Origin of the sequence: Arthrobacter sp. EpRS71, assembly GCF_001512285.1 — a bacterium.
Classification (GTDB): domain Bacteria; phylum Actinomycetota; class Actinomycetes; order Actinomycetales; family Micrococcaceae; genus Arthrobacter.
Window position 1 is genome coordinate 106,015 of record NZ_LNUV01000001.1, and the last position, 57,671, is coordinate 163,685.

General features: G+C 62.4%; 49 protein-coding genes and 1 pseudogene (1 of these 50 running past the window's edge). 15 read left to right on the plus strand and 35 right to left on the minus strand.

What is annotated here, in order from left to right; genetic code table 11:
• Nucleotides 1–134 precede the first annotated feature (134 nt).
• Complete coding sequence (locus AR689_RS00515; RefSeq protein ID WP_062065266.1) at nucleotides 135–1,433, minus strand: CitMHS family transporter; 1,299 nt, start codon at nucleotides 1,431–1,433, stop codon at nucleotides 135–137.
• A gap of 240 nt (nucleotides 1,434–1,673) precedes the next feature.
• On the opposite strand from AR689_RS00515, the gene glpX reads away from it, so the two are divergent.
• Nucleotides 1,674–2,615, plus strand: coding sequence for a class II fructose-bisphosphatase (gene glpX / locus AR689_RS00520; RefSeq protein ID WP_156424511.1), 942 nt, complete (start codon nucleotides 1,674–1,676; stop codon nucleotides 2,613–2,615).
• 47 nt (nucleotides 2,616–2,662) lie between these two features.
• Nucleotides 2,663–3,088 (plus strand): universal stress protein, encoded by a 426-nt coding sequence (locus AR689_RS00525; protein WP_062065269.1) that lies wholly within the window; start codon nucleotides 2,663–2,665, stop codon nucleotides 3,086–3,088.
• Nucleotides 3,089–3,404: 316 nt separating this feature from the next.
• Here the strand turns inward: AR689_RS00525 and AR689_RS00530 are convergent, their stop codons facing one another.
• Complete coding sequence (locus tag AR689_RS00530; protein WP_062065272.1) at nucleotides 3,405–3,917, minus strand: gluconokinase; 513 nt, start codon at nucleotides 3,915–3,917, stop codon at nucleotides 3,405–3,407.
• A 685-nt stretch (nucleotides 3,918–4,602) separates the two neighbouring features.
• Between AR689_RS00530 and AR689_RS00540 the strand changes: the two genes are divergently transcribed.
• On the plus strand, nucleotides 4,603–5,085 hold the full coding sequence (locus AR689_RS00540) for a hypothetical protein (RefSeq protein WP_156424505.1): 483 nt from the start codon (nucleotides 4,603–4,605) through the stop codon (nucleotides 5,083–5,085).
• Nucleotides 5,086–5,094: 9 nt separating this feature from the next.
• Here AR689_RS00540 and AR689_RS00545 read toward each other — a convergent pair whose 3' ends face one another.
• From AR689_RS00545 to AR689_RS00585, 9 genes are all read right to left on the minus strand, one after another.
• Nucleotides 5,095–5,682 (minus strand): TetR/AcrR family transcriptional regulator, encoded by a 588-nt coding sequence (locus tag AR689_RS00545; protein WP_062065283.1) that lies wholly within the window; start codon nucleotides 5,680–5,682, stop codon nucleotides 5,095–5,097.
• Nucleotides 5,683–5,711: 29 nt separating this feature from the next.
• Nucleotides 5,712–6,314 carry a TetR/AcrR family transcriptional regulator gene (locus tag AR689_RS00550; protein ID WP_062065286.1) on the minus strand — a complete coding sequence of 201 codons (603 nt, stop codon included), beginning with the start codon at nucleotides 6,312–6,314 and terminating at the stop codon, nucleotides 5,712–5,714.
• A 6-nt stretch (nucleotides 6,315–6,320) separates the two neighbouring features.
• Nucleotides 6,321–7,490, minus strand: coding sequence for a pyridoxal phosphate-dependent aminotransferase (locus AR689_RS00555; protein ID WP_062065289.1), 1,170 nt, complete (start codon nucleotides 7,488–7,490; stop codon nucleotides 6,321–6,323).
• A gap of 65 nt (nucleotides 7,491–7,555) precedes the next feature.
• Nucleotides 7,556–8,356 carry an SDR family oxidoreductase gene (locus AR689_RS00560; protein ID WP_231745386.1) on the minus strand — a complete coding sequence of 267 codons (801 nt, stop codon included), beginning with the start codon at nucleotides 8,354–8,356 and terminating at the stop codon, nucleotides 7,556–7,558.
• A 104-nt stretch (nucleotides 8,357–8,460) separates the two neighbouring features.
• Complete coding sequence (locus tag AR689_RS00565; RefSeq protein WP_062065292.1) at nucleotides 8,461–9,489, minus strand: 5-oxoprolinase subunit C family protein; 1,029 nt, start codon at nucleotides 9,487–9,489, stop codon at nucleotides 8,461–8,463.
• Nucleotides 9,489–10,262 carry a 5-oxoprolinase subunit B family protein gene (locus AR689_RS00570; protein ID WP_062065295.1) on the minus strand — a complete coding sequence of 258 codons (774 nt, stop codon included), beginning with the start codon at nucleotides 10,260–10,262 and terminating at the stop codon, nucleotides 9,489–9,491. The genes AR689_RS00565 and AR689_RS00570 overlap by 1 nt, the downstream gene beginning before the upstream one ends.
• Nucleotides 10,263–10,301: 39 nt before the next feature.
• The gene (locus tag AR689_RS00575) at nucleotides 10,302–11,105 is read right to left on the minus strand and encodes a LamB/YcsF family protein (protein ID WP_062065298.1); all 804 of its coding nucleotides are present in this window, start codon (nucleotides 11,103–11,105) and stop codon (nucleotides 10,302–10,304) included.
• Nucleotides 11,106–11,196: 91 nt separating this feature from the next.
• Nucleotides 11,197–12,546, minus strand: a complete 1,350-nt coding sequence (locus AR689_RS00580; RefSeq protein WP_062065301.1) for an MFS transporter — start codon at nucleotides 12,544–12,546, stop codon at nucleotides 11,197–11,199.
• A gap of 50 nt (nucleotides 12,547–12,596) precedes the next feature.
• Nucleotides 12,597–13,229 (minus strand): RraA family protein, encoded by a 633-nt coding sequence (locus AR689_RS00585; protein ID WP_062066058.1) that lies wholly within the window; start codon nucleotides 13,227–13,229, stop codon nucleotides 12,597–12,599.
• A gap of 310 nt (nucleotides 13,230–13,539) precedes the next feature.
• Here AR689_RS00585 and AR689_RS00590 point away from each other — a divergent pair, with 310 nt between their 5' ends.
• The 5 genes from AR689_RS00590 to AR689_RS00610 all read left to right on the plus strand — a co-directional run bounded on the left by AR689_RS00590 (nucleotide 13,540) and on the right by AR689_RS00610 (nucleotide 19,685).
• Nucleotides 13,540–15,120, plus strand: coding sequence for an ABC transporter substrate-binding protein (locus tag AR689_RS00590; RefSeq protein ID WP_062065304.1), 1,581 nt, complete (start codon nucleotides 13,540–13,542; stop codon nucleotides 15,118–15,120).
• A gap of 14 nt (nucleotides 15,121–15,134) precedes the next feature.
• Nucleotides 15,135–16,181: an ABC transporter permease gene (locus tag AR689_RS00595; protein WP_231745387.1), complete on the plus strand. Its 1,047-nt coding sequence runs from the start codon at nucleotides 15,135–15,137 to the stop codon at nucleotides 16,179–16,181.
• Nucleotides 16,174–17,958: a dipeptide/oligopeptide/nickel ABC transporter permease/ATP-binding protein gene (locus tag AR689_RS00600; protein ID WP_082697711.1), complete on the plus strand. Its 1,785-nt coding sequence runs from the start codon at nucleotides 16,174–16,176 to the stop codon at nucleotides 17,956–17,958. The genes AR689_RS00595 and AR689_RS00600 overlap by 8 nt, the downstream gene beginning before the upstream one ends.
• Nucleotides 17,955–18,776, plus strand: coding sequence for an ATP-binding cassette domain-containing protein (locus tag AR689_RS00605; protein WP_062065306.1), 822 nt, complete (start codon nucleotides 17,955–17,957; stop codon nucleotides 18,774–18,776). The genes AR689_RS00600 and AR689_RS00605 overlap by 4 nt, the downstream gene beginning before the upstream one ends.
• A 165-nt stretch (nucleotides 18,777–18,941) precedes the next feature.
• On the plus strand, nucleotides 18,942–19,685 hold the full coding sequence (locus AR689_RS00610) for a GAF and ANTAR domain-containing protein (RefSeq protein ID WP_062065309.1): 744 nt from the start codon (nucleotides 18,942–18,944) through the stop codon (nucleotides 19,683–19,685).
• Here AR689_RS00610 and AR689_RS00615 read toward each other — a convergent pair.
• The 5 genes and pseudogenes from AR689_RS00615 to AR689_RS23245 form a co-directional block, all read right to left on the minus strand.
• Nucleotides 19,682–20,866, minus strand: coding sequence for a fatty acid desaturase family protein (locus AR689_RS00615; protein ID WP_082697713.1), 1,185 nt, complete (start codon nucleotides 20,864–20,866; stop codon nucleotides 19,682–19,684). The genes AR689_RS00610 and AR689_RS00615 overlap by 4 nt on opposite strands.
• Nucleotides 20,867–20,939: 73 nt before the next feature.
• Nucleotides 20,940–21,649, minus strand: a pseudogene (locus AR689_RS00620) (GAF and ANTAR domain-containing protein).
• Nucleotides 21,650–21,658: 9 nt separating this feature from the next.
• A complete protein-coding gene (locus AR689_RS00625) occupies nucleotides 21,659–22,336 on the minus strand; it encodes a GAF and ANTAR domain-containing protein (protein WP_062065311.1) in 678 nt (225 codons plus the stop codon).
• Between the two features lie 155 nt (nucleotides 22,337–22,491).
• Complete coding sequence (locus AR689_RS23240; RefSeq protein ID WP_197412770.1) at nucleotides 22,492–22,965, minus strand: CPBP family intramembrane glutamic endopeptidase; 474 nt, start codon at nucleotides 22,963–22,965, stop codon at nucleotides 22,492–22,494.
• Between the two features lie 60 nt (nucleotides 22,966–23,025).
• Nucleotides 23,026–23,271 (minus strand): hypothetical protein, encoded by a 246-nt coding sequence (locus AR689_RS23245; RefSeq protein ID WP_197412771.1) that lies wholly within the window; start codon nucleotides 23,269–23,271, stop codon nucleotides 23,026–23,028.
• 180 nt (nucleotides 23,272–23,451) lie between these two features.
• On the opposite strand from AR689_RS23245, the gene AR689_RS00635 reads away from it, so the two are divergent.
• Nucleotides 23,452–24,264 (plus strand): CPBP family intramembrane glutamic endopeptidase, encoded by an 813-nt coding sequence (locus tag AR689_RS00635; RefSeq protein WP_062065314.1) that lies wholly within the window; start codon nucleotides 23,452–23,454, stop codon nucleotides 24,262–24,264.
• 63 nt (nucleotides 24,265–24,327) lie between these two features.
• On the opposite strand, the gene mtr is transcribed toward AR689_RS00635, so the two are convergent.
• The 14 genes from mtr to AR689_RS00700 form a co-directional block, all read right to left on the minus strand.
• On the minus strand, nucleotides 24,328–25,743 hold the full coding sequence (mtr, locus tag AR689_RS00640; RefSeq protein WP_062065317.1) for a mycothione reductase: 1,416 nt from the start codon (nucleotides 25,741–25,743) through the stop codon (nucleotides 24,328–24,330).
• Nucleotides 25,744–25,837: 94 nt separating this feature from the next.
• Nucleotides 25,838–26,581 (minus strand): 4'-phosphopantetheinyl transferase family protein, encoded by a 744-nt coding sequence (locus AR689_RS00645; protein WP_062065320.1) that lies wholly within the window; start codon nucleotides 26,579–26,581, stop codon nucleotides 25,838–25,840.
• Nucleotides 26,578–27,378, minus strand: a complete 801-nt coding sequence (locus tag AR689_RS00650; protein WP_062065324.1) for an ABC transporter permease — start codon at nucleotides 27,376–27,378, stop codon at nucleotides 26,578–26,580. The genes AR689_RS00645 and AR689_RS00650 overlap by 4 nt, the downstream gene beginning before the upstream one ends.
• The gene (locus tag AR689_RS00655) at nucleotides 27,375–28,349 is read right to left on the minus strand and encodes an ATP-binding cassette domain-containing protein (protein ID WP_062065329.1); all 975 of its coding nucleotides are present in this window, start codon (nucleotides 28,347–28,349) and stop codon (nucleotides 27,375–27,377) included. The genes AR689_RS00650 and AR689_RS00655 overlap by 4 nt, the downstream gene beginning before the upstream one ends.
• On the minus strand, nucleotides 28,346–28,558 hold the full coding sequence (locus tag AR689_RS00660; RefSeq protein ID WP_062066064.1) for an MbtH family protein: 213 nt from the start codon (nucleotides 28,556–28,558) through the stop codon (nucleotides 28,346–28,348). Before AR689_RS00660 ends, AR689_RS00655 begins: the two co-directional genes overlap by 4 nt.
• Nucleotides 28,559–28,630: 72 nt before the next feature.
• Nucleotides 28,631–39,181, minus strand: a complete 10,551-nt coding sequence (locus tag AR689_RS00665; RefSeq protein ID WP_082697715.1) for a non-ribosomal peptide synthetase — start codon at nucleotides 39,179–39,181, stop codon at nucleotides 28,631–28,633.
• Between the two features lie 148 nt (nucleotides 39,182–39,329).
• The gene (locus AR689_RS00670) at nucleotides 39,330–39,605 is read right to left on the minus strand and encodes a hypothetical protein (protein ID WP_062065331.1); all 276 of its coding nucleotides are present in this window, start codon (nucleotides 39,603–39,605) and stop codon (nucleotides 39,330–39,332) included.
• A gap of 123 nt (nucleotides 39,606–39,728) precedes the next feature.
• The gene (locus AR689_RS23250; RefSeq protein WP_197412772.1) at nucleotides 39,729–40,208 is read right to left on the minus strand and encodes a molybdopterin-dependent oxidoreductase; all 480 of its coding nucleotides are present in this window, start codon (nucleotides 40,206–40,208) and stop codon (nucleotides 39,729–39,731) included.
• A gap of 41 nt (nucleotides 40,209–40,249) precedes the next feature.
• Complete coding sequence (locus AR689_RS23255) at nucleotides 40,250–40,480, minus strand: hypothetical protein (protein ID WP_197412773.1); 231 nt, start codon at nucleotides 40,478–40,480, stop codon at nucleotides 40,250–40,252.
• Complete coding sequence (locus AR689_RS23260) at nucleotides 40,464–40,871, minus strand: hypothetical protein (RefSeq protein ID WP_062065338.1); 408 nt, start codon at nucleotides 40,869–40,871, stop codon at nucleotides 40,464–40,466. Before AR689_RS23260 ends, AR689_RS23255 begins: the two co-directional genes overlap by 17 nt.
• Nucleotides 40,872–41,159: 288 nt before the next feature.
• Nucleotides 41,160–41,924 carry a maleylpyruvate isomerase family mycothiol-dependent enzyme gene (locus AR689_RS00685; RefSeq protein WP_062065341.1) on the minus strand — a complete coding sequence of 255 codons (765 nt, stop codon included), beginning with the start codon at nucleotides 41,922–41,924 and terminating at the stop codon, nucleotides 41,160–41,162.
• A complete protein-coding gene (locus tag AR689_RS00690; protein WP_062065345.1) occupies nucleotides 41,924–42,748 on the minus strand; it encodes a fumarylacetoacetate hydrolase family protein in 825 nt (274 codons plus the stop codon). Before AR689_RS00690 ends, AR689_RS00685 begins: the two co-directional genes overlap by 1 nt.
• The gene (locus AR689_RS00695) at nucleotides 42,745–43,896 is read right to left on the minus strand and encodes a cupin domain-containing protein (RefSeq protein ID WP_062065348.1); all 1,152 of its coding nucleotides are present in this window, start codon (nucleotides 43,894–43,896) and stop codon (nucleotides 42,745–42,747) included. Before AR689_RS00695 ends, AR689_RS00690 begins: the two co-directional genes overlap by 4 nt.
• Before the next feature lie 199 nt (nucleotides 43,897–44,095).
• Nucleotides 44,096–44,935 (minus strand): IclR family transcriptional regulator, encoded by an 840-nt coding sequence (locus AR689_RS00700; RefSeq protein ID WP_062065351.1) that lies wholly within the window; start codon nucleotides 44,933–44,935, stop codon nucleotides 44,096–44,098.
• Between the two features lie 48 nt (nucleotides 44,936–44,983).
• Between AR689_RS00700 and AR689_RS00705 the strand changes: the two genes are divergently transcribed.
• Together AR689_RS00705 and AR689_RS00710 are read left to right on the plus strand one after the other, a co-directional pair.
• On the plus strand, nucleotides 44,984–46,288 hold the full coding sequence (locus tag AR689_RS00705; protein WP_062065353.1) for an MFS transporter: 1,305 nt from the start codon (nucleotides 44,984–44,986) through the stop codon (nucleotides 46,286–46,288).
• Complete coding sequence (locus AR689_RS00710) at nucleotides 46,281–47,531, plus strand: FAD-dependent oxidoreductase (protein WP_062065356.1); 1,251 nt, start codon at nucleotides 46,281–46,283, stop codon at nucleotides 47,529–47,531. Before AR689_RS00705 ends, AR689_RS00710 begins: the two co-directional genes overlap by 8 nt.
• A gap of 98 nt (nucleotides 47,532–47,629) precedes the next feature.
• Here the strand turns inward: AR689_RS00710 and AR689_RS00715 are convergent, their stop codons facing one another.
• From AR689_RS00715 to AR689_RS00725, 3 genes are read right to left on the minus strand one after another with little or no spacing between them, the layout of a single operon-like run.
• Nucleotides 47,630–48,397 carry an SCO1664 family protein gene (locus AR689_RS00715; RefSeq protein WP_062065372.1) on the minus strand — a complete coding sequence of 256 codons (768 nt, stop codon included), beginning with the start codon at nucleotides 48,395–48,397 and terminating at the stop codon, nucleotides 47,630–47,632.
• The gene (locus tag AR689_RS00720; RefSeq protein WP_062065375.1) at nucleotides 48,397–48,942 is read right to left on the minus strand and encodes a DUF3090 domain-containing protein; all 546 of its coding nucleotides are present in this window, start codon (nucleotides 48,940–48,942) and stop codon (nucleotides 48,397–48,399) included. The genes AR689_RS00715 and AR689_RS00720 overlap by 1 nt, the downstream gene beginning before the upstream one ends.
• A gap of 24 nt (nucleotides 48,943–48,966) precedes the next feature.
• Nucleotides 48,967–49,659 (minus strand): MSMEG_4193 family putative phosphomutase, encoded by a 693-nt coding sequence (locus AR689_RS00725; protein WP_062065378.1) that lies wholly within the window; start codon nucleotides 49,657–49,659, stop codon nucleotides 48,967–48,969.
• A 133-nt stretch (nucleotides 49,660–49,792) separates the two neighbouring features.
• On the opposite strand from AR689_RS00725, the gene AR689_RS00730 reads away from it, so the two are divergent.
• Nucleotides 49,793–51,997 carry a beta-glucosidase family protein gene (locus tag AR689_RS00730; RefSeq protein ID WP_062065381.1) on the plus strand — a complete coding sequence of 735 codons (2,205 nt, stop codon included), beginning with the start codon at nucleotides 49,793–49,795 and terminating at the stop codon, nucleotides 51,995–51,997.
• Nucleotides 51,998–52,038: 41 nt separating this feature from the next.
• On the opposite strand, the gene AR689_RS00735 is transcribed toward AR689_RS00730, so the two are convergent.
• A complete protein-coding gene (locus AR689_RS00735) occupies nucleotides 52,039–53,502 on the minus strand; it encodes an MGDG synthase family glycosyltransferase (protein ID WP_062065384.1) in 1,464 nt (487 codons plus the stop codon).
• Between the two features lie 233 nt (nucleotides 53,503–53,735).
• On the opposite strand from AR689_RS00735, the gene AR689_RS00740 reads away from it, so the two are divergent.
• The 3 genes from AR689_RS00740 to AR689_RS00750 are packed head-to-tail and all read left to right on the plus strand — an operon-like array spanning nucleotide 53,736 to nucleotide 57,087.
• Nucleotides 53,736–54,836, plus strand: a complete 1,101-nt coding sequence (locus tag AR689_RS00740) for a ferredoxin reductase (RefSeq protein ID WP_062065387.1) — start codon at nucleotides 53,736–53,738, stop codon at nucleotides 54,834–54,836.
• A 13-nt stretch (nucleotides 54,837–54,849) separates the two neighbouring features.
• Complete coding sequence (locus AR689_RS00745) at nucleotides 54,850–56,001, plus strand: fatty acid desaturase family protein (RefSeq protein WP_062065391.1); 1,152 nt, start codon at nucleotides 54,850–54,852, stop codon at nucleotides 55,999–56,001.
• Between the two features lie 51 nt (nucleotides 56,002–56,052).
• Nucleotides 56,053–57,087 (plus strand): AAA family ATPase, encoded by a 1,035-nt coding sequence (locus AR689_RS00750; RefSeq protein ID WP_062065394.1) that lies wholly within the window; start codon nucleotides 56,053–56,055, stop codon nucleotides 57,085–57,087.
• A gap of 49 nt (nucleotides 57,088–57,136) precedes the next feature.
• On the opposite strand, the gene pdxR is transcribed toward AR689_RS00750, so the two are convergent.
• Nucleotides 57,137–57,671: the 3' portion of a MocR-like pyridoxine biosynthesis transcription factor PdxR gene (gene pdxR, locus AR689_RS00755; protein WP_062065397.1), read on the minus strand. The gene runs 866 nt beyond the window's last position; only the last 535 of its 1,401 coding nucleotides appear in the window; the start codon falls outside the window, past its right edge — the gene reads right to left on this strand; the stop codon is at nucleotides 57,137–57,139.

The window sequence follows — 57,671 nt, forward strand, 5'->3', positions numbered from 1 at the left end:
GGACGCGGGAACGATTTCCGGGCCGATGCCATCGCCGTTCAGAACGGCCAGTCGGTACTGCTTGGATGTAGTCACGGTATTTCCTTTTCTTTATAACCAGGTCTCTTTGACGGACCAGGAACTAGTGGGGACGATCAGCCGGTAACGCTGATGGCGCCGGTGAGGATTTGGAAGCCGATGAATGCGAGGCAGGCTCCTACAACCCAAAGAATCGAGAACTTCTGGAACTCCCCGAGGTCCTTCTTCAAGAGCCCGAGAAGTACCCACAGGGGAGCAGATGCAGGTCCGATCATGTGGGAAATTTGGCCTACGACACCTGCACGGGCAATTTCATTGGCGTGGATGCCATACTGCGACGCGGACTCGGACAGTACCGGGAGGATACCGAAGAAGAAGGCGTCGTTGGACATGAAGAATCCGAGCGGGATGGCAATGATGGCCGTAAAAAGCGGAAGCAGTGCGCCCATCGATGTCGGGACGATGCTTAGCAGCGCATCAGCCATGGCTTGGATCATGCCTGAATCAGACAGGATCCCAGTGAAGACACCAGCGGCAAGGACGAGCATGACGACGGGTACGGCGCTCACTGCGTGTCGCTTGATGGATTCACCTTGGTCATGCAGCTTCGGGTGGTTGACGAGCAGGGCGATAACGAAGGCGCCAATGAAGAGGACCACCAAGGGTGCGACTCCGGCAATCAGGAGAACCAGCAGCAGGATGGTGAGGCCGGCGTTTACCCAGGTTCGCCAGGTGGGGCGCTCACCGATGTGGTGAGTGCCGTTCTTGATCTCCGCGGCCAATTCAGCGACGGCTGCTTCATCGACGTGCTTCCTCTGGGAGCGGCCAAGGATGTAGGCCACCGCGAGGATAAACGCACAGGTAAGAGCCAGGGAGGGGATCAGGCTGACGAAGTACTCAGTTGCATCCAACTGCAGCACGCTGATGGCCCGGGTTGCGGCGCCTCCCCAAGGAGTGGACCCGGAGATAAGTCCGAGTGACATTGCGGCGACTGTTGCAATAATGAGCGGGTTGATCTTGAGTTTCTTGTAGATGGGCAGGAATGCCGAGCAGATGATCATGTAGCTCGTGGTGCCATCACCATCCAAGGCCACAGCCATGGACAGCACAGCAGTTCCGACGCAAATCCGAACCGGGTCTCCCTTGGAAAGTCGAAGAATGAGCTTCGAGATGGGATCGAAGAGCTTGGCGTCCATCATGACGCCGAAGTAGAGAACTGCGAAAAGGAGCAGAACGGCGGTCGGAGCGACCGTCTTCAGGCCAGACATGACCATGTCTCCCAGGTCCGGGCCGAAACCTGCGATCACAGCGAACAGGACAGGAGCGCAAATGATGGCCACAAACGCGGTGGCCCATCTGCGCATGACTGCGATCATAAATGATCCGAGCGTAGCGAATCCGACGACGGCGAGCATCGTTACTCCTTGATGTTGAGGGACTGACTCCCTGACGGCAACTCTGACGTGCTGGGTCCCTAGCCGGTAACCCGGTCCCTCAACCTCTTGGGTCGGGCACGCTTTCGACGGTAAACCCAAAGTGGTCGACCAGTCAAATAAGTGGTCAAGTGGTCGACCACTATCCGAATTTTCGGTATCATCAACCTCGTGAACAGAAAATCCATCACCTCGCTCGATGCCCCTGACCGCAATCTGGGGATGGAGCTGGTCCGAGCCACCGAGGCTGCGGCGATCAGGGCCGCCCCCTTCATCGGCAAGGGTGACAAGAACGCCGCCGACGGTGCGGCCGTGGACGCAATGCGGCATTTCCTCGGTTCCGTTGCCTTTGATGGCGTGGTGGTGATCGGCGAGGGTGAGAAGGACGCGGCGCCCATGCTGTACAACGGTGAGCGCGTCGGAAACGGCACCGGGCCTTCCTGGGACATTGCTGTCGATCCTATCGACGGCACCAGCCTCACGGCCGCCGGCCGCCAAAACGCACTCTCTGTCATTGCCGTCTCGGAGCGCGGATCAATGTTTGACCCCAGTGCTGTCTATTACATGGACAAGATCGTCACCGGCCCGGAAGGCCGCGGGGTCATCGACCTTAGGCGACCGGTCGGTGAAAACATCCTTGCCCTCGCCAAAGCCAAGAGCATGGCAGTTGACGACCTGCAGATTGCGGTCCTCGATCGCCCACGACATTCTCAGTTGATTGCCGATATCCGGGCGACCGGCGCCTCAACCAGGCTGCTGCTGGACGGTGATGTAGCAGGGGGGATCAATGCCGCTCGACCTGATTCACGCATAGATATGTGTGTTGGGGTCGGCGGAACTCCCGAGGGCATTATTACTGCCTGTGCGGTGAAGGCGCTGGGTGGGCTCATCCAGGCGCGTTTGGCGCCCATTGACGCCTCTGAGCAAGCGAAGGCCCTCGAAGCCGGCCATGACCTGGATCGTGTGTTTGACCAGGACGATCTGGTTCGGGGAGAGAATTGCTATTTTGTGGCGACTGGTGTCACCGACGGCGCCCTCGTGGACGGAGTCCGGCGTATGCCTGGATTCGTTCGAACCACCAGCATCGTCCTGCGCTCCCACTCAGGCACCATTCGCAGGGTCGTTGCCGATCACCTCGAATCCAAATGGTACGACTCCGAATAGCAGCCAACCTTTCACGCCGTTTCATATATTACGAAGGAGATTCAGTCATGACCGGAGCCATCATTGTAGGGGTGGACGGCAGCGTCACAGCTAAGAGTGCCGCTCATGCCGCCAGGGACCTGGCCTTATCGCTTGGTGCTGCGCTCCATGTTGTCACGGCCTACGACGACGACGGCGCCATAGTGTTTGGTACTGGAAGTGACCACCGAGTGGCCAGTCATGAAGCGAACGCGGAGGAGACGGCGCGGGCGGCTGTTGCTGAACTGAGCTCGGTCGATCTCAAAGTCACCTACGCGGCTGTCCGCGGAACCGCGACTCATGTCTTGCTCGACGAAGCAAGGAGGGTCGAAGCCAGAATGATCGTTGTTGGCAACAAAGGTATGCAGGGGCTCGGCCGTGTCCTTGGCAGCGTAGCTACCAGCGTGGCTCACAATGCTCCTTGCGACGTCTACATTGCCAAGACTGCAGGCTGACGCTTGCCTGGTTTGCAGTACGGCGCTACCGCTGTTCTCTACCCTTAGGGCCCTATGAGCTTTCCGGCGCCGGCACGCGGAATCGCAACACGCAACCCGACAGCCGGGGCCGGCGCCGGGAACACCGCTGACGTGAATCAGCGACGCGAGTGGTTCGTGGAAGACCCGGATGCGAAAGAGTTGGACACTGATCGCAGATCATGTTGAGACCGGTGGGCCTGATCCCGGGATTTACCAGCCTGCCCGGCCTGTCCGGAGAGCATCGCCCCCTTGGTGGATAGTGCTGCAGGATCGCTGAAGCACCAGGCAGCTTCGGCTACGCTCGAAGCCGCCCGCAGATGTCATCCACCAGCAGGGGAGGGGCGAGGCTGAAGTCAGCTAGCACATGCTTTTCGTCCGAAGCCAAGGGCTCCAGGGTGCTGAGCTGGGAGTCGAGGAGGCTGCTCGGCATGAATTCGTGGTTGCGGGCGTTCATGCGGCTCAGGAGGGTTTCGCGGTCACCGTTGAGGTGGACGAAAACGACGTCAGGGGCATGCTGCCGCAGCAGGTCCCGGTAGCTGCGTTTCAGTGCCGAACAGGCGATGATCAGCGGCTCGCCCGCATCTTGCGACTGGCGTAGCTGGCGGCCGATTTCCTCAAGCCAGGGTCTCCGGTCATGGTCATCCAGCGGAATCCCTGCGCCCATTTTCGCCTTGTTGGCGACAGGGTGAAGATCATCCCCATCCTGGAAAGGCAGACCCAGGCGCTCGCTCAGCAATGAGCCCAAGGTTGATTTGCCACAGCCGGAGACTCCCATGACAACAAGCGGAGGCAGGGGTTCACGTCCCATGTCGCGGATCCTTTCGGTCGTCTGCTTGGGAAAATGGCGCTGTCTAACCAAGCATGAGATCACATTCATAATTGAGAAGAGTTTCTCAGATCGGGGCCAGGCCGTCAAGGCTGCGCGAATAACCCTCGACGCCCCGCTCAACAGCTACCCGGCCAATTTTCGTCGTCGTGACGAAGGCCGTTCCCGCTCCGTGGTCCGCCGCGACCCTCAGTGATCAACGCGTGGATCGGGAGCACCCAGTGGGGGTTCATCCGGCCGGATGCTGCTCGCCGGCGCCCTCTCTTGCCTGTCGCGGAAGGAGATGCCGGCATTCGGGTCGAGCAAGGATGGCTGCCATCTCCTGAAAGAAGCGTGGGGTGTGGTCAGACACCTACCATCGGATTTATGAGATGCACTACTCAAATGAGAAACTTTTCTTGCTTTTAAGTGAGCTGGACCATAGGCTTGAGGCAACAGCCAGAACAACGCCGGAGGCAAGTAATGTTGCGCATCGTTGGACAACCCGCAGAAGCCCGATCACGCCGGAGCCGATTTGTTGCCGGCACCGGAAGCCATTGCCCGATCAGTGGCATCTGGGCGCCCGCCGGGGAGACGGAAAAGGGCCTGCGGCTACTGGAAGGCAGCATCATGCCGGTGCACGATAACTCCGCCGTTGACTGGCAACTGGTTCAGGGCCTCACGCGCCGTGACCTACGTAGCTGAAGCCCGGCCGCGTCGCCGCGCATCGCCTGCAAAGCCCCGTTTGGACCGCGTGGAATTGCGCCTCTCCGAGGCCCGGGTAACGCGGGCCTGCATAGATAGCCATGTTCGTACCTTGCTGAGCCAGCGGAATGAGGCAATTGCGGCTGCACTGGCGGACAAAGTGTCCTTGTCTGCGATTTCCACTGTGGTGGGAATCAGGGCGGCGGATGTGAAGCGGCTCGGAAGCGCCTACCAGGACCTGCATTTTTCGGGAGTTCGGCATGATTGGCACCTCACGCGGTTGTTCACGGTGGTCCGCCAGTTGGATGCTGCGTTGGAAGTCAAAGAGCAGACTGCGCAGAAACTCCGGTGCGACATCCTGGAGGGGCTGAAATCAGGCCGGATGGACATCTTCCGTGTCGCAGCCCTGACGGCACTGCCGGCGGAGCGGATCCGTGAACTCATGCGGCCGGGGGCCGTTCAATAAAGCGCCGGACTAGCCCTGCTCGCGGTCCTCGCTCCAGCCCGCCAGCGCGCCCTTGAGGGCAGAGATGAGCCTGGCGGTGACTTGGTCTTTGGAAAGCCCGACCGTAGTGATGAGGTCCAGGATTTCGCGTGGATCAAAGAGGATGTTCCACAGGAACATTGCTTCGTCGCCGATGGGCGGCAGTCCCAGTTCCTCGACGGCCTCGCGCAGGGGCCGCTCCAAAGCATCCGCCTGAACCGTCAGGTAGTAGGCGCCCGTGCGGAGCCGGGCAAGGTATCCCTCGCCGGAACGGGTGTAGAGCATGGCTCCGCCATGACGGGTGACCAGGTCAACCCACTTGCGGCTGACTGCCGTCAAAAGTTCGACGCCGGACATTTCCTGCTGCTTCAGGCTGTAGTCACGCAGCTTCTCGCCGACGCCGAACCGGTACTCTGCCAGGATGTCCTCGACTGAAGCGAAGTGCCGGTAAGCGGTGGCAGTGGAGATTTCCGCGTGCTTGGCGACATCGGTCATGCTGATGGTTCCGCGACGGGACGCGAAAAGCTGTCCGGCTGCCTTGACCAGTTGCCTGCGGTTGCGCTGTGTGTCACTACGCATTGATGGGTGCCCTTTCGTCAACTCATAGCTTAGGTCCTGGAAGTCGACCAGCCCGTGAGGGCGGCGGTGAAAGTCCTGACCAGTCGTGCCGACACTTGCTCCTCGGTGAGGGCCAGGCTCCCCATGAGGTCGTAGATTTCGCGGGGGTCAAAGAAGCCGTTCCATAGGAAGAGTGCTTCATCGCCGGGGTGTTCGATCCCCAAAGCCCGGGATGCTTCTTCCAACGGACGTTCGAGGGCTTCGGCCTGTACGGCAAGGTAGTAGGCGCCGGACCTGACCCGGGCGAGGTAGCCTTCCGCTGAGCGCGTATGGACCATGGATGCCCCATGCTGGACTACTAACCGGACCCACTTGTGGCAGACAACTTTCAACAGCTCCAAGCCCTCGGCCTCTGCAGCCCGGCTGAATTCCAAGAGCTCCCGGCCCGCTTCGAAGCGGTAAGCCGCAAGCACGTCGTCAACAGAGGCGAAGTGCCGGTAGGCGGTAGCTGTCGAAATGCCGGCTTCAGCAGCGATTTCGGACATGGTAGCCGAACGGCCGGCTCCGAAGAGCCGGCCGGCCGCGTCCACCAAAAGCATCCGGTTTCGCTGCATGTCGATGCGCAACCCGGCCGGTGGGTCGAGAACTGTCATGCGTGCCTACTTGAGCGCAGCGAGACCGGCGGCGATGCGTTCGACGCCGAGCGAAATCGCCTCCGCGCTGGCAGCGTAGGACAGACGAAGGTGATGTTCGCCGTTCCGACCAAACTCGCTGCCCGGGCGCACGGCAACACCGAACTCACGAAGGTGCGCCACCATGTGCGCTGCCGGCATGTCGACGTCGTACTTCGGGAAGAGGTAGAAGGCGCCTTCAGGTGAGCTGACCGTGAGTCCCGGAATCCTGCTGAGGCCCTCAAACATCAGTTCGCGTCGCACTGCGTACGAAGCATGCATGCGCTCGATGTCGGGGCCGCAGGTTTTGAGCGCCGTCAGGGCAGCCAGCTGGACCGCGGTGTTCATTGAACCGTTGAAGGTGTTGTGGACGCGCGCAGCGGATGCGATGACGTCCGAGGGGCCCCAGAGGTAGCCCACTCGCCAGCCCGTCATGGCATAGCTCTTGGAGAATGTCTGGCAGTAGATGGTCCTGCCCGCCAGGCCCGGTATTTCCAAAGCGGAAGTGAAGGGTTCAGGTGTGTACACGAGGTCGCTGTAGGCCTCGTCAGACAGGACCAAGGTGTCAGTTCCCGCCACCATGTCCGCCAGCGCTTCAAGTTCCTGGCGGGAGTGGACGATTCCGGTGGGGTTGGAGGGGTTGCAGAAGACGAACATCTTTGCGCCTTCGAGGGCCGTCGCCAGGGCTCCAAGGTCCCAGTGGAGGTCCTCAGCGAGGGGGACGGGCACAATGGTCCCGCCAGCCATGCTGACCACGTCCGCGTAGAGCGAATACGTGGGGTCCGGGATGACCACCTTGTCTCCCGGGTTCACGATGCCGAGAATGGCGGCAGAAAGGCCTGCGGTTCCACCCTGGGTGATCAGCACGTCGCTGGGGCTGGCCACTCCGCCGAGGAGCTGGCCGATACGGGCAGCCAACTCCTCGCGAAGCACCAGCTCGCCGAGCAGTGGCGAGTAATGGGTATGCCCTTCTTCCAGGGCGCGGGCCGCAGCAGCGCGGACCTGTTCGGGGGTATCGAAGTCTGGTTCGCCCATGGCCAGCGACACGAGGTCACCTTTGGATTGGGGCTGCTGGACGCGCAACGACGTGCGCTGTACCCGAAGCACGGCCTCGGAAGGCTGAAACGCTGAGATGGCGGTGGTTGGTTCAAGGGTCATGACAGTCCTGCTTCGAGTCGTCGGAAGGGTGGCGGCTTTGCCGGGTGTGTAGAGGCGCCGGGGTTTCACGAGCGCGGGAGGTCTTCCACGGGCGCGCCGGTCCAGCGGCTGATTTCGATGTCCCCGGAGGTATCGCGCTGCACGGTAGGTGCAATGACGAGCTCTTGGACCACAGTGCGCTGCGGCAGCGTGGCTACGAGGTGGATGGCGCGGGCCACGTCCTCCGGCTGGACCATGGCGCTGCGCTCTTCAGCCTTGGGTGGACGGGCCCGGTTGTCGAGAATCGGAGTGGCTGTCTCGCCCGGAAGAATGGTGATGGCGCGCAGACCTTCATTGCGGAAGGTGTTGTGCAGGTACGTCATGAAGTTGCGGACCGCTGCCTTGGCAGCGCCATAGGCCGCACCCCCCAGCAGGTTCGGATTGACCGCTGCCAACGACGAAACGGTAATGATGCTGCCGGTGTTCCGGGCAAGCATGCTCGGGAGTACTGCCTGAGTGAGGAGGTAGACGGCGTTGAGGTTGACGTCCAGGACCTCGTTCCATTCTTCCTGGCTGATCCAGCGGACGTTGAGGACCTTGCTGGCACTACCGGCGTTGTTGACCAGGATGTCCACCGGACCAACATTTTCGCTGACCCAGGCCACCAGGGTGTCTACGTCGTCCTTGGAGGCGATGTCCGCAGCGCGGGGGTGGACGGTGCCGCCGTCGGCCTTGATTCCCGCTGCGACCTCTTCCAGGACGGATAGCCTGCGTCCCACCAGTACCACGTGCGCTCCTTCGGCTGCGAGCAGTTCCGCGGTGGAGCGGCCCATGCCCGTTCCTGCGCCTGTGATTACGGCGACCTTGCCTTCAAGAAGTCCCATCATTTACGTTCCTCGGGTCTGTTTGGTTGTGAGATTCGAATCACATATGCGAAAAGTTTCTCATTTAGTTTACGTGAGCGTCAAGTACCTTGGGGGCGTGACGTGCTTCAGGCCGCTTCCTGCGCCGCGACCGGCCGTGAGTGATGTGGCAGATCGATGGCGCTGAAAAGGCTCTGCACGCGCGATTCCAAGAGGCTCAGCCGGCGCTGGGACTCATGCTGGCTTTCGACAGCTTCTTCTTGGCTCACCCAGCGGAATCTCATGCGCTGACCGGGCCGGGCTTGACCCAACATGGGAAGCGATGCCTTGGTAGCGAAGGCGACAATGGGGTAGCCGGCGGTAAGTGTTCGGTAACGGCCCAGAATGATGAGTTCGTCTCCGTGCGGTATCTCGAAGGCGCCGATGGGCACACCGTGGGACACGATCTCACCGAGCCCTTCCGGATGCACCACCGGCCCGTCAAGACGCAGCCCTACGTGGTTGGATTTCGCCGTCACCGTGTACTCCCGAGCGGCGAGCAACTCCCTGATTCCGTGTGCAGCATCAGTTTCGGGGCCTTCAACAATGTCGATGGTCCACACCGGGTGATCGAACGAAGGAACAGGTACGGGGAGGCGGAACAACGGCTGCGTCAGGTAAGGGTGCTCGAAGCCTGCGTAGGCCGTGATGAGGTTCAAGTGCTGTCCGGCAGAGATCTGCTGGGGAAAGCCCATCCGTGCTTCCGGTGCGGTGCTGCCCATGAACTGGTCGGCGACCACGGTGCCGCTGAAGGCGAGGTAGTTGCGCATGCCGCCGTGGGCGTTGGCGATGACCACCCGGCCTTTCGCGGGGACGCACACCGGTTCCCACATCTGTACTTTGCTGCCGTTGACAGTGACATCCGCGGGCGCCCCCGTGACCGAGATCAGCAAGGGCTTTGAGGTGGTGAAGGAGAACCGGCCACCCATGATTTCGATGCCGGTGGCATTCCGCGGATTGCCCACCAGGATGTTGGCCACGGACGCGGAGTGCTGGTCCGCGGCCCCGCCGCAGGGGACACCCAAGGCTTCGGACTGCTCCCTGCCCAAATCCTGGAAGGTCGCCAGCCAAGCGGCCTCACGGATTGTGATGGTGACGCTTCGTTCGGACGCCGGCATCAGTGTTCCCCCTTGGTGGTGTCGGAATCGGCACGCAGGAACCGTCCTTCGAGCCGTTCCCATTCACTTTCCGGGACCACCTTGAACCGGACGGTGTCGCCGGGCCTGAAGGAGGTGGGCGGGTTCTCCCGGATGTCACAGATGGTCAGGGGAGTGCGCCCGATGACCTTCCACCCGGTCGGTCCGGGGAACGGCTGGATGATGGCATTGGTTCCGGCCACCATCACGGATCCGGGGTCAACATTGGTGCGTGGTTCCTTGCACCGGCTGACCTGTCCGGGAAACTGCACCCTGCCCATCATGGGCGCCATGGCTGAGGCCAGAAGGTTGATGTTCAACTCCGAGGCCTCGAGGTGTCCCAGGACGGCCCCCTTACTGATGCCAAGCTCTTCCGCCACGTCCGTGAGATCCGGTGCAAACGATTCGTTGACCACCATGGGAATGGTGAAGTGCTTCCCGTGGTGGGCTGGCCCGTCGCCTTCGTAACCCCTGCTTGCCGCGGCCAGCCGGATGGTTTGCGCCAGCTGGGTGTGGCTGACGGTGAGACAGTCGAATTCCACGAGGACGGAATCAATGCCGGCCACGACGTCGAGCAGGCCATGGGGACGGACCTCCAGCAGGATTTCGCGCAGCTTCCGGCTTCCCGTCTGGCGTTCCTCAGCTGTCCCGGAGGCGATGCTGACCATCAATGCGGAGTCCCCGAACGGAACTGCTTTGATGTCTGGGATGGCCGATGCCGGGCTCAGCTGTCCGGGAGCTGGGTGCGTACTCATGTGTCCTTGGCTTGTAGGGAATGGATAGTTGGCCTGCTGCTAGACCGTCGCCAGCCGCGCTTTCTCTGCCAGCACTTCCTGCAGCCCGGTGGCTTTGACGCCGGCCTGGTCCAAGGCGGCGCGGAGGGCGGTGCCGTTCTCCAGGACCTGTGGGTGGTCACCGTGCAGGAGCACGACGTCGGCGTCGTGGCCCAGCGGGACCACCTTGCCGGTGACGGCGCGAACCGTGCCCTCGGTGACAACCTGGACCACACGGCGCCCGATCTCCTCGGGATCGTGGAGGAGTGCACCTTCGGTGTTGCGGGAAACGGGCATACCGTCTTCGCCGTAGCCGCGGTCGGCCAGGAAGACGTAGCCCACCTCGAGTCCGCGCTTGCGGGATTCATCGGCCAGGAGACCGTTCTGGCAGATCACGATGTACGACGGATCGTAGGCCTTGATGGCGTCGGTGATGGCGCGCGCGTGCTTCGCGTCAGTCTGGGCGATGCTGCCCATGCGGCCGTGTGGGGCGACGTGGCTGATCTTGCCGCCGTGAATGCGGGCAAAAGCGTCCAGCGCACCGATCTGGTAGAGGACGTCCGTGCGGATTTCCTCTTCGCTGGCTTCGATGAGGCGGCGGCCGAAGCCCACCAGGTCGGGGTAGCCGGGGTGGGCGCCCAGCTCGATGCCGCGATCTACGCAGGCCTTCACGGTGGTGTCCATGACGCGCGGATCGCCGGCGTGGAAGCCGCAGGCGATATTGGAGGCGGTGACCAGGCCCAGCAGGGCGTCGTCGTCGCCGATGGTGTAGTTTCCGTAGCTTTCGCCGAGGTCTGCGACGACAGCGACTGAGTTGATGCCCAAGGTGACTCCCAATGGTTTTGTTGTGGTGCTTTATGGTCCAACGACGGCGGCTGGCCGGCAATGGCGGCAGGCCGCCGTCGTGCGTGTCTTGTTAGTGGGTGGCCAGAGGCTGTCCCTTGGTCTCTTTGAGGAAGAAGATGGAGACCAGAGTGATGATGGCCGTGCCGATCGCGGCATAGGCCGGGACCATGCTGTTGCCGGTGCTCTTGATCAGCTCGGTCATCACCAAGGGGGCGCTGCCGCCAAAAATGATGGTGCTGATGCTGAGGCCAATGCTGTAGGCGCTGTAGCGGACAGTGGTGGGGAACATTTCGGTCAGGACCGTGTGGACCACGGCGGCGTGCCCGGAGAAAGCGATGGCCATGACAACAGTTGCTACACAGGCCAGAGCCATGTTTCCGGTGGTGATCATGGCGAACATCGGGTAGGAGACGACGGCCATCAGCACTGCGGAAAGCATCAGTACGGGCTTGCGGCCGATGCGGTCGGACAAACGGGCCATGAGGGGGATGGCGATGATGATGGCAACAAGGCTGACGGCCGTGACCATGAGGGCCTGCAGCATGCTGAAGTTGTTGCCGCTGCCCAGCTGGGTCTTCAAATACGTGGGCATGTAGGCGAACAGCAGGTAGTAGCCGGGACCGTTCACTGCAGGCAGGAAGATGGTCAGGGCGATGGCCTTGAGGTGGCGCTTGGAGGTGAACACGGCCCGCAAGGGGTTGTGCTCCACAACGTTGCGTTCACGCAGTGCCGCGAAATGCGGGGTGTCTTCCATCTTGGAACGGATGTAGAAGCCAACGTAACCAAGCGGAAGCGCGAACAGGAACGGGATGCGCCAGGCCCAGGCTTCCATGGTGGCATCGCCCAGCGTGGTGATGAGCATGGCGGAGAAGCCACTGCCGAAGAGGAGGGCGCAGAAGGAGCCCACTGCGATGAAGCTCATGGAGAAGTTGCGGTGCTTGTCGTGCGCATACTCGCCAACGAAGGCCATGGCACCTGCCACTTCACCACCCGCGGAGAAACCCTGAAGGACGCGGAACAGGATCAGCAGAGCCGGGGCTGCCCAGCCGATCACGGAAGACGACGGAATGAGGCCGATGCAGGCCGTGGCGCCGGAGATCAGAAGCAGGAGTACGGCCAGCAGGTTCTTGCGTCCAAGCTTGTCTCCGAGGTAACCGGCGATGACGCTGCCAAAGGGGCGGGCCAGGAAGCTCACCAGGAAGCCGACGTTGGTCAGCAGCAACGAACCGAGGTCCTTGGAACCCATGATGTTGATGGCCAGGTACGTGGTGAGCAGACCGTAGATTCCGTAGTCGTACCATTCCACGAAGGAGCCCATGGTGCCGGCCAAGGTTGCCTTGCGCACCACCTTGCCGTCAGCGGTGACGACCTTGATTTGAGCGGTGTTCAGTGTCACTGATTCCGTCGATGTGTTAGTCATTGCGGGTTCTCTCAGTCTAAGCGGGGTCCCGTAGGGGGAGTAGGGGAGGACTAGCTGTATTCGCGGGTGATCTCGGCAGTCATCTCGGCCTCATGGATTGCAACTGCCTTGACCAGCTCCAGGATTTCGGCCGCACGGGCTTGGGGGATGACGACGACGCCGTCATCATCTGCCGCGACGATGTCACCGGCGGAGCAAACGATGCCGCCGATTGCCACCGGTTCGCCGATCACGCCGGGGCCGTTTTTAAACGGTCCGGCAGGGGTAGTGCCACGTGCGAAGACAGGAAACTTGATCTCGGTGATGGTTGCGCGATCACGGATATAGCCGTCGATGACTGCTCCAGTAGCGCCTGCGGCCTCGAAGCGCTGGGAGAGCTGTTCGCCTACCAATGCCCGGTGCTCGTGCCCGAAGCCGTTGATCACCAGGATGTCACCAGGCTCGATGTAGTTGAGGGACTCGATGACGGCGGCGTTGTCACCTGCCGCGCCGAGGACGGTCAACGCGGAACCCACGCACTTGGCGCCGGCCCAGACCGGGTTGATGTTTCCGTCCACCATGCCCAGGCGTTCCATGGCGTCGCCAATATTGGCCACCGGGAACTCCTCAAATGCGCGGACCAGCTCCCGCGGGGGCCGGGTCCACTGAGCCTTGCGGACTGTGAGCTCGAGGGTCGTTGCCATGTCTTCCACCTTTGGTTGTTCCGGGTTCCGGATGAGTTGAACGCTCTGAGACGTCAATCACATATGAGAAAAGTTTCGCGTTTTTTCATCACCACGTCAAGGCCCTTCTGTTTCCAGCGTGTAAAACATCGGCGTGGCGGGGGTCACCTGTGGGCGAACTCACAAAAAACCGTTGACTTCCTCGATTCAATTAGAGAAACTCTTCTCATTCGCGAAAGTTATCGCAGATCAAATCCTTCCGGTTTCTCCGCCAGATGCGCTCGCATCCGCAATGGCAAGGCACTCGAAGGCGACCAGGAGGCTCATTCCCATGCAAGGACGTTCCACTTTTATGGCAGCGGCGGCAACCGTTACCGCTGCCGCGTTCCTTTTGACCGGTTGCACCACGGGCGGTCAGGCTTCCTCCGGCGGCACCGGCGGAGCAATGTCCACCGACACCATCAGGACTGCACTCAACGCCGACCCCACCACCTTTAATGCAGCGAAAGCCAACGCGAAGGACGATTACGAGGTAGCCCGTTTCCTGTTCGACACGGTGGTCCGCCGGGACGCCGACGGGAAGTTCATCGGTGGCTTGGCCACTGAATGGAAATCCACTGCCTCTGAAGCCACGCTGACCATCCGCAAGGATGCTACCTGTGCGGACGGCACAGCTATTACGCCCAGCATCGTGGCCAAGTCACTGAGCTACTTCGCCGATCCGGCCACCAAGAACAACTTCGGCAAGCTCGTCTTCGGACCAGGCCAGCCCACCATTACCGGTGATGACGCCGCAGGAACCGTGGATATCAAGCTCGCACAACCGTGGTCCGAACTCATTGGCGGTTTGACGCTGGCCCAGACCGGTATTATCTGCCCGGCAGGTCTTGCTGATCTGGACGGCCTTGCCAAAGGCAGCGTCAAAGGAGCCTTCTCCGGCCCGTACACACTGACGAAGTCCAGCCACGGAGTCAGCTACGACATGACCCTGCGTGAGGACTACAAGGCCTGGCCGCAATGGTCCAAGCCACTGGAAGGTACGCCGGCGAAGACCGTTCGGTTCTTCCCGGGCGTCAACAAAACCACCGTGGCCAATCAGTTGCTGACAGGTGAAATGGACGTCTCCGACATCGCTCCCGCAGATGTCCAGCGCTTCGAAAGCAACAAAGACTATGCCGTCACCACAGTCCCGTTTGCCGGCATCTTTCTGCTCTTCAACCAGCGCGAAGGCAGCCCCTTCACAGATCCCGCACTGCGTAAGGCCGTGGCTCAGCTAATGAACCAGCAAGCCTTCAACTCGGCCGCCTACGCCGGCAAGGGCATCACCTACAACTCGATTGTGGCCCCTACCGTTCCGTGCGTTCTTCCGGACAATTCAAGCCTGACGCCCGAAGACGCCGCAGCCGCCAAGGCCGTGCTGGCAGGCAAGACATTCAAGATGGTGGGAACCACCAGCATCGGCCCCAACGGTGCAGGCAGCACCTACGTCCAAGAAGCACTCCGTGCTGCAGGGGCCACGGTGGAACTCCAGCTCGTGGATAACGGAGCGTGGGCCACCATGACCCAGACCAAGCCCGAAACCTGGGACCTGACCGTCCAGGGTGATGCCAACTTCGTAGGAACAGTGGCAGCATCCCTGACCCGCATCGCTGGAGTTCCCACCGAGAAGGGTGGCCGCAACATTGGCGGTGGCGAAAACGCCGACATCCTCGCGGACATCGCCACCGCCCAAGCTGCCACCGACGAAGGGGCCCGCTGCGACGCGTACACCAAAGCGCAGAAGAGCATCCTGAGCGACAACGACATCGTTCCGTTTGTCGGCGAGCCGCAGATCGTTGCGCAACGCTCCGGATTCTCCATCCAGGCGCCGTCGGGAATCGTCGACTACGCCACCATGCGCATCACCAAATAAGCAGAGGTTTCTCGATGACTGAACCAACCATGCTCTCCAAGGAAGTACAGATCCTTGAGAGCACAACCCCGGGGGCCACTAAGCGCCCCCGGGGCGGTGCCCTGAGTCTTTCCCCTTGGGCCGACTACGCCCTCCGCCGCGCCGGCGGTGTCATCCTCTCCGTCGCCCTTCTGGTGGTGGTGACGTTCTTCATGGTTCCGCTCATCCCCGGCGATCCTGCCGTTGCAGTGGCGGGCGCGGATGCCACGTCGGAACAAATCGAAGCCATTCGCAGCAGTCTCGGTCTCAACGAACCTCTCTTCGTCCAGTTCATCAACTATGTGGGCGGCCTTTTCACCGGAGACTTGGGGGAATCCTTTGCCTACAGCACCTCGGTGTCGCAGATTATTGCCACCAAGCTGCCCTTCACCGCAGAACTCGCCGTGCTCGGTATCATCCTGGTGCTCCTGGTCTCAGTTCCTACCGGCATGCTCGTGGGCATTCTGACCCGTGGCGGCCGCAAAAAATGGCTCGACGTGTCATTCGGAATGCTGACCGGATTTTTCCAGGCTGTTCCGCAGTACGTGGTCTCCACCATCCTGGTGGTGGTCTTTGCAATTATCCTGAAGGTCCTGCCAGCAGCCGGAGCAGCTTCACTGAGCGCACTCATACTGCCCGTAATTGGCCTGTCAATCGCTCCCATCTGCTCCATCGCGCGCGTGGTCCGCCGCGAGACGTCCACCGTCCTTGAGCAGGATTATTTGAGGACTGCCCGAGGGTGGCGGTTGCCGTCGCTGCGCCTGTATGCACGGCACGCCTTGCCCAACCTGTTAACCACAGCCCTGACACTGGCCGGGCTCATCCTGGCCGGCATGCTCGGCGGCGCAATCATCGTGGAAAACGTCTTCAACTGGCCCGGTCTGGGCCGCGAGATCGTCACAGCCATCGTCAACAAGGACTACCCGGTCATTCAGGGGATCATCCTTGTCCTTGGCTTCCTGGCCATCGTGCTGAACCTCTTGGTCGACGTCATCCTCGGCCTCATCGACCCCCGTACGCTCGGAGGAAAGTCCAATGGCTGAGACAGCCCGTCCACGCCGCAGGTTCCGTTGGACCACCGGCCTCATTGTGGGTCTCGTGATGATGTCCGTCATGGTCCTCACTGCGATTCTCGCGCCGATATTCCTGTCGGAGGCCGCCGAGAAACTGACCCCGCAGGCCTCGCAAGGACCCAGTGCCGCTCACTGGCTGGGTACCGATGACTTCGGCCGCGATGTTCTCGCCCGTTCTTTGGTCGCTACCCGTCTGACGCTGCTCATGACGGCGGCCACCACGGCAATCGCCGTCGTCGCAGGCATTGCAATCGGCACCGCTGTATGGTTGGCACCCCGCCGGATCCGCGCCGCCGTGCTCCGCGTCATCGAAGCGGCCGTCGCCTACCCGAGCCTCATCTTCTCCCTGCTGATCGCCGCTATCCTCGGGCAAGGCACGTGGTCTGCAGTATTGGCCATCTCCATCGCCAGCATCCCTGCATTCGCCCGACTCACCGCGAACATGGCGGCTTCGATCTCCCAGCGAAACTACGTCTCCACAGCGCGGTTGCTTGGCGTCTCCGGACCCCACATCATCACCAGGCACCTGCTGCCGAATATGGCAGAACCACTCCTAGTGTTGACCGCCACCGTGTTCGCCACAACGTTGATCGACCTCTCCAGCCTGTCTTTCATTGGTTTGGGCGTACAGAATCCTGAGTATGACTTTGGACGCTTGTTGAACGAGGGGCTCGTCAACATCTATTCCCAGCCTCTCCAGGCTGTGATGCCTTCCATCATGATCACCATTACCGGTCTGGGCGCCATGCTGATCGGTGATGGCCTTGCCGCCGCCACCGATCCCCGCGGTGGGCGGAAGTTCGGCAGCCTCCGCAAGGCTTCCGAAGTGCCCGCCTCGATGCGCGCTGATGCCCAAGCGCTGGTTGAGGTGGACAACCTGACCGTCACCACGCCGTCGGGCGTTCCGTTGGTCAAGGGCGTGTCTCTCAGCATCCATGCTGGTGAGGTGGTGGGCCTGGTGGGGGAGTCCGGTTCCGGTAAATCACTCACCGCCATGTCCATTGCCGGGCTGCTGCCCGAGGAACTGGGCGTCAGTGCCAAGACCATGCGCCTCGGCGAGCTGAACCTCTTGAAGAAGAACAACCCACGCGAGCTAGCCATCTCGATCGGGCTCGTTTATCAAGACCCGGGAACAAGCTTCAATCCGGCACTCCGCATTGGATCGCAGCTCACTGAAGTAAGCCGCGTGCACCTCGGTCAGTCCCGGAGAACAGCGTTCGGCCGGATGGTCAAGGCCTTGGCAGACATTCGGATTACCCAACCCGAAAAACGGATGAAGCAACACCCCCACGAACTCTCCGGCGGGATGCTTCAACGAGCCATGATCGCGTCGACCCTGGTCACAGACCCTCGCCTGATCATCGCCGATGAGCCCACCACAGCCCTCGACGTGACAGTCCAGGCCGATGTGCTCAGGCAGTTCCGCACCATCAACCGTGAAATGGGCACAGCCATGCTGTTCATCTCCCACGACATTGGGGTGGTGCAGGCGCTATGCGACAAGGTCATCGTGATGAACGGCGGCAAGATCCTCGAGCGGCTCACGGGCGAAGAACTCGCCGCCGGCAAGGTGAAGCACCCGTACACCAAAGCGCTGCTTGCCGCGACGCCGTCCATTGCCGAACGCAAGGCCGAGCTCGTAACGGTCACGGCCAAGGACTTCGCCCTGGACGAAGTTTTCGACGACGACCCAGCCGACGGCGGGCATATCACCAACAGCCCGGGCAGCAAGGAGACCGCACAATGAGCGCTGTAGTAACGCAGAATCAGCCGGTGTTGGAACTGAACGACGTCAAGGTGACGTTCGGTTCCGGACGTTCGGCCGCCACTGTCCTCAAAGGCGTGAACGCCAGTATCCATGCAGGCAAGACGCTGGGCATCGTGGGGGAGTCGGGGTCGGGAAAGTCAACGATGGCCAAAGCGATAGTGGGCCTGGTGAAGCCCAGCGACGGACAGATCTCGTTCTCCGGCCGCGACGTGACGAAAATGTCCGGGGCCGAGCGCCGCCGCATGCGGCGGGCGGTGCAGATGGTTCCCCAGGATCCGTATTCCTCGCTCAACCCGCGGCGGACCATTGGGCAAACCCTCGCGGAGGCAATCGATCCCCTGCGGGCCAATCCCAAGGAACACAGCGAGAAGATCTCCTACTGGCTCTCAACCATCCGCCTGGACCCTGAAGTGGCCGAACGCTATCCGCACGAGTTTTCCGGTGGACAGCGGCAGCGCATTGCCATCGCCCGCGCACTGGCTGTGCAGCCAAAATTGATCATCGCGGACGAGATCACCTCCGCCTTGGATCTATCGGTTCAGGCTGAGATCTTGAACCTCATTGGCAGGCTCCGGAAAGAGCTGGACCTCACCATGGCTTTCATCTCGCACGACCTGGACGTTGTGCACCACGTCAGCGACGAAATCCTGGTCCTGTTCCACGGCGAAGTAGTTGAGCAGGGGGATGTCGACGCGGTTTACGGGAACCCTCAACATCCCTACACGCGCCGGCTGATTGACTCAGTTCCGGGCGGGCCGGGGTTCGATATTGGAGAACGCCGGGTAATGGCCCGCTGAGCCGTCGAAGTGCTGAGCCACGCGGAACGGTTGTGCGCTGGGCTGCTGGCTATTGGTTAGGTGGCGGCGCATACTCAGGGTGACAGCCACACGTGCTGCTTTACCGTCCTCCCGGTGTCCCCCGTCAAGGGTTGTTGTCAGGGCACAATGAGGAATGAGGCCGTCATGGCCCTTGAATCACGCTTACTTCCCGCCGATCTTGTTGTCGACCATATGCAGGACCTTGTCTTGAAGACCGAGGACGTGAGGGAAATGTTGGACGAACTCGTGGAATTCACCTCGCTAACCCTGACCGATCCCGCCATTGCTTTCTGCAGCATCACCCTGATGCAGCGAAAGAAGCCGGTTACTGTGGCCAGCAGCGAAGAGGGTGCCGTTCAGCTCGATAAGATCCAGTACGGCGCCGGGGACGGGCCATGTTTGTCCGCGATCCGCAACCAAACCGCTGTGCATATCCCGGACCTGTCCCAGGAGCACCGTTGGTCTTCGTATACGGAGGCCGCGCAGGAGGTGGGAGTCGGATCTAGCCTTTCCGTGCCGCTTGCCCTGTCGGGAGAAGCGGAAGCGGGCCTGAATCTGTACTCCACCCGTTCCGAGGGCTTCAGCCGTGAGGATATTGATGCTGTGGAGTCCTACGCATATCACGCCTCGAAAGCACTCCGTCTCGCCGTGAAAATCAGCCAGCTGGCCGAGGCGAAAACGAATCTCACAGCTGCCTTGGAATCGCGCACGACCATTGACCTGGCAACGGGTGCCATCATGGCCCAAAACCGGTGCAACCAGGAAACGGCCATCACCATCATGAAGATTGCCTCCAGCACACGAAACGTTAAACTCCGCGACATCGCTGCGTCCGTGGTCACTTCAGTTTCAGATGACCCTCGAGTGCGGACCCACTTCGATGCCTAGCGTCCGTGCTCTCCGGCGAGGGGACAGGTGAACGGGTCAGCCGCCGCGAGACCGACTGTATTGAGGTAGCGGATCACGATTGCGTAGGAGCGCATCAGCCCGGTTTCGGTGTACGGGATGCCAGCGAGCACACAGTGTGCTTTGACAAGTTGACTGGCTTCGCGCAGATGCCGGCGGGGCATGTCAGGAAACAAATGGTGTTCGATCTGGTAATTGAGCCCACCCATGAAGAACGTCACGAATCCATTGCCGGTGATGTTGCGGGACGTGACGACCTGCCGGGTCAGGAAGTCGGCACGACTGTCTTGGGGCAGTATCGGCATTCCTTTGTGGTTTGGTGCAAAGGTTCCGCCCATGTATAGCCCGAAGACGGCAACCTGAACCCCGATAAATGCCGCAGCCAGGCCAGGGGACAGCACGAGGAAGAGCATCCCGAAGTAGGTGCCAAAGCGCACACCCAGCAGGCCAAGCTCAAGCCAGCGAAACTTCACCTGCCCAGAACGCAGCAAGTACTTCAGCGAGTCGATGTGTAAGGTCCACCCGAGGAACAAAAGTAGTGGGAAGAGGAGGTAACCCTGTCGCCTGCCGTAGGCCCGGGAAAACCGTCCACGGTTGGTCTGCACCTCGTTGTGGAAGACGATGGCGCCGGGAGCGATGTCCGGATCCCTATTAACCACGTTCGGCCGGGCGTGATGCCTTGAGTGTTTGTCGGTCCAGTAGGCGTAACTCATGCCCACTACCAACGTTGCCAGCATGCGTGCAGCCCACTCGTTTGCCGTCCGGGAAGCAAAGACCTGAAAGTGCCCGGCTTCGTGTCCGACTAAAGCGAATTGCGTGAAGAGAACACCGAGTGCGGCCGCGACTGCAAGCTGGAGCCAAGAATCGCCCAGAACGAAGAAGGCCATCCAGACGCCCCCGCCCGCAAGTATCAGGAGCATCGAGAGCAGGAGGTAACGGCCGCGGCAACGCTCAAGGAGCCCTGCTTCCTTAGCTGACGCCAAGAGTCCCGCGTAACTGCCGGTGACTTTGTTGATGCGGATTCCGGACGTTGACTTCTGGGCATCTGGCGCACGCGTGGGCACCACCGGTGGGGGCTGGTTGATGAGCGACAAGATATTGCCTCCTCGTATGTGCTTGGACTGCACTGCCGAGGTCTGGGGCAACAACACCAGCGTAGGCACGAAGAGTGTTCTGAGTCCATAGGAAATGGATCTGCGGGGGCAATCCTTTACCCGCGGCTAACAAGGATGAGTGCTAGATCATCAGGGTGCGTTTGACGATGCTTTCAGCCACGTCGTGCAGATTTTGCCGGGAAGCGCGAGCATGTGCGCGCAGCACGTTGAAGGCGTCGTCCATGGTGAGGTTTTTGGTCTGTGCGATGACACCTTTGGCTTGCTCGATGAGTACACGGGTAGTCAACGCACGCTGGAGTTGGTCGTTGAGGACGCCTGCCTCGCGGATGGTGCGTTCCTGAAGGAGGCTGATGGTCGCCACATCGGCCATGGCCTGGGCGATGGCGGCGTCTTCGGGGGTCAGGGCGCCTGTCTCGGCGCCGAACAAACCCATGGCGCCGATGACCCTGGTGTGTACGCGCATAGGCACCGCGTGTACTGACCTGAAGCCCATGTCCAAGGCAATGTGTTGGAAAGCCGGCCACCGGTCGCCAAGGTTGCTGATGTCATCTACAGTGATGACTGTTCCGCTGCGGTAGCACTCAACGCACGGGCCCGCTCCTGCTTCGAGTTGCAGTAGTTCCACCAACTTTGCTCACTGGTGGACGCGAGCAATTGGAGGCTCCCGTCGGCGTCGGACAGTAACAGTCCGGCCTGGGCGGCGTCGAGCAACTCGACGGCATCTGCGACGAGAGTGTGGAGCAGGTCCAGGACGTCGTAGTCTGCAACGAGGGTATCGGTCAGCTTCACGAACGTATCGCTAAGACGTTCGGCTCTGCTTTTGATGACCATGTCTGCATTTTACTGTGAACTGGTATCGGAGGCGCCCGCTGCTGGGGTGAAATCCAGCCGACGGCTCACCACGTCCAAGGCTGTTTCCTGCAACGGACGCCCGCTGGCGAAGGCGTGGCCGCGCAGCAACAGTAACGCCTCATAGGCGGTGCTGTCGGTTTGGACCAGCACCATCCCGGTTGCTTGGTGGATTTCCCGCCGCGCCAGTGGAATGCCCGCCGATCCGGCTCCATCGTCCGGTACAAATCCCCGCAGCAAAGCCCACGCCGTCCTGCCAGCGATGCGGGCGGCCTGGCTTGCCTGAGCGGGTGTGAACTCGCGTGGTGAGGTGCAGTAAAGCTCCGCCACGCCGATGACCAGGCCACCGGCGAGCAAGGGAAAGACGAAGAGTGCCGCAGCTTCGGTTGTGGTGGCTGCCTCGGCGAAGGCCGGCCATGACCGGGCTCCGATGCCGCTCAAATTGGGGATCATGACCGGTTGCTGGCTACGGAAAACATCCCACCGTGGCCCGTCGCCGAGATCGTACTGGAGCTCATCGAGCAGGGCTGCTGTAGCGTCGGAGGCGCACATCAGTGTTTCGGCTGCAGAACCACCAAAGACAGATACGGCCGCGCCATTGATGGGCAATTCCTTGAGGAATGCGGCGCACAGATCGGCGTCGAGGGCATTCTCCGACGCTGAGGTCATTTGGGGCACGTGTCGTGAGATCTTATGCAATGGCTCGGCTGCACTAGTGTCCACCATTCTTTGTTCTCAATACAGCCGGGCTCTGACTGCTTCCTCAACCATAGGCCCGTGGGCTTTGGTGGCTCTCGACGGCGGCAGTCGCCTCTGCCTGTAGGTCAGCTTCCTGCTGTGGCAGCCGCCAGGAGGACCAGGCTGAAGGACACCCAGTCATTGAGCACGTGCGCTCCGGTGGAGACGAGAATGTTCTTCGTCCGTATGAAGGCCAGCGTCAACACCATCCGGGCGGTTCCTATAACCAGGAGTGCTTGGGCAACGTTCCATCCGTACGTTGGCAAGTGGGCTGCACCGAACCACAGTGCTGTGATGAGCCAGGCCAGAAGCAACGACGTTGTGCGGTTAAGTTTCGCTTTGGAGTACAGCCAATACATGACTGCCAGGAACGGCAGAATGGTGAAGACCTCTTCGCCGAGCAACTGAATACCGGTTCCGACATAGAAGGCCACCACTTCGCCGGGTCCACGCTCCAGGATCCCGTCTGTGGCCTTGTTGGCGTTGGCTCCGAAAATGGACGACACGATGATGCCCACCACGAAGCTGATGACCAAGTTGAGGAGCCAGAAGATGACCATGGCAAGGTAGTCTGCGCCGGTCGGCTTATGGAAAATCGATTTCCAGTAAGACCCTGTGAGTCAGATGAACACGGCCAAGGGGATGGCAACGAACAGGAACCGGGGGAGCAGCGCAATGACGTTGGTGTTCTGGGGAAGCAGAACCAGTGCCGCAAATCCAACCATGCAGGAAACGATGACGACGATCCATTTCCACGTGGCAATTTCCGCGGGCTGGCCATCATAGAAAGGGACATCACGGCCATCATCCCGTTCTATGAGGCGGCCGAAGCGCTTCTTACGCTCATCGACAGCTGGAACACTCATTGAATCGTCCATCCGAAACCCCTTCAAAGCCGCTGTCTGCAACCAGAGCCAAGCAGGTGGGGGACTCTGGCTGAGAGAACCATATCGTTGCTAGATTGAAGCCGAAAGGGCCACGGTCAACTTTCCGGCTGGCCTGTCCACCGTCTACTACCGAAAGCTGACCGCCATGGAGCTGGACACATGACCCCGTCGTTGGCGTTCAGCGTCTTCACGTACGTGCTGGCACTCGGCTTTGGGATCTTGGCCATTGGCTACTGCATGGCGAAGCGCAAGCCGGTTCTTCGTAGTCTCGGCCTGACCTTCAACCGCTGGCTGCCGATTGACGTTGTCATTGGTCTTGCGATCACGTTCGTCGCGATCGGGCTGGTGTTCGTCGTCGAAATGCTTTTGGGAGCGATTTCAGTCCAACCGGGCACTCTCACCTGGACGTCGTTCGTCAACGAAGTACTGGTCCCGTTGGCCGGAGCGGCAGCGCTCGAAGAACTGTTATTCCGAGTTCTGCTGCTCAGCGGCGTGGCCATAGTACTGTCACGCCTCCAGCGCGGGCGGTGGATAGCTGTGCTTGTTACGGCAGCCCTCTTTGGTGCGGGGCATCTGGGAAATGAGGGCGCCACCGCGGTCAGTGCGTTTGGGACAGGACTCGGCGGGGTCATCTACGCCGTCGCCTTCCTGACCACGCGCAGCGTATGGCTTCCTTTCGGGCTCCACCTGGGCTGGAACATGTCGCAAGGCCTGTTTGGGCTTCCGATCAGTGGCCACCTTGTGCCGGGCTGGTTCAGCTCCACCTCCTCCGGCGCGGAGATCCTGAACGGTGGCGCCTATGGTCCCGAAGGCGGTATCCCAGGCATGCTGGCCCGAGTACTGATCATCGCGCTCGTTTTCGTCTATGTGAAGAAGCGTTGGCCAACCGGGAGCGTAGGGACTCTGCAGTTCGCGCCCGATCCACAGAGGAGATCCTTAGCGAGCAGGGAGTCCGCAGCCAGGACTTCCTGAGTCCCTGGATTGGTCCGGAGCCCTGCCCGCTTCACGCTGGAGCATGCGGACGTTTTTGCCGGTCTACTGTGGGTTGAAGGTGAGACCTAGCAGGGCGTTCTCGGTGACTTCGGGAAGTGCGGGGTGGATCCAGTACTGCTTGCTCGCGAACTGGCGCACGTCGAGGTCGAAGGCCAGGACGGTGATCATTTGCTGGATCAGGGTTGATGCTTGGGGGCCCATGTAATGGGCGCCCAGGAGTTTGCCGGTGTCTTTGTCGGCGATGAGTTTGCAGATGCCGGTGGTGTCCTCCAAGGCCCAGCCGTAGGCGACGTCCCCGTAGCGCTGGACTTTGGTTGTCACGTTGCGGCCTTGCTCGCGGGCTTGGGATTCGGTCATACCGACGGTGGCAATTTGCGGGTGGGTGAAGGTGGCAGCCGGCACGTGGTCGTGGGGCATTTTCTGCAGGTTCTCCGGGTTCAGCAGGTTGTGGCGCACGGCGCGCATCTCGGCGTTGGCAACATGTTTGAGCATGTAAGGAGAGGAGACGTCGCCAAGGGCCCAGACACCTGCGGCGGAGGTTGACCGGCCGTACTCATCCACCTTGATGCGCCCGGCTCCTATTGTCTCGATCCCACCCGTGGGCAGGTCCAAGAGGTCCCCGTTAGGGATGCGCCCGGTGGCCACCAACAGTACCTCCCCGGTGGCGGAGGAGCCGTCGTCGAGCCTGACAGTTATGCCTTGCTCGGTCTGATCGGCGCCGACGGTGGTCCTGCCGGACCGGATGTCGAAGCGCTCGGCGGCCAGGTCATTGAATGGGACGTGCAGGTCGTCATCGAGGTTCCGTAGGAGCGTGGATCGGGCGATGATGGTGACGTCCGTGCCGAGGGCGTCGAAAACGTGGGCGAACTCCATGGCGATGGATCCACCACCGATGATGACCAGCGATGTGGGGAGCTGCGGGAGCCGCATGATGTCCTCGTTGGTGTGGTACCGCACGCCCGAGGCAGCGATGGCCTCGGGGATCAAGGGCCGGGAGCCTGCGGCGATGACGATTTGGTCACCGGAAATGATTTTCTGTTGAGCCCCTTGGCCCGTGCGCAAGGTGCGTTCTCCGACGAAGACGGCGTGCTGGTCGTAAACGTCGACGTTCGGGCTGTCTGGGCCGCGGCGGTATTCCTCACCGGCGGCGGAAATGGCATCGACGCGCTTCCCAAAGATGCGGTCAACCATGCCAGGCCAGTCTATGGACGTGACCCCGGCGTGGAGGCCCAGCCGTCCGGAATCAACGATGTCCAGCGCGGTGTCAGCGGTGTGCACGTACATTTTTGACGGGATGCAGCCGGCGTTCAAGCAGGTACCGCCGAACGACGCTTTCTCGATGATCGCGATCGACTGGTCTTCGAATTCGGGTCCTGGAATGGAATTTCCGGACCCGGTGCCGATGATGACCACGTCGTAGTGCCGATCCACGGTGGTCTTGTTGGCGGTTGTCTGCATGGAAATGGTCCTCACTTTGGGGTCTTCTCCACCCTACTGAACACTCTTCGAAGGGGAGGAGCGGCATCTCGACTACAGCGGGCGGATCAGCGACTCAGCAGGCCAACAGAGCTGGAACTACCTCGGTGACGTCGCGGGGTAGCGGTGGGCCGCATCCCCTGATGGATACGGCAGCAAGGTGCGTTGCACTGGCTGGGACGTGGTGAACCATCAGGCCATCGATCAGTGGCTGCTCCGGACAAACGGCGTGGAAGCTACCGGAATTCCGCTTAGCGGAGACCAGCGCCACAGCAGACGGCGGGAAACTGAGGCCCAGCCCTGCGGCTTTCAGTATTGCTTCTTTGGCAACCCACTGGCGCATCCTTGACGGCACGTCAGTGTTGTCCATGGAAGCCGCAGCCCGGGGATCAAGAACGTAGTTGTCAAAGCCGTCGAAAAGTCCGGATGGGACGCGTTCAATGTCAACGCCAACGCTGGCTGAGGCCGGCCCCACTGCCGCCATCACCAGGCCATGGCTCCTGGAAAGGCTCAGCGACATTCCCGGCAGGACCGTCCGCCCATGGTCGGTGCTGCCGCAGCCCGGGCACTGCCGTGTGATGTTCAATGCAGGGGCGGCAAGCGGCTCCAGCCCCAACTGGTGCGTCGCCAGCAGGCGCAGCAGAACATGTGAGGCCGCATAGTCCTGGCTGTCCGCCATGCTACGGAACTGTGCCCGGGCGGCCGTTTCGGCTGGGGACAGAAAACGGTCCAAACCGCCGACGCCGGAACACGCCGCCTCGACGTCGGCGGAAGGCAGGATCACGTACCCGACGGCGAAGGCGGCGCTCCGGGCCTTCACAGCTTGCTGATGCGCCGGTACTTTGCGATGGCCAGTGGTGCGAACACAGCGATGATCGCAATGCTGCAGGCCAAGGCATACACCAAGGCGTTCTGTGCAGGCCAGCCGCCGGGGGCAATGAAACCGGAAGGTGCAGCGTTTCCGAAGAGCTCGCGCACAGCCGTGGCCACGGAGGTCACCGGGTTCCATTCGGCAATGGCCCGTAATGGACCCGGGAGGGAAGCCGTGGAGACGAAGGCGCCGGACACGAACGTAACGGGGAACAACCACACCAAGCCGAGGCTCTGCGCTACTTCCACACTGCGTGCCGTCAATGCGATCAGCGCCCCGATCCAGGACACGGCAAAGGCGAACAGGAGCAGAACGCCGAGGGCAGCAATGACCTGCAGTACGCCGGTGTGTATCCGCCAGCCGATGGCCAGACCACAGACGAGAGTCACCACAACCGAAATGACGCTGGTGTACAGATCCGAGGTGGTGCGCCCGAGGATCACTGCCACCCGGGACATTGGCAGGGAGCGGAAACGGTCAATGAGTCCGAGTTGAAGGTCCTTGGCCAGATACACAGCCGTAAAGGACGCATTGAACGTCAAGGTCTGGGCCAGGATGCCCCCGATGAGGAAGCTGCGATACTGCTCGCCACCCAGCGAGCCGCCGAAGACGAAGCCCAGAAGCAGGACAAACATGACAGGTTGCACGATTCCTGTCACCAGCGCCCCAGGGGTACGGAGAACGTTGAGCAGATTGCGGTGTGCAATGACGGAACTATCCCGGAAAGCCGCGGTCATGACGCTCATGCTGGTACCTCGTCCTTGCGTGTGTGCCCTTGCGGCTGGGCACTTCCTCCGGTGAGCTGGAGGAAGACGTCGTCCAACGTGGGCCGGCGCAGGGAAGCTTCTGTCACCGGTACAGATCGCGCGTCCAATTCGGCCAAGACGCGTACCAGCACGCCGTGCCCTCCGGGTGCTGCAACGGAAACTCTCAGCGCCGCTGGCTCGACCTCCGGCGCTGAGGATCCGCGGGTTTGTGCTGCCAGAATGGACGAGGCAAGCTGAAGGTCTGTGGCATTGCGTATGGTGATGTCCACGCGCTCCGACCCGGCACGGTTTTTGAGCTCCGACGCACTGCCCTCGGCGATCACGCTGCCATGGTTGATGACGGCAATGTGGTCCGCTAACTTGTCAGCTTCTTCCAGGTACTGCGTGGTCAGCAGGACGGTGGTTCCGGCGGATACCAGGTCTGCCACTACTTCCCACGTATCAAGCCTGCCTCGTGGGTCTAGCCCGGTGGTGGGTTCGTCCAGCACCACCACTTTGGGCCGCGCCACCACGGCTCCGGCAAGGTCGAGTCGGCGTCTCATGCCGCCCGAGAACGCACCGGCCCGCTTGCCGGCAACGTCCGTGAGCCGGAAGTCGGCCAACAATTCGTGGGCGCGGGCGGAGGCATTCCTGCGGTTCATGCCATAGAGGCGCCCCACCATGTGGAGGTTTTCAAAGGCGGTGAGTTTTTCATCCACTGCCGCGTACTGTCCCGAGAGCCCCAGATTGCGTCGTACAAGTTCAGGCTGTTTGCTGACCGAGTGTCCGGCCACCCAAGCATCCCCTGAATCCGGTGCCAGCAAGGTGGTGAGGACCTTGACGGTGGTGGTCTTGCCTGAGCCGTTAGGTCCCAGGAGTCCCAGTACAGTCCCCTCGGCGGCGTTGAGTGTCAGTCCGTCCAGGGCCGTGAAAGTACCGTAGTTTTTGCGGACATTCTCTATACGGATCACTGGCTGGCGGCCAGCTCGGAAACCTTGCGGGGAGCCATATCAGTCCACGTCTGCGACACGTATTCCAAGCACGCCTCGCGGCTGTCCGGGCCGAACATAGCCACCCACCCCTTGGGTGTGGCCGCGAACGATGGCCACAGTGAGTGTTGCTGGTATTGGTTCACCAAGACGGTAAAGGTTGCTGAAGTGTCATCAAACGGGTTCGTCACGAGGATTGACCTTTCGGGTTGTTCCGGCGTAATCAAGGCCCCGGGTTCCGGAGCGTTTCCAGTGGTTCGGACTCAACCCCCCAGCTGGATGGCCAGGGCGGGCATGATTACCGGGAGAGCTGCGTCACTTAACATCCGGGAGTGCCTTGCCGGCACCTCGACGGCGGTCACGCTACCGGTGATATACGCCCCCCAGGCTTCCGTTCCTGGTGTCCCCGCAGGGACGTCCTCCGTCGCACGGAAGAGAAGCAGGTCACCGTCGAAGACCGCTGGTTCCTCTTCCCTGATCAGTTTGGCCAGTACGGGGAAGTTCTCCACCATGGCCTGCACGGCGTCCTGTGGAACGGTGCCCAGCGGGTTGTGGTTCCTGCGGAGGATCTCCTGGGCCTTGGCAGCGCCAAGATCCTCGTAGTCGGACTCGTCCAGGGCGTAGCCTTGCGCCTCCAGGAAGGCAGCCCAAATTCCGGCACCTGCCCCCACCTCATCGTTGCTCTCCTGGTTGCCGGGGAACGCGTCAAGGATGGCCAGTGACGCAACCTCATCGCCGAGTTCCTGCAGCCGGGTAGCCAGGCGGTGGACCACATGCCCACCAAAGGACCAGCCCAGCAAATGGTAGGGTCCCGAAGGCTGAACGGATCTGATATGGGCAATGTAGCTGTCCGCGAGTTCAGTAAGGTCCATCGCAGTGACGGAGTGGGTGTCGCCCGGTTCCATGCCCGGCATCTGCAGCCCGATCAGGGGCCGCTCCGGATCCAGCGAGCCAAGCATTGAAGCGTAGCCCCACGCGATACCCGACGCCGGGTGGACGGCGAACAGGGGCGCTTTGGTGCCGCTGGTGCGCAGGGGAAGAACTTGGCGCAGGCTTTCAGCCGCGCCTTCCTCCACTCCACGATCGGCCTCAGCCAGAAGCGACTCCACCGTGGGAGCGCGGAACAAAGTCTGCACCTGCAGCGATGTACCCAGCGCTGCGTTAATACGGGCGATCAACGGTTGCGCCAGGAATGAATGCCCGCCCAGTTCGAAGAACGACTCATCCACCCCTGCTTTGTCCAGGGACAACACGTCCGCGAAGATTGCTGCCACCGCCTGCTCCCGGGGGGTCCGGGGAACCTTGCCGGACGTGCGCGGCGCGCTGTCCGCTTCCGGCAGGGCAGCAAAATCCACCTTTCCGTGATGGGTCAGGGGGATCTCCTGGACGGCCACCACCACCGCAGGCACCATGTAATCCGGCACCAGGTTCCGCAGGTGGGCGCGCACGCCGTCAGTGAAGGCTGCCCCGGCATCCGTAGTGTCAACAGAAACACCGGCCGCGGGGACCACCCACGCCACCAACCGCACGCTGTCGCCGGAGGATACCGCCCGGACCACGGCGTCCTGAACGTTTTCCGCAGTGGCGGCCGCCTGTTCGATCTCCCCGGGCTCCACACGGAACCCCCGGATCTTCAGCTGATGGTCATTGCGTCCGGAGAAGACGATGCTCCCGTCAGCGTGCCGCACCACGAGGTCCCCGGTGCGGTACATGCGTGCACCATCGGAGCTGAACGGATCGGCAACAAAGCGTTCGGCCGTCAATGCGGGCTGGCCACGGTATCCATTGGCCAGCTGGCGCCCTGCGATGTACAACTCGCCGGGAACTCCTGGAAGTGCGGGCTTCAACAAAGTGTCAAGGACGTACAATCGGGTTCCTGACGTTGGAGCTCCCAATACCGGAGCCGGGTTATCAGCGACCCGGGCCATCACGGTATCAACGGTCGCTTCGGTGGGCCCGTACAGGTTCCAGGCGGACACGTTGTGGTAGGCGGACAAGTCGCTCCAAAGTCCGGGATCGAAGGCTTCGCCACCCAAGGCAAGGCTGAAACCGGAGTCTGGGGAGGTGCCCGGGGCTTCCAGCACGCGGGTGAATGCCGGTTCCTTCAGCAACTGCCTGACGTATCCGGGCGTAGTTTCCCAGACGGTGATCCTATGCTTTTCGAAGTATCCGGCCAAAGCTGCCGGATCACGCCTGATGGTGTCCTCCACCACGTGGAGTTGATGGCCGGCAATCATCCAAAGGATGGGATCCCACGAGGCGTCGAAGCCGACTCCCGTGGTGTGTGCCACGTTGTGCCGGACTCCTGTGGTGGCAGGGTGGAGCCCTTCAAAAAGTGTTGATTGATGGGATTCCAGGAGGGCGCCGAGTGCTCCGTGGCTCACTTCCACGCCCTTGGGCCTGCCCGTGGAACCGGAGGTGAACATGACGTAAGCGGATTCACGGTTTGTGGGCTGCCGTTCGACGAGTTTCCGGGCCGCTTCCACGCCTTGTTCTGCGTCCATTCCTGAGAGAGGCTCAAACAGTTGGGGCAGCGTGATCAGGCGTGGAAGGGCTGCTCCGGTCTTCCGGGCAGACATCGTGGCCACCACGTCTTCCAAATGTTCCGCTACCGCGTCCACGGTAATAATCACAGACGGTTCGGCATCTTCCAGGATGGACGAGACCCTGTGGTCCGGGTACTCGGTGTCAATGGGGTTGTACACGGCGCCCGCAGCCAATGCACCCAACAGGCACTGGACTGTTCCTGCTGATCGCGGGAGGAACACGGAGACGACATCGCCAGCGACCACCCCTTGCTGTTCCAATCCGGTCGCCAGGGCCAGCACAGAAGCGGCCAATCCGGCGAAGGTTTGTTCGCCGTCCTCAGTCACCAGGGCCACCTGGTCTGGTGCAGACCGAACGGAGGCAGCAAACGCGGCCAGGACGCCGTCGTTCGTGTCCGTGTGATGCCCGACGGCGGAACGTCGTCCCGCTGTCAGCGCGGCCAGCGCGTCTGCCTCTTCAGGATCGACGAGCACCACCTCTGACAAGGGCGAATCCGGGTTGCTTGCACTGCGTTCCACGAAGCGCACGAGGCTGGCGACGAGGCGGTGGATAGTGTCTTCCTGGAACATGGCAGCGTTGTACTCCAGCGTTGCCGAAAGCCCCATGGTGCCCGGGCGGAACGTGAAGGAGAGATCGAACTTGGCCTCTCCGGATCCGTTGTCAGGCAACGGACGCACCACGGCCCCCGGCAGTTCCGGAAGTGAAACGGGGGAGCTGTCCACAGTCAGCATGGTTTGGAACAGCGGGTGCCGGCCCAGTTCGCGTTCCGGGTTCACTACTTCGACCAATCGTTCGAAGGGGACGTTGTCGTGATCGAAGGCAGCGAGAATGCTGGTCCGGGCACGATGCACCATGGTCCGCAGAGAGGGGTTGCCGGCGGCACTGACCCGCAGTGGCAGGGTGTTGACAAAGAAACCCACCAGCTCTTCCAGCTCCGGGTCCGTCCGTCCGGCGGTCGGTGAGCCAATCACCAGATCATCACCGGCGCCCATGCGGTGAAGGAAGCCTGCCAGCACCGCGTGGAGCGTCATGAACAGGCTTGCGTTGGAGTGCGCTGCGACGGAGTTCAGTCCTTCGAGGGCTGCGGCGCCGAGCTCAAAGCCATGGTGCTTACCCGGTTGCCGTGCTTCGCGGGGGCGGCGTTGATCGGCAGGGAGTGGCAGCTCAGCAGGAATTCCCGCGAGCGCATCCCGCCAGTAGGCAATTTTCCTCCCTGACGTGGCGTCCCGGTCCAGTTCCTCCTGTTGCCATGCACTGAAGTCTGCGTATTGGACAGACAGTGGGGCGCGGCGGGGCACCGAACCTTGGAGCGCGGCGGCGTAGGCCTCGGAAAGGTCACGAGCCAGCGGTGCCAAGGACGCGCCATCGCTCGCGATGTGGTGCAGTACCAACTGCAGCACCCATCCGGAACCGGCGCCGTAGTCCCTGCATAGCAGGACCGCGCGGAGCGGAAGATCCTGTGTAACGTCGAAGCCCTTGCGCGTCTCCTCTTCCAGGACATGGGCTTCGTCTGCTTGGGACGTCACCGGGATGATCTGCAGAAGGCCCTGGGCGTCTGCTGGAGCGTGGATCCTTTGCCGCGGCGTTCCGGCGTCAGCAGGGTAAGTGGTGCGCAATATTTCGTGTCTGGCCACCAATGCGTCGACGGCCGAGGATAGGGCGTTCTCGTCCACTTCGCCGTCCAGCTGCGCGGTCAGGGAAATGTTGTAGTCGGCCGATCCCGCATCCAGTTGGTTGAGGAACCACATTCGTTGCTGGGCGAAAGATAAGGCCGGGGAATCCTCACGCCCTTCCCGGCGCAGAATCCACTCCGACAGGGGTGTGGATTCCGACGTCGGTGAGGCCTCATCGTGAGTGGACTGGCCGGCGTCGTGCTTGGCGCCACCAGGGCGTTCAGAGGTCACCGCCTCCAGCAAAGCCGCGGGAGTGGGCAGGTCGAAGAGGGTTCGCAACGGAAGGGAGGTGCCGAAGGCTTCCCGGACCTTGCCCATCATGGTGATTGCCAGCAGGGAGTGGCCTCCCATCCTGAAAAAGTCATGGTCCATGGCAACGGTTTCCAGTCCAAGTACCTCAGCAAAAATGCCCGCCATGACATGTTCTTCAGGTGTTGCGGGGGCCACGCCTCGGCCAGTGCCGGAGACCACGGGCGCCGGGAGGGATTTGCGGTCCAACTTGCCGTGAGAGGTGAGCGGCAGCTCCGGGATGGTCATGAAGACGGCTGGGACCATGTAGTCGGGGAGCAGATTGGCAGCACGCGTTCTGAGTTCAGCAGGGTCAACCTCGCCAACAACGTACGCGATGATCCTTTGGGCTGGATTGCCTTCAGGCACCGCTGCGACCTGTCGTACTTGGGGATGGCTGGCCAGCGCCGACTCCACCTCACCCAATTCTATTCGGAAGCCGCGGACCTTCACCTGGTCATCGAGCCGCGAGAGGAACTCCAGCACACCGCTGGCATCCCGCCGCACTACATCGCCCGTGCGGTACATACGGGAACCGTCCGAGGCGAAGGGGTTGGCCACGAAACGGGATGCAGTATCGGCAAAACGCTGGTCGTATCCTCGTGCCATTCCGGCGCCCGCCAAGTACAGTTCCCCGGGAACGCCCGCCGGGACAGGTTGCAAGTAGGCATCCAACACCATGGCCGAAGTGTTGCCAGCCGGCCGTCCGATCACAGGCTTAGGTCCACGGACATCGGCCGTGACTGAGTCCACTGTGAACTCTGTGGGGCCATAGAAGTTCAGCGCACGAACTGAAGGATCGGCGGCGAGGCGTTCCCATAGGGTGCCCGGGACGGCTTCGCCGCCGAGGATCAGAATCAGCGGTTGTTCGCGTTGGTGCTCCAACAGGCCGCATTGCAACATTTGCGTGGCGAACGTCGGTGTTGTCTCCAGAACGTTGATGCCGTGGTGGAGGCAGTGTTGGGTGAGGCTTTCGGCATCGCCCCGCTGTTCATCAGCCACCATGTGCAGTTTGGCTCCGGCAACCATCCAGAGCATTGGATCCCAGGCAGCATCGAATCCCAGGCCCGCAATGTGCCCCACCACGGGCTGATCCGCGTCAACCGTGAGGCGGGGGCCAAAGAGGGTGCGGTGGTGGTGGGCGTAGAGGTTGGCCAAAGCGCCATGCGTTACCGCCACTCCCTTGGGCCGTCCGGTGGAGCCGGAGGTGTACAGGACATAGGCAAGGTCACCTGCGTTTGGCGCTCGATCCGCGGAGCCGCCGCCCGGGGTCGTTGCGCCGCTTGCCAGCAAGTCCGCAAGCGTTACTGCCTTGTCAGGCTCGACGCCGGTAGTCGCGTAGGCGTCGACGATCACCACCGCGGGCGTACTGTCCTCCAGGATCATCCGGATCCTTTGCGTGGGGTAGGCGAGATCAACGGGGATATAGACGGCACCTGCCGCCAGTACGGCCAGGGCGGCAGCCACGACGTCGGCTGATCGACGGATGGCGACCGCCACCCTGTCGCCGGGGCGTACACCGTGCACAATCAGTCCGTTCGCGATGGTGCTTACCCGCTTCTCGAGCTGAGCGAAGGTCCAAGAAAATCCTGCAACACCTGTCCCGTCGGTCACTGCAATCTGTGATGCCCGCAGGGTGGCCGTCTCTGAGAAGGCGTCCAGGATGGTGGCCCACTGGACGTCCTGTTCGGTGGCGGTGTTGTTGGCCAGTACAGCTTCGTGCTCGGCCGGGCTCTGTATCCGCAGCTGGTCCAGGCGGATGTCGGAGTCCGTGGCGAACTGCCCTGCTACCAGTGCGAAACCTGCTGCCAGCCGCTCCACTGTGCTGCGTGTGAAGAGGGCGGGGTTGTAAGCAAGGGATCCGGCGATGGCGCCACCGTCCCGTTCCGCCAGGTCCAGGAGGAGGTCGAACTTCGCGCCGCCCGGTTCCCGTCCCAAGTCCGCCGATGCATCCACACCGTCCATGGCAAGCACAGCATCAGGGGTGTTCTGCAGCGTCAGCATCACTTGGAATAGCGGGTGGCGGTGGCGTGATCGCGTGGGGTTCAGTTGCTCCACGACACGCTCGAACGGAGCGTCTTGGTTCCCATACGCGTACAGGTTGGTGTAACGGACGCTCTCCACCAGCTCTGCGGCCGTAGGGTTGCCGGACGTATTGGTCCTGAGCACCAAAGTGTTGACGAAGAAGCCCACCAGCTCGTTCAGTTGGGTATCGGTTCGGCCGGCCACAGGCGTGCCCAGCGGGATGTCCTCGCCCGCGCCCGACTTCGTCAGGAGTGCCGCCACGGCGGCCTGCAGCACCATGAAAAGGCTGGCGTTGTGGGTCTTCGCCAGTTCCTTCAGGCCTGAGGAAGTGACGGCGTCCAGTTCCAGAGGAATCGACGACGCCGGGAGGTCGCCTTCGCGGGTTCCTCGTGGGTAGTCGTAGGGCAGGTGCAGCTCCTCCGGAGATCCCTTGAGTTCGCGTGCCCAGAATTCCAATTGGCGCGAAATCGGGCTCGACGGATCGTCCTCCCGGCCCAAGGCCGCGCGTTGCCACAGGGTGTAGTCGGCGTACTGGACGGGCAGGTCATGGGTAACTGCCGCCCCTCCACGCAGCCGCGCAGTGTAGGCCCGGGAGAGGTCCCGGGCGAGAGGTGCAAGTGACCATCCGTCCGCGGCAACATGGTGCAGTGTTATTGCCAGGACGTGGTGGTCCGGCGCCAGTTGGAACAGGACTGTCCGAACTGGAAGTTCGCTGGTGATATCAAAGCCACGCTGTGTCTCTGCCAGCAGTGCCCGCTCCAGGTTGGCCGCATCGCACTGAACTGCCAAAAGATTTGCCTGCGCTGCATCCGGGGGCAGGATTTCCTGACGTGGTTCGCCCTCCGACCACGGAAAGATGGTGCGTAGTGTCTCGTGCCGGGATACGACGTCGGTCAGCGCGGCCTCCAAGGCATCTACTCTCAGATGACCCGTCAAAGTCAGCACGATCGGGATGTTGTAGGCACCTGACTGGTGATCAAGCCGGTTCAGGAACCACAAACGGCGTTGGGCATAGGACAAGGGAATAATTGCGGGCCGGTTCGCCGCCGTCAGTTCAGGAGCGGACGGTCCGTCGTGCTCCAAGGCCGCGGCCAGGCCGGCAACTGTAGGCTCTTCGAAGATGGTTCGCAGTGCCGGTGACGAACCCGTTGCGTCCCGCAGGAAAGCCGCCAGCCGCGTGGCCAGGAGCGAGTGGCCGCCGAGATCGAAAAAGTCGTCCTCACGTCCAACGGATTCGAGGCCTAGAACCTCCCGGAACGCCTCTGATACCAAGCGCTCGGCGTCGGTGCGTGGCTCGGTGGTTGCCACTTCACGTTCATGCGTTGGCAGTGCCCGGGTATCCAGTTTGCCGTTGGCGGTCAACGGGATGGAATCTATGGTGAGGACCGCAGCGGGCACCATGTAGTCGGGCAGCGTCCTGCGTGCCTGTTGACGGATGGCGGCTGAGTCCAAGGGCTGCGGACCAGACACGTCTGTGAACGTGCGGCTGCCTTCGAGGCCGGGCTCGGTGCCAGCGGGGGTGACGTAGGCGAGCAGTTGATCGTAGCCCGCCTTGTTCTTAGTGACAGTCACTGCCGCTTGTGCCACTCCGTTGATGCCGCGCAGCACTTCCTCGATTTCGGATAATTCAATCCGGAAGCCCCGGATCTTGACCTGCTGGTCCATGCGGCCAAGGAACTGCAGGGTGCCGTCGTTCAATCGGCGTACGACATCGCCCGTGCGGTACATACGCGAGCCGTCACCTATAAACGGATCAGCCACGAATTTCCCGGCGCTCAGGCCGGGCTGGTCCATGTATCCGCGTGCCAGGTTGGGGCCCGCGACGTACAGTTCTCCGATGGCATTGGCAGGTACGGGGTTCAGGCCCGAGTCAAGAATGTAATGGCGGCTGTTTGCTACGGATCCTCCCAGGGTGACATCAGTCCCGGGTTCCATCACTGCGGTGAGTGAGTCCACCGTGGTTTCGGTGGGGCCATAAAAGTTGTAGGCCACGACGCCGGAATGGGCCGCCAACTCACGCCACGTGGCAGGGTCCACGGCTTCCCCGCCCAGGGCGACCACAGAGGGATGCACCTCTTGGTCGAAGAGTCCGCAGTCCAGCAGCGCCTTGGCAAAGGTAGGTGTTGTTTCTATCGAGTCGATGAGTTCGTCTGCCAGAAACACGCTCAATGCCTCCGGGTCGCGGCGGGTCTGGTTGTCCACGATGTGCAGCTCGTGACCGGCCAACAGCCACAGAATGGGATCCCACGACGCGTCGAAAGACAACCCGGCGGTGTGGGCCACACGCAGCGGCCGCCCGAGACGACTTTCGGCAGGATCAAAAATCCTGTCGCGGTGGGAGGTCAGCAGATTCAGGAGTGCCAAATGTTCCACGCCGACGCCCTTGGGACGCCCGGTGGAACCCGACGTGAAAATGACGTAGGCAAGATCATGCTGTCCAGCGCTGGGGGGTAGTGCCGTGGAATCATGGCTCTCCAATGTTGCCGTAGTCTCGGCGGAATCCAGGACAGTCACCGGGACCTTGGTCTGGGGCCTCCCTGGCTCACTGTCCGCGGCCAGGGCAGCTTCGGTGAGCAGAATGATCGGTTGCGCATCCTCCAGCATCCCCTCCACTCGTCCCGCCGGATAGTCCGGATCAAGCGGAACGTAGGCAGCGCCGGCCTTCAGGATGGCCAGGATGGCTACGGGAAGCAGAACGCTGCGGTCCAGTCGAACGGCCACGGTGCTGCCTGGCCCGGCCCCACGTCCGCGCAGGAAGCGGGACAGCTGGTTGGAGCGGCGCTCCACCTCGGCGAACGTCAGGCACCCGTCGAATGCAACCACGGCCGTTCGTTCCGGAGCGGCTGTTGCCACTGATTGGAACTCCTCAACAACCGTGTGGCCCGGCAGGTCCACGGACTCGGCGTCCCCCTTGGCCAGCAGCGTCTGTTCTTCGGCCATCGTCGTCACGGAGAGAGCAGCAGTCGGATCTTCAGGACTGGCCAAAAGCGAGTCCAGCAAAAGGACGAAACGCATCAGGTGTTCATCAAGCCCCGCTTGACTGTAAAGATCGGCACTCGCCGCAAACTGAACTGTTACCCCGGCCCTTGAACCCTGTCCGAGACCATGAACGATGATCGACAAATCATCAATAGGTCCCGTAGAGAGAATATTCATGGCTCCCGTTGCCTCGCCAAAGGAAATATTCTCGAGTACTGGAAGGATGTTGACCGATGGACCCTGGTATCCGCTGTGGCCGCTCAAAGACTCGAAGCGTGTGCGCTGGTGGATGAGGGCCCCACGCAGCTTTCCTCCCATGGTTGTCACCATGTCCTGGACGGTGGCTCCTGGGGTGACGTCCAATCTGATAGGGACGATGTTCGACAGCATTGAGGGTGTGGTCTTGGCAAGTTTTCCGCGTCGGGCTGTTACAGGCAGCGCGAGGGAGACATGCTGTTCCCCGGTCATCCTGTGCAGGTATAAGGCCGCGGCAGTCAGAATCAACGACGGTGCGGTGCCGGATGCTGACTCCAATGCCTCCACGGCGGACGGAGAAAGACCTTGGGTAGAGCGCACCAGGGAGTCGGTTGTGCCCAAGGGGCGGCCTGCCAAGCCGGTGGGGACCGGGTTACCTGCGAGTTCGTCTGACCAGTAACCCGTGTCCGAGGCTGCCACGGCTGAGGACTGGTACCCGTGGTCATCGGCTATCAAATCCTTCAGTGGGGCATAGTCGAGGCCCGGGGCACAGCCCATGTTTTCGCCGGCGGCGAGTGCCTCGTAGACTGCGGCGACGCGGCGCAGGACCAGCACTGCGGAGTATCCGTCGAGCATCAAGTGGTGGACGCGCTGGTAGAAGAAGTGCCTTGACCCGGAGATCCGGATGACCTCCGTGTGGAGCAGCCCATCTTCTTCCACGTTGCGCGCTTGTGCCATGTCCGAGTCCATGAGTTCGCGTGCAGTCCGCTCGCGTGAAGCTTCGTCCCCGCACTGGCTGAGGTCGGTGAATTGCACAGCGGGCACTGCCGCTTTTGCGTACTGGTAGGGGCCGTCGTCGTCTTCGCCGAAGGCAAGGTTCAGGGCGGGTGTCTCTGCAACGGCCCGGACCACAGCGGTCTCCAGTCGGTCAACGTCCAACGGTCCAGTGATCTCGATGAACTGGCCAATGTGGTACATCGGGCTGCTGGGTGCCAATTTTTGCGCATACCAGATGCCTCGCTGGGCGGCCGTCAAACCCATCCGGGCTGGTGCCTGGTCCTCCGGAATGCCGGGCTGGTCAGGGGAAGCGGGGATAGGGGAGTTCATAGTCCTTCTCTGCGGTGGGGAGGTGTGGGAAAGCAGCGGCAGCCCCGGTGTTCAGGACTGCCGCGTCGTGCTTGCAGGGGCTCACGTCAGGGACGGATAGCTGCTCGTGTGCTGAGAATGTGCGGAAGTGACCGCTGCCAGGCGGCCGCTACTGAAACTGGCCGATCTGGAGAGGCCCCAATACATCCCCGTCCAGGAGGGGACCGTTGACGAGTGGGCCGTTGATGAGCCCACCGTTCAAGATGCCTCCAGCCAGAAAGTCGTTGAGGACATTTACCTCTGAAGGGGCCGCGATTGAGTTGGCGGCTGTCGGCGTGTCGGTTGTGATCGCTGCTTGTGCAGGAAGAGAAGCGATGGTGAACGCGGAAGCTGCGAGCATTGTTCCTACCGTGAGGCGAGCGGCGTTCTTGGTGGACTTGTTCACGGGATCTTCTCCATTACGTAGCTGACGTTATCCGCGCGCCACAGGGTGACGCGCCATCAGTAGTTCGGAGCTGCAGGACCTATGGATGGGAGTGGTGTTCTGCCCGGACTCACCCAAGCGCCCTCAGATGGATTGCCGGTAGCCGAAGAATTCGTGGTCGTTGTTGTAGCCGCCGTGTCCGCTGCCGATGTCGTGGAAGTCTTCGACGAATTCGATTCCTTTGATCCATTTGACCATTTTGAATCCGAGTTGGGATTCGTTGCGGAGCCGGACGGGTGCGCCGTGGGTGAAGTTCAGCGGCGCATCGTTCATGTCGAGGGCGAGCATGGTGAGGTGGTAGCTCATTTGACCGATCTCTTGGGCGTCGTAGTAAGTGCCGCCGTCGGATCCTTCTGCGAAGGAGTAGAAGATCACCCATTTCGCTTCGGGTGCTGGATTGACGATGTCCAGGATGGTTTGCATGGATACTCCGCCCCACTTGGCGACGCCGGACCATCCTTGGATGCAGAAGTGCTGGGTGATCTGTTCGTGTGGGGGCATGTCACGGAGTTGATGGAGCGAGAGTTCCACCGGGTTTTCCACGGAGTCGTTTGAGGCGTACATGTGATTCAGGTTCCGCAGCGCACCGGTCGTGAACACCAGGGTTACGTGGATGAGGATGAAGAGAGGAACCAGCACAGCACCAGGAAGTGCAGGGACCGGGCCAGTTGGATGCTCAGCACTGAGCTGGTGCGGTGGAACCTGGTGGATAGCGCAGGTGACATCCCGAGACCGGTGATGAGCGCTGCCGGCGCGGCGATGAACACGGTGATGAAGTACGCCAGTAGCTGCAGGCTGTTGTAGCTGTTCCAGCCATTTTCAAGGGGCCAGTCCAACGACAGGTACTGGATCGCGACTGACACGGCATTCGGGAAGAGTGATGGAGTCCGCTTTGGCCGTGTACGACGGGTCATCGGGTACGGGCTTTTGCATCCGGAACCACTCAGAACCCGGTGTGGAGTGCTTGGGCCAGTACAGTCGGGGGTGATCTGCCAGCACGGTGATACCGGAACGGATGATGAAGATCATCAGGAACGCGTTCAGGAAGTGCTGCCAGCCGAGCCACGCGGGAATCCCCACCGGAGCACCATCGGGCAAGTCCATAGTGCCGGGATAATCCAGGACGAATCCTTGAATGGCCGGTAGCTCGCGCAGCCCTTTCGCGATAGCGATGCCCGCCACCAAAGAACCAGACCGATCGGAAGCAGCCACAACAGGTTGAACCACTTGCCACTCTTTAGACGGACCCGCGGAGCCACCCCGTACTGCGCCGGCAAGCCACCTGCCCAGTCCTTTCCCACACTGAGGTGCTGCCTCGCATCAACGCCCTCGCGATACCTCGGATCAGTCGCTGCCGCCCCCTGCTAGTGAGGTTTCCAAGTGCCTCACGAGCTGTGATGACAAGGAACCATCGCCACAAGAATACTTCTTCGGCATCACGAGGCCGAGGGCGTTGTCGGCCGCGATCTCGTCGATGGACCGGCAAGGCAGCAGGGGAACGGTTATCTCACCTGGCTAGATCCATGGTGGGGCAGAAGGCGTGGTCCCTTTCGTGCGGGGGCCGGTTGCTGTGATGCCGGTGGTGCCGCGGCCTGTGGCCCATTCGACGACGGCGGGGAGGGGGCCGGTGATGATTGTGGGGTTGGTGGCGGTGGTGTCGCCGAAGGTGAGGTTGGTGTCGGTTCCGGCAGTGGTGGTGGCTTTGATGAGGAGTCCGGTGTCGGTGCGGCGGGTTTTCCAGGCGCCGGTGATGTCTTTGAGGAGTTGTTCGAGGATTGGGGTTGGGATGTCGTTGAAGGTGGCTCCGTTGTTCAGGTCCACGGCGTGGATCCAGACTTCGCGGGTGCGCATCCAGACTGTTTCGGTGGCTGGGACGGTTCGGCCTTGGGCGGTGCGGACTTCGTTGGTCCAGTTCGCATCGGGCAGGTCGCGCCATTCGACGGAGAGGTGCACGGCGGAGTGGTCGAACAGGTTCCGCAGCGCGATGGGTGAGAGGGTCGCGCCGAAGTTGATTTCGTGGTTCCGTGCTTCGGGGGAGGGGTACATGGGTGTCTCGATACCGGTGGCTGCCCATTCGATGAGCCGGGCGATCGCGCGGGCGTTGTAGCCGACGTGTGCGATGACGTGGCGGCGGGTCCAGTCCGGGAGGAGGGTGTCGCCGTCGAGTTGGGCGTCGGTGAGTTCGTTGAGTTTGCGGGCGAAGAACGCGGTGCCCCGCCGGGCCTGCAGGAGGTTCTCTTGCAGGCCCGGGTCGGTGGTTTGGTCGTGGCGGGCTGCCATTAGGCTTCCTTGACCACGCGGTTGTTCAGCTGTCCCAGGCCCTCGATGGTGGTGACCAGGAGTTGGCCTTCTTGCAGGTACCGTTTGGGGTTCTGGGCGTGGCCGACACCGCCGGGGGTGCCGGTGGCGATCACGTCTCCGGGGTTCAGGGTGATGATGGTGGAGATGTAGGAGACCAGGAATTCGGGGGTGAAGACGAGGTCTCCGGTGGGGGTGGACTGCTGGATTTCCCCGTCCACGGCGGAGGTCATGAGCGGGCCGGCGGTGAATTCGTCGCGGGTGACCAGGGCCGGGCCGAACGGGGTGGAGTTCTCCCAGGTTTTGCCTTGGAGCCATTGGATGGTGCGGAACTGGTAGTCGCGCATGGAGATATCGTTCAGGACCGCGTACCCGGCGATGTGCTCGGCGGCGTGGGTTTCGGGGATGCGGCGGCCGGTTTTGCCGATGATCACGGCGAGTTCTGCTTCCCAGTCCACGGTGTCTGATTCCTGCGGCAGGGCCAGGTCATCGTTCGGGCCGATCAGGGATTCCTGGTATTTGGCGAACAGGGTGGGGTATTCGGGGATTTCCCGGCCCATTTCCTTGATGTGGTTGCGGTAGTTGTGGCCCACGCAGATGATCTTCCCGGGTGCGGGAACGACGGCGGCCAGGTCCGCGCCGTCGGCCGCGTGCGTGGCGCCGTTGGCCGCCTTTGCCTTTTCCTCCCAGGCGGGGTCGGCCAGCAGCGCGCCGACATCGGCGAACCCGGGGATCTCGGTGAGGGTCTGGCCGTCCTGGCGGACGGCTTTCGTTCCAGCGGGAGTGCGGAGGGTGAGGAGTCTCATGCGTTCTTGCGTCCTTCGGTGTAGCTGCGGTTGAAGTTCAGTCGTTCAAAGATGGGGGCGTCGCTGAAACGGAACAGATCAAACTCTGTTGGTGTGACAGCGTTGTTGTCTGCTGTCAGGGACCATTCCTGCCAGGACGGGACCACGAACAGGTCACCCTTAGCCAGCTGCTTGGTTTCGCCGTTCAACACCACGGTGCCGGTGCCTTCGAAGACCTGCCAGACGCTGGAACCAACCTCGCGCAAGGGTTCGGTGGTGGCGCCGGGACGGAGGCGGTGGAACTCGGCCCGGATGGTGGGCATGACGTCCCCGCCGGTGGTGGGGTTGGAGTATCGGATGGCGGCGTGGCCCTGGGACACGGTGGCCGGGTGGCCTTCGTCCTCCAGCAGCAGCTGTTCGCGCAGGGCGGCGTCGGTGTGTTCCCAGCGGTACGCGGCGATGGGGGAGTTGGTGGTGTCATCGAGACCGGAGAGGGGGCGGAGGCCCGGGTGGGCCCAGAGCCGTTCGGAACGGGAAATGTCCGGGGTCGCTTCATCAGTGACGCGTTCGGTGCCGAACTCGAAGAACCCGGCGTCGGCGTAATGCACGAACGGGATGTCGAGGCCGTCGATCCAGGCCATGGGCTGGTCGGTGTCGTTGTGGTGGCCGTGGAAATTCCAGCCCGGGGTGAGCAGGAAATCACCGCGGCGCATCGCCACCGGATCCCCGTTCACCACCGTCCACACACCCTCACCCTCCACCACGAACCGGAACGCGTTCTGGGAATGGCGGTGTTCGGGGGCGACCTCGCGGGGTCCGAGGTACTGGATCGCGGCCCACAACGTCGGCGTCGCATAAGGGGCCCCGGCCAGGCCCGGGTTCGCCAGGGCAATAGCCCGGCGTTCCCCGCCCCGGCCCACCGGAACCAGATCCCCGGCACGGGCAGCCAACGGGTACAGCTCATCCCACCGCCACACATGCGCCACGGCCTTCGGAGTGGGAACCATCGGCATCAAATCACCGATCTCCGTCCACAACGGCACCATGTTCCCGGCAGCGAAATCCTTATACAACTGCTCCAACTGGGCAGCTTCCTCCGCAGTGGGCTCCGGCACAACATGCGCGGCAGCCACAGAATCATGAGTTGGGTTCTCGGCGCTGATGGACACTGGGACTCCTCGATAGGGTGCGAACAGTTTTTGGCGTAGTTCGACCCTATGGATGACCTGCCAGGAGTCAGAGAAGATTCTGCTGTGCAGAATTAAAGGTTGCGTTGTAGGGCCCGCTATGCGCGGAAAGATGCGTGAATAGGGCGCAGAGCGGGCCTCGCAACGCGGAGGTGGTGCGAGGTGAGGCCTCCTAGGTTCCCTAGGCCGGGCTGGCTGGGTTGGCCGTGATGTCCACTTCCAGCTGGCGGCAGGTTGCACGCAAGGCAGCCACCAAACCGGCGTCGAACACTTTACGGAAGCGCGTGGCGGGGGTGGCGACACTGAGTGCGCCAACCACCTGCCCGTGCCGATTGTGGAGCGCCATCCCGAGTGCGCTGACGCCCTCCTCCGTACCCTCGAAGTTGGCCGCGAACCCGTTGCCCCGGATGCTGTCCAGCTCGTGCAGAAAGGCCGGGTAGTCAGAGGCCAGGATGATGTCACCGCCGATCTCCGCATTGTGGCCCCGGAACAGTTGCTCAATCATGCCGGGTTCGAGCTCGGCCAGCATGGCTTTGCCGCCGGACGTCTTGTCAGCCCGCATGACAGTCCCCTGCCTGTCGCCGATCCGGAGAACATTGCTGCCCTCCACGGTGGCGAGGAAGCGGACTTTCGTGCCCACCCGGACCATCAGATTGACCGTCTCATCCAGACGCGCGGACAAGAGCTCCATATGGGGTTGGGCGAGGTCACGCAATTGCCGGGTCCAGCTCAGTCCCGCCGGGCCAGCTCCCATGGCCGGGCCTGGAACGTATCGGCGGTTCTCGTCCTGCACGGCAAAGCCCCGGTACACCAGCATCGCCAGCAGTCGGTGGGCGGTTGAGGGCGCGACGCCAAGCTCTGCCGCGGCGTCCTTGAGGCGGAGCGCGCCGCCATCGCGGAGGAGTTGGAGGAGCTGCAAGGCGTTGTCCACGGCTTCGATGGAATACGTGGGCCGCTTCTGCGCTGGTTTCCGGGTTGAGTCTGGTTTTCGGCTTGGTTGTGATGCTGAGCTGTTCTGCACAACAGAATTATATGGCCCCTCGAGTGCTGTTCATCTGACAGTGGTGGGATGAATCACACACTTCCCGCTGCAGCGTCGCAAGGGTCATCTTCCGGAACCGGCACCGCTGAACTTCCCGCCGGCACCAGCTCTCCGCGGTTCTCCAAACGCTCGGCACTCGCCGTGCTGGTGTGCTGGCTGCTGGTGGTCTTCGACGGCTACGACCTCATTGTGTACGGGACCGTCCAAGCTTCCCTGGTTTCTGAAACCGGCTGGGGCCTGACCAAGGCCACCGCCGGGACCATCGGTTCCATGGCGTTCCTCGGCATGATGATCGGAGCCCTCTTTGCCGGCCGCATGGCCGACTCCTTGGGAAGGCGTAAGACCATCCTCGGATGCGCAGCGGTCTTCTCGATCTTCACCATCCTCTGCGCGTTCGCGCCCAATGCGGCCGTGTTTGGCGCCTTTCGCCTGCTGGCCGGCATAGGACTCGGCGGGCTTGTGCCATCGGCCAACGCCTTGGTGGCCGAACTGGTCCCCACCAAATGGCGGTCCACCATTGCCACGCTCATGATGTCCGGTGTCCCCATCGGTGGATGCCTCGCCGCACTGGTGGGCATCCCGCTCATTCCCGCCTTCGGCTGGCAGGCAATGTTTCTGGTGGCCGTGCTGGCACTGGTCATCGTGGTGCCGCTGGGCTTGAAGTACATTCCGGAGACGCTGACGCCAGGGTCCAAAAAGGGTGGTCAATCCAAGGACTCCGCGGGTTTCCGCAGCCTGCTCCGCGCCCCCTACCTTGGCATCAGCGTCCTCTTTGCCCTTGCCACCATAGCCACCCTGTTCGCTTGGTATGGCCTGGGCACATGGTTGCCCAACCTGATGCAGCTGGCGGGGTACAACCTGGGATCGGCGCTGACCTTCGCACTGGCCCTGAACCTTGGTGCCGTTGCCGGATCGGTCATCACGGCCTGGGCGGGCACGCGTTTCGGACCGATTCCGACGGCGATAGCGGCAGCCGCCGTCGCCGCCGTCGGACTTGCCGTTCTCCTGGTCAGTCCGCCCGTCACTGTGGTCTATCTCGCCCTGGTGCTTGCCGGTGTCGGGACCCACGGCACGCAGTGCCTCATCATCGCTGCCGTCGCCAGCCACTACCCCGACCATTTGCGGGGGACCGCCCTCGGATGGGCGCTGGGCACTGGCCGCATCGGAGCCGTCATAGCACCCCAAGTGGGTGGCTTGTTGCTGGCGGCCGGGCTGGGCGTCAACTCCAACTTCCTCGCATTCGCTGGAGCGGCCGCAATCGCAGCGTTGCTGCTGGCCGGCGTGGCGGTCAAAATCACCACCAAAATCTCCCAAGGAGCAAACAATGTCTGAATACCCGGATTCCACTGACGTTCTGGTTGTGGGAGGTGGCATGGCCGGCCTCGCTGGAGCCTTGGCCCTCCGCGAAAACGGGGCCAACGTCACGCTGGTAGAGCGGGCGCCCGAGTTCGGGGAGGTGGGTGCCGGACTGCAGATGGCACCGAATGCCTCGCGCATTTTGAAGAGATGGGGGCTGCTGGAGAAAGCACTCGACATCGGTGTCCAGCCCAAGCACCTGGTGTTCCGCGATGCCATCACCGGCGAAGAGCTCACGCGTCAGTCGCTCGGCGGGGAGTTTGCCGAACGGTACGGCGCCCCTTACGTGGTGATTCACCGCAGCGACTTGCACCGTGTGCTCCTTGAGGGATGTGAAGCTGCCGGGGTGAAGCTGATCAATGATGTCAAGGTGAACGGCGTGGAAACCGTGAACGGCCGGGGAATAGTGCACACAGAGGCCGGCGTGGATTATGAAGCGGACGTCGTTATTGGCGCCGACGGCCTGAAGTCCATGCTTCGCCCGCTGGTGGCCTCAGATGAACCCGTTTCCTCTGCGTACGTGGCGTACCGGGGAACCGTTCCCATCACATCGGAAACCCCTGCCGCTGACCTCGAAGATGTTGTGGTCTATCTGGGCCCGGACTGCCACCTGGTGCAGTACCCGCTGCGCAAGGGTGAGTTGCTGAACACTGTGGCTGTTTTCAAATCTCCGTCCTTTCAGCGCGGGGAAGAGCAATACGGGGGAGTGGACGAACTGCAGGCCGCCTACAAGGATTGCGTCCCGGCGGTGCAGTCGGCGCTTGCGAACCTCGCCACCGGAATCCGCTGGCCCATGTATGACCGCGATCCGATTGAAAACTGGGTTGCCGGACGCATGGTCCTCATGGGCGATGCCGCCCACCCCATGCTGCAGTACCTCGCGCAAGGCGCTTGCCAGGCACTGGAGGACGCGGCCGTGCTGCAGGACGTGACCGCTGGCACCGTCTTCACAACCGACGGCATCAACCCCGCTGGCTGGGACGAGGCCTTGGCCGCTTTCAACTCCGCCCGCGCCGCACGCACCGCGAGGGTCCAGCGCACCGCCCGCGTCTGGGGTGAATCCTGGCATGTCTCCGGATTGGGCCGGACTCTGCGCAATTTGCTGTTCAAGAGCCGCAAGGATAACGACTTTCAGTACAACGACTGGCTCTATGGTCAAACCGGGGAGGGATTGCCGGCACCGGAGGCGCCCCGGGTTGCCAGCCAGCTGCCAGCCTGACGCTGCGCGCTCAAGCCGCCTGCCGTCGTCGTGCGTTTCTTAAAAGCACGACGGCGGTGGCCGCTGTTTTACATTGGGGGCCAGCTATTCCCACGTCGCTAGAACAGCGGCCAGGGAACTGCCGACATCTCACCGCTCGGAGCCGGAAAGCGCCCCGAGGCGCGCAACCGGGCGCAGCGCGTTGCGAGCGCCTCCATTTCTTCGGCACTGAGCAAGTGGGCCAACTCCCGGCCCAGCCCACCGTCCAACCCTTCGATGACACGATCAATGCCTTCGCGTTCCCCGGTGGTGAGAGGGTCTCCCAACCATCCCCAGAGCACCGTGCGCAGCTTGTGGTCATGGTGGAAGGTCAGCCCATGGTCAACGCCGTGCCGGTGCCCGCCCGTCATGGCAAGAATGTGGTTGCCTTTGCGGTCGGCATTGTTGACCACCGTGTCGAAAACCGCCATGCGTCTGAGCTCTGGCGAGTCTTCGTGAACCAGGGTGACCATCTGTCCGTTCTCATCCTGTCCTTCGAGAACGTGTTTCCAGCCTTCCTCCGGCACATGCTCCGTTGCTACCAAGTCCACGGCGTGTTGGTCGGGGTCTTGCTCCTGCCAAAGCTGCACCATTCCCTCACCCAATGGACCATCGCGCAGCCAGGTGCGGGGCACGATGTCCCAGCCGAAGGCCTGCGAGACCAGATAGGCGGCGACCTCCCGGTGTGCCAACGTGCCATGGGGAAAGTCCCACAGCGGGCTCTCGCCTGCTATGGGTTTGTAGACGACTTGCACATCGCCGATGCTGCCCAGGAATGTAGCGTTGGAGGCCGTGGTGATCCGGCCCGTCAGCGTCAGCTCGGCGGTCAGTAGGTCCGGTGCCGGCATCAGGCGTCGGGAAGGGTGCAGGTGTGCCCGTCGGCGTCTATGGGGAAACCGCAGAGCGGGCAGGTGGGACGACCAGCCCCGACGATTTCACGGGTGCGCTTGGCGAAGGCGCGGGCGGTGCCCACCGGCATTCGCACCAGCAGCATTTCGGGCGCGTTGGAGTGGTCCTCATCCAGGAAATCGTCGTCATCAGCATCGGCGAGGGGGTACGCCTCAACCACAACCTGGGCCGTGGTGGGATCCCAGCCCAAACTCATTGCGCCGGTGCGGAACTGCTCCTCAACGGCCTCAAGGGGATCGTTGTCCACCAACTCAATGGGGGTACTGCTGGGAACGCTGAACGGGTTGCCCGCCACCGTACCGAGCTGGTCCAGCATTGCATCGATCTTCTCCGCGAGCAGAGCAGACTGCTGCTTCTCCAAGGCAATACTCACGATCTGAGTCCCTGCGCGCACCTGCAGATAGAACGTGCGCGACCCCGGAAGGCCAATGGTGCCAACTACAACCCGATCAGGCCAGGCAAACTCGTGAACACGTGTAGGCATGTCTGTATTTTAGGCACATAAGGGTCACGACGCCCTATGTCCTGCGCCCCCGCCCACCGGCGCATCGCCGGAGTGGATGCCGTTTGAGAGCCACGACAGGTCACCCGCGTCGGTGTTGGTGGCATAAACGGTTGGCCGGTTGGCTCCATAGCGCACGATCGACAGGGAAGCGGGGCCCACGCTGAGGCGCTGGAACAGGTCAAGGTGCATTCCGAGCGCATCGGCGAGGATTGACTTGATGATGTCACCGTGACTTACCGCCACCCACACGGCCCCGGACCCATGCTCGGCTTCGAAGGCGGCATCGAGGCGTCGGATCGCTGCCACGGACCGGGCTTGCATCGCGGCCATGGATTCGCCGCCGGGAAAGACGACGGCGGACGGCTGCGATTGCACCACCGACCACAAATCTTCGGAGGCAAGATCACTGAGCGTGCGGCCTTGCCACTGCCCATAATCGCACTCGCTGAGATCGGGCTCCACCGGTGCGTACGGCGTCCCGGCTTGGCGATCGATGATCAGCTGGGCGGTCTGCCGGCAACGCTCCAGAGGGCTGGACACCACCGCTGCTACTGGTACGGCGGCGAGCCGGTCTGCTGCCAGGGCCGCCTGTTCGAGGCCGGTCTGGTCCAGGCTGACACCGGGGGCCCGTCCGGCCAGCACTCCGGTTGCATTGGCCGTGGTGCGTCCGTGCCGCACAAGAATAACTGTTGCCATCCACCAAGCCTAACCAGTAGTCGTTACCCGTGAGACCGCACCCGAACCGGGCGCGCGCACGAAGAGGGTGCAGACTTGGGTTCATGAAGATGGCTGCGGGCTTACGGCACCGCGAAAACAAGAGTCGCACTTGATGGACACCACCACCATGACGGGCAGCGCTTACGACGACGCAGTCCGGGCAGTCCGGGCCGGTGAACTCACCGCGGATGGGGCGGCGAACCAGCTGATCGGCCAGATGACGGACGGGGAGATCCTTGGGTTGCTCGACGGCGACTCGCCCCGGTGGCTGCTCCCGTTCATCCCGGTACTGCTCGGAAGGCGCCCGTTCGTGGCGGGGGCAGTCAGCCGACTCGGCATGCCGGGCCTTCGGTTCAGCGACGGTGGCCGGGGCGTGGTGATCGGCGCGTCCACGGCTTTCCCCGTAACGATTGCGCGGGCAGCCACCTGGGATCCAGCGCTGGAGGAACGGGTTGGGCTTGCGATCGGTCTTGAGACCAGGGCAAGGGGAGCAAACTACTCAGCCTCAGTCTGCGTGAACCTGCTTCGCCACCCTGCATGGGGCCGGGCGCAGGAGTGCTACGGCGAGGACCCGGTACTCACCGGCCGGATGGGATCGGCCCTGACGCGGGGCGTTCGCGTGAACACCATGGCGTGCGTGAAGCACTTCGCGCTCAACTCAATGGAGAACGAACGCTTCGAGGTGGACGTTGCGGTGGACGAACACTCCTTGCACGAGGTCTACTTGCCCCACTTCAAAGCGGTAGTGGACGCCGGCGCCGATTCCGTCATGAGTGCGTACAACCGCGTTCGAGGCGAATACATGGACGTCAACCGCGCCCTGCTCACCGACGTGTTAAGGCAGGAGTGGGGTTTCTCCGGGTTCGTGACGAGCGACTGGGTGTTCGGCACCCACGATGCAGTAGCCAGCCTTGAAGCAGGAATGGACGTGGAGATGCCGCTCCGGCTGCTGCGCGCCCGCGAACTGCCAGCCGCGCTGCGTAACGGTGACCTGGCCCGATCCACGGTTCTGCAGTCCGCACACCGCATCCTGCGCACGTGCGTGCAGCATGCCTCAATCCGGCAGGTGGAGGCGCCGAACCTTCACGTCATCGCATCCCAGGCGCACCGGAGTCTTGCCCACCAGGTCGCCGCGGAGTCGATCGTGCTACTGAAAAACGAACCCGTGGGTGCGGCGCCGCTGCTACCACTGGCTCCCACCACCGGACATCTTGCGGTGATCGGTCGACTCGCCGGACGAGCGAACCTCGGCGATCACGGCTCGTCACGTGTCCGGCCTCCTTCCACCGTCTCACCCCTGCAGGGCCTTCGTGAGGCCCTTCCCGGGGTCCGGATCACCACAACAACCGGCCAGAACGTGCGCCGCGCGGCGGCGTTGGCAGCCGCGGCGGAGACGGCGATCGTCGTCGTCGGCCTGGACCAGCACGACGAAGGCGAATCGGTGGTCACCGGCGGTGTGGACGTGGGCGTGCTCGGAAGGACCGTTGGCTCAGGTCCCCTCCGCCGGTTCCTCATCGGAGCGGCGCACCTGGCCGCCCGCTTCGTCCGAGGTGGCGACCGCAGCTCGCTCAACCTGCGCCCCACCGACGAACGGCTCCTTCAGGCGGTGGTCGCCGCGAACCCCCGGACCGTCGTGGTGCTGATCAGCGGCAGCGCGATCCTCACTGAGACATGGCGGGACCGGGTGCCAGCGCTCCTCCTCGCTTGGTACGGCGGTATGGAGGGCGGACGCGCGCTCGCGAGCGTGCTGACCGGCAATGAGGAACCCGGTGGACGGCTGCCTTTTGTGCTGCCAACGGACGCCGCCCATCTGCCGTTCTTCGACTCCGCGGCAAAATCTGTTGTCTATGACGAGCAATGGGGTCAACGCCGGCTCGACGGCGAGGGACACAGTCCCGCGTTTCCCTTCGGGTTCGGCCTGGGCTATACAACCATGGAGCACCGCCTCCTGGAACACACCTTGGACAATACCGGCGGCCATGCGGACGTTCTCGTAACCAACACAGGCGACCGCAAGGGCTCCACCGTGGTTCAGATCTACGCCGCCGATGTGTCCCTCCGCAGACCCGTGTCCCAGCTTCTGGGCTTCCGCAAGGTGACCCTGCAACCCGGTGGTGAGACCACTGTGCGGGTGGTTCTGGATGCAGCCCCTACCTTGCAGCGCGATCCGAGCACTCGGCGTTGGTCTCCCCGTGCGGGGGAGTGGGCCCTGCTCGCCAGCCAACACAGCCCGGACAGTTGGGCGAACGCCGTCCGCTTGCGGCACACAGAGGGTCTGACAGACAAGGACGTCATCACGGACGGCCGGCAGGCCTGATGCTGACTAGGGATCTTGCCCTAGGACCTCTTAAGGTCTCGTTACCCGGGAAGATCGCGGAACGGTTCCGCCGGCCCTTCCACGCGGACAGGCAGTGCATCCTCGCCCCGAAGCATGGCACGGAGCAAGCGACGTTCCTCCCAATGACGCAGCGGGGACGCCTGGCTGCGCCGCAGCACCAACTCTCCATCCGGCGTCGAGTGTCGCTTCTGCAGGTCCGCCACCTCCTCCTCTTGCAGCAGCGCAACCGTGCTGCCCGACACCTGGTCCACCAGACGAACCAAGGAGGAGGGCCCGGTGAGGTCGGTCGCGACAAATCGCTGCTCGCTGGCGGCAAGAATGGTCCTTTGCGCCGCCCGTGTGACCACCAGCGGACGGGACGGCCCGCCCAACAGCTCGCTGAGTACGTTGGCTGCGGCGTCCGGGCGGCCTGTTCTCTGCGCCGCTGCCTGCATCATCTGTAACTTCCCGGGCTCGCGCAGAACCTCATCGATCTTCCAGCCGATGGTTGCGGCTGCGTTGCAGCGGACGGCGGCCCCCTGCTCCATGAGGTAATCGCCGTTGCGTACCTCCTGACCAGGGATCGGGTTCACAAGAACCATGGGGAGCCCTGCAGCCATGCACTCCGACGCCGACAACCCGCCCGGCTTGCCCACGAACAAGTCAGCGCGCTGCAGGAGCTGCGGCATTTCCGTCGTGAAGCCGAGCACGGTGTAGCGCTCGCCAGCCGACGCCACAAGTGCCTCGATGCGCTGCCGCAGAGCGTCGTTGCGTCCGCATACCACTGTGGCCGTGAAATCCGAGCGCATGTGCATCGTTTGCCGCACCACCGAGACAGCGTAGTCGCCACCACTAGCGCCCGCCGAGATGAGTAGCATGGGTGGCTTGGTGGCATCGCGTACTGGCGCCGGGCTGAGCTGTTTCTTAATCGGGATTCCCGTGGCAGCCACTCGGTCGGGAGGAAGACCGAGCGCCATCAGCTCCACCTTTCCTTCCTCCCTGGCCAGAAAGATCTTGTGGAACGCGCCAGTAAGTGACAAGCCTTGGAAGTCGTAGTCGGTGGTCACCACAGCTGTCTTGGCGTCGATCACGCCCCGAAGAAGCAGCGTTGCCAACAACTGGGCCGGCAGGAAATGTGTGCACACGATCGCTGTGGGACGGAACCTTTTGATGGCACTGATCACCGGACTGGAGTTCACCCTCGTCCAGGGGTCAATCGGGCCACGGCGCCGGAATGGCGGGTTGCTGATGTCATAGCCCCACTCGACCAGCCATGGCAGGTCCTCCACCAGGACGAAGTAACCCTTACCCAGCAGAGCGCGGTAGAGAACGCTGCTCACTTGCAGCACGTCCAGCACCTGCACCTCGGCGATGTCCGTGCGTCCGGCACATGCTTGCTGCACTGCCGCTGCCGCGCTGTTATGCCCCGATCCCACGCCTGCGGACAGGATGAGAATGCGCTCTCCGCTGTCGGGGGCTTCGGCTCGGGCCGACATTGTGCGCATGAGGAGAGGCTAGCAGGCTGCACCTCCTTGAGGACTGACGGCTCGTGGCTTTCGGGTTTGCATGGAATCCGGTGGACGTACTACTGTCTTCTGAAACCGCCATGGGGGACATGGGCCCTGAAGGTGGAGCGCGTCGCCGCTGACTATTCCTGGCATTCTGTCGCTTTCCGGTTGGAAAACCCTCCTGGTTCTTCCGCATGTCCGGCAGTGGTTCCGTCCGCGAGGAGTAGTTCATGGTCAGCTTTCGGCCCTTGGCCCGCATCGCGTCGGTCTTGACCACCCCACTGGCGCCCGAGGACTTCCTGGCGCTCGTTAACCCGGTCTCTTCTTCCCGTCAGTTGCGCGGTGTCGTCACTCGGGTAGTCCGTGAAACGGCCCAATCAGCCACGATCTTCTTCCGTCCAGGCCGCGGCTGGCACGCCCACCTCGCCGGTCAGTGGGCGAGGATAGGCGTAGAGCTGAACGGAGTCCGCCAATGGCGTTCCTATTCACTGAGTTCACCAGCCGGCAAGGACCCGGCAATTACCGTCACTGACGTTGGATCCGTGTCAGGAACCCTGGTCCGCGAGACGAAGGTGGGGGATGTCCTTTTCCTGGCTCCGCCCCAGGGCGATTTCGTCCTCCCTGAGCACCCCCGTTCACTGTTGATGCTCACCGCGGGCAGCGGCATCACGCCCGTCATGTCAATGATTCGGACACTCGTCCCCAACCGCCCCGACGCGGACGTTGTCCTGATCCACTCGACCCGCGGGGAAGGCGACAGTATTTTCCGCGAAGAGCTTGCTGAACTTGCTGATCAATTTCCCAACTTCAGGCTGGTGCAATGGCACACCAAGGGTCGTGGCCGGATGAACTTCACGTCCTCTGCCGCTCTGGAAGAAGTTTGCCCGGACTGGCGGGGCAGGGCAGCGTACGCATGCGGCCCCGAGTCCTTTCTGGATGACACCGCCGCTTTGTGGAACCAAGCGGCGCTGGCAGATGCCGCCGCGTCCGGCAAGGAAGCCGGCAGAGGAACCGGGCAGGGCTCGCTCACTATTGAGCGGTTCAGCACCGAGCTCACGGGAGGGGACGCAAGCGCAGGTGGTCTGGTCACGTTCGAATCTTCCGACCGCGAAGTGGTGGCCGATGGCAGCGTCCCCATCCTGGACGTCGGCGAGGACGCGGGGGTGCTGATGCCGAGCGGATGTCGCATGGGCATTTGCCACAGTTGCCTCACACCATTGCTCGCCGGAAGGGTCCGGGATCTGCGCACCGGGGAAATTCACGGAGCGCCGGGGGAACTAATCCAAACGTGTGTCTCGGCAGCAGCCGGGCCCGTCAACCTCGAAATCTGAGGAGTACAACCGCATGTCAATAGTTTCAGCTAAAAGCTCCGCCACCGCCGTCAGGCCCGAGACCCGGCCCGGTGCCCTCGCCCAAGCCGGGAGGCCCACAAAGCGGCCTCCAGCTGCGGCACATTTGAGCGACGAGCAAGTGGCCCAACTGGGCCGTGAGCTCGATGCCCTGCGTGATGGGATCCTTGCCAAGCGAGGCTCCAGCGATGCTGCCTACATCAGGCGCATGATCAAGATTCAACGTGGGTTGGAAATTTCCGGACGTGCCGCGCTGCTGGTGGGCAGGAACAAGGCCGCCTGGTTCACAGGCACAACACTCCTCAGCATGGCCAAAATCCTGGAGAACATGGAACTTGGCCACAATATCCTCCATGGCCAGTGGGACTGGATGCGCGATCCGGACATTCACTCCACCACGTGGGAGTGGGACTTCGTTACCCCTTCGCGTTCGTGGCAGCACACGCACAATGACCTCCACCACCGCTGGACCAACGTGATTGGCAAAGACCGCGACGTCGGCTACAACCTCCTGCGCATGGACCCCGATCAGGAGTGGAAGCCCTTCAACGTGGGCAATCCCCTGTACAACGCCCTGCTGGCGCCTGTCTTCGAATGGGGCATCGCCATTTATGACTTGGAGATCCCGGAGTACAAGGAAGGCCTCAAATCGAAGGAGGCCATGAACAAGGACCTCAAAGCGTTGGGGCGAAAGGCCCTCAAGCAATTCGCCAAAGACTATGCGGCCACTCCGGCCCTGGCCATGGTGTCGGGTTCAGGGAAACAAGCCCTCTACGGCACACTCACTGCCAACGCCGTCCGAAATGTCTGGGCCCACGCCGTGATTTTCTGTGGCCACTTCCCCGAAGGGACGGACACCTTCACCGAGGACATGGTGGAAGGTGAAACCCGAGGCGACTGGTACGTGCGTCAAATGATCGGGTCTGCCAACATCTCCGGGTCACGGTTCATGCACCTCATGACAGGGAACCTGTCGCACCAGATTGAGCACCACCTTTTCCCGGACCTGCCATCCAACCGGTACGCCGAGCTTGCCCCCAAAGTCCGGGAGATCTGCGAACGCTACGGGTTGAAGTACACCACGGGGCCGCTGCTCAAACAGGTGGGCTCTGCATGGGCCAAAGTCTTTAGGCTCGCCCTGCCTTAGTACTGGAGCCCAGCCCCGCCATCGTCGAGAATCCGGTACTACAGTGGACGTATGGCTGCAAGCCGCAATCCGCTCGATGAACTGCGCGAAACCATTGGCCACCTGGCCAGTCAGCTCAAGCTGTCCGGTTCGGAACGTGTCGATGAACTGGTAGGTGACGTCATCGGTGCCAGGCCCGGGCCGGCCCGCCCGCTATCCGAGGTTCAGGCCGAACTTGACGCGCTAGTGGGTCTGGAGACCGTGAAGGAACAGGTCCGGGCCCTTGTGGCATTGCTGCGGGTGCAGGCCCGTCGCAAGGCGCACGGCCTGCCAGAGGTGGCCACATCACAGCATCTGGTGTTCCTCGGCAACCCCGGCACTGGCAAGACGACAGTGGCGCGGCTCCTGGCCGAGATGTATCGTGCGGTCGGGCTGCTCCAGAAGGGACACTTGGTGGAGGTGGACCGTTCGGCTTTGGTGGGGCAGTACGTTGGGGCAACGGCCATCAAGACGGACCGTGTGATCCGGCGTTCGCTGGACGGTGTCCTGTTCATCGACGAGGCCTACGCGTTGGCCCCGGAGGACGGCCGGATGGACTTCGGTCCCGAGGCGATCGAGGTCCTGCTCAAGCGGATGGAGGACCACCGTCACCGTCTGGTGGTGATCGTGGCAGGGTACCCGCGGTTGATGGAGTCCTTTTTGCTGTCCAACCCCGGACTGCGTTCCAGGTTCGCCCGGGAGATCACGTTTCCGGACTACTCCGTCGACGAACTCCAGACGATCTTCCATCGGATGCTGTCCCAGCATGAGTACACGTTGGAGCCGGGTGCGGACCAGATGCTGCTTCGCATCCTCGCCGGGCTCCATGCGGGCGAGGATTCCGGCAATGCACGGTTCGCCCGCACGCTGTTCGAGCAGGCTCTCAACCGCCAGGCTCTGCGCCTCTCGATCGACGAAGAACGAAGTCTCGACACACTCGATCGTGAGACGCTCATGACGCTCACCGGGGACGACATCGTCGAGGCCGCCCTTGCCTTGGGTGAGGAGCCGGAACCAGAACCGACGCCCGAGCCCGAGCGGTCGCGCTGGTGGCGCTGGCTGTTGTGAGCTGGCCGGACTGAGCTGGCCCAACTGAGCGGTTCAGTGCCAGACGAGATCACTGCGTCGGTTGTCCGATCAGATCCGTGAGAATAGTGAAGGCTTTGGCAAGCTGCAGATCCGACGCGGCTCCGTAGCCAAGAACGAGTCCATTCTCGGGCGGGCGGTCCGCATAATACGCAGCCAAGGGGATGACCCGCACTCCCAGTTCCAGCGCTGCGGCGGCCACGTTAGTGGCTTCCGGGTTCTTGAACCGCACCACGGCGTGCAGGCCGCCGTCGAGGGCTGAGAGTTCCAAGTTACTCCTGGACCCCAGCCGGTCAATGAGGAGGGACCGGCGGTGCGTATATTCCCGCCTGGCCCGCGTGATGTGCCGGGAAAGCCCGCCTCCGTGGATGTAATGGGCGATTGCTGACTGCAGTACGCCGGCAACGGGTGTGTCCAAAGCTTCCCTCGTGGCCTTTAGCCGTTGACCGGAGTCGCCGCGAACCACCAGGTAGCCGCATCGCAGCCAAGGGCTGAGGTTTTTGGAGAACGTTCCGAGGAGGACTACGTCCGCCCCGATGGGCAGGGATGCCACGGCGGGGAGAGGC

Coding starts and splice junctions, on each gene's coding strand:
- AR689_RS00515 (WP_062065266.1), bottom strand. CDS start 1,433: ATGCTCGCCGTCGTCGGATTCGCTACGCTCGGATCATTTATGATCGCA.
- glpX (WP_156424511.1), top strand. CDS start 1,674: ATGGAGCTGGTCCGAGCCACCGAGGCTGCGGCGATCAGGGCCGCCCCC.
- AR689_RS00525 (WP_062065269.1), top strand. CDS start 2,663: ATGACCGGAGCCATCATTGTAGGGGTGGACGGCAGCGTCACAGCTAAG.
- AR689_RS00530 (WP_062065272.1), bottom strand. CDS start 3,917: ATGGGACGTGAACCCCTGCCTCCGCTTGTTGTCATGGGAGTCTCCGGC.
- AR689_RS00545 (WP_062065283.1), bottom strand. CDS start 5,682: ATGCGTAGTGACACACAGCGCAACCGCAGGCAACTGGTCAAGGCAGCC.
- AR689_RS00550 (WP_062065286.1), bottom strand. CDS start 6,314: ATGACAGTTCTCGACCCACCGGCCGGGTTGCGCATCGACATGCAGCGA.
- AR689_RS00555 (WP_062065289.1), bottom strand. CDS start 7,490: ATGACCCTTGAACCAACCACCGCCATCTCAGCGTTTCAGCCTTCCGAG.
- AR689_RS00560 (WP_231745386.1), bottom strand. CDS start 8,356: ATGATGGGACTTCTTGAAGGCAAGGTCGCCGTAATCACAGGCGCAGGA.
- AR689_RS00565 (WP_062065292.1), bottom strand. CDS start 9,489: ATGCCGGCGTCCGAACGAAGCGTCACCATCACAATCCGTGAGGCCGCT.
- AR689_RS00570 (WP_062065295.1), bottom strand. CDS start 10,262: ATGAGTACGCACCCAGCTCCCGGACAGCTGAGCCCGGCATCGGCCATC.
- AR689_RS00580 (WP_062065301.1), bottom strand. CDS start 12,546: ATGACTAACACATCGACGGAATCAGTGACACTGAACACCGCTCAAATC.
- AR689_RS00585 (WP_062066058.1), bottom strand. CDS start 13,229: ATGGCAACGACCCTCGAGCTCACAGTCCGCAAGGCTCAGTGGACCCGG.
- AR689_RS00590 (WP_062065304.1), top strand. CDS start 13,540: ATGCAAGGACGTTCCACTTTTATGGCAGCGGCGGCAACCGTTACCGCT.
- AR689_RS00595 (WP_231745387.1), top strand. CDS start 15,135: ATGACTGAACCAACCATGCTCTCCAAGGAAGTACAGATCCTTGAGAGC.
- AR689_RS00600 (WP_082697711.1), top strand. CDS start 16,174: ATGGCTGAGACAGCCCGTCCACGCCGCAGGTTCCGTTGGACCACCGGC.
- AR689_RS00605 (WP_062065306.1), top strand. CDS start 17,955: ATGAGCGCTGTAGTAACGCAGAATCAGCCGGTGTTGGAACTGAACGAC.
- AR689_RS00610 (WP_062065309.1), top strand. CDS start 18,942: ATGGCCCTTGAATCACGCTTACTTCCCGCCGATCTTGTTGTCGACCAT.
- AR689_RS00625 (WP_062065311.1), bottom strand. CDS start 22,336: ATGACCTCAGCGTCGGAGAATGCCCTCGACGCCGATCTGTGCGCCGCA.
- AR689_RS23240 (WP_197412770.1), bottom strand. CDS start 22,965: ATGGTCATCTTCTGGCTCCTCAACTTGGTCATCAGCTTCGTGGTGGGC.
- AR689_RS23245 (WP_197412771.1), bottom strand. CDS start 23,271: ATGAGTGTTCCAGCTGTCGATGAGCGTAAGAAGCGCTTCGGCCGCCTC.
- AR689_RS00635 (WP_062065314.1), top strand. CDS start 23,452: ATGACCCCGTCGTTGGCGTTCAGCGTCTTCACGTACGTGCTGGCACTC.
- mtr (WP_062065317.1), bottom strand. CDS start 25,743: ATGCAGACAACCGCCAACAAGACCACCGTGGATCGGCACTACGACGTG.
- AR689_RS00650 (WP_062065324.1), bottom strand. CDS start 27,378: ATGAGCGTCATGACCGCGGCTTTCCGGGATAGTTCCGTCATTGCACAC.
- AR689_RS00665 (WP_082697715.1), bottom strand. CDS start 39,181: ATGAACTCCCCTATCCCCGCTTCCCCTGACCAGCCCGGCATTCCGGAG.
- AR689_RS23250 (WP_197412772.1), bottom strand. CDS start 40,208: ATGTACGCCTCAAACGACTCCGTGGAAAACCCGGTGGAACTCTCGCTC.
- AR689_RS00685 (WP_062065341.1), bottom strand. CDS start 41,924: ATGGCAGCCCGCCACGACCAAACCACCGACCCGGGCCTGCAAGAGAAC.
- AR689_RS00690 (WP_062065345.1), bottom strand. CDS start 42,748: ATGAGACTCCTCACCCTCCGCACTCCCGCTGGAACGAAAGCCGTCCGC.
- AR689_RS00705 (WP_062065353.1), top strand. CDS start 44,984: ATGAATCACACACTTCCCGCTGCAGCGTCGCAAGGGTCATCTTCCGGA.
- AR689_RS00710 (WP_062065356.1), top strand. CDS start 46,281: ATGTCTGAATACCCGGATTCCACTGACGTTCTGGTTGTGGGAGGTGGC.
- AR689_RS00715 (WP_062065372.1), bottom strand. CDS start 48,397: ATGCCGGCACCGGACCTACTGACCGCCGAGCTGACGCTGACGGGCCGG.
- AR689_RS00720 (WP_062065375.1), bottom strand. CDS start 48,942: ATGCCTACACGTGTTCACGAGTTTGCCTGGCCTGATCGGGTTGTAGTT.
- AR689_RS00725 (WP_062065378.1), bottom strand. CDS start 49,659: ATGGCAACAGTTATTCTTGTGCGGCACGGACGCACCACGGCCAATGCA.
- AR689_RS00730 (WP_062065381.1), top strand. CDS start 49,793: ATGGACACCACCACCATGACGGGCAGCGCTTACGACGACGCAGTCCGG.
- AR689_RS00735 (WP_062065384.1), bottom strand. CDS start 53,502: ATGCGCACAATGTCGGCCCGAGCCGAAGCCCCCGACAGCGGAGAGCGC.
- AR689_RS00740 (WP_062065387.1), top strand. CDS start 53,736: ATGGTCAGCTTTCGGCCCTTGGCCCGCATCGCGTCGGTCTTGACCACC.
- AR689_RS00745 (WP_062065391.1), top strand. CDS start 54,850: ATGTCAATAGTTTCAGCTAAAAGCTCCGCCACCGCCGTCAGGCCCGAG.
- AR689_RS00750 (WP_062065394.1), top strand. CDS start 56,053: ATGGCTGCAAGCCGCAATCCGCTCGATGAACTGCGCGAAACCATTGGC.